We start from the raw sequence: 57,671 nt of genomic DNA on the forward strand, positions 1-57,671 counted from the left end.
TCGGCATCCATCGCCGCGATCGCGGCCATGATGTCGTTGAACTCCGAGTAGCACATATGGGTGTGGATCTGGGTTGCATCGCCCACGCCGGCTGCGCTGAGACGGAAGCACTCCACCGCCCAGTCGAGATAGGCCTTGCGATCGGCCTTTCGCAGCGGCAGGCCTTCGCGCAGTGCCGGTTCGTCGATCTGGATGATGGCGATGCCGGCGGCCTCGAGATCGCAGACCTCATCGCGCAGCGCCAGCGCGATCTGCCGGCACACAACGGAACGTGGCAGGTCGTCGCGCACGAAGGACCATTGCAGCATGGTGACCGGACCTGTCAGCATGCCCTTGACCGGGCGATCGGTCAGCGACTGCGCGAAGGTCGCCCACTCGACCGTCATCGGGTTCGGTCGCGAAACGTCGCCGAAGATGACAGGTGGACGCACGCAGCGCGATCCGTAGCTCTGCACCCAGCCGCTCTGGGTGAAGGCGTAGCCCGAGAGCTGCTCGCCAAAGTACTGCACCATGTCGTTGCGCTCGAACTCGCCGTGAACGAGCACGTCGATGCCGACCTCTTCCTGCCAGCGCACTGCCTGCTCGGTTTCTCGGCGAAGATAGGCGACATAATCGACATAGCTGAGCTCGCCTTTGGCATGCAGCGCGCGGGCCTGCCGGACCTCCGATGTCTGTGGGAAGGAACCGATCGTCGTCGTCGGGAAGAGCGGCAATGACAGCTTCTTCGCCTGCAGTGCCCGGCGGTGCGCGAACGGGGATTGCCGCTTGCTATGCGCATCCGTCAGCGCTTTCAAGCGCCCGGCGACCAGGGGATCATGGATCCTGAGGGAGGTGAGCCTCGCCCGGGCAGCCGCGATCGAGGCGGTGAAGACGTGCTCCGGATTGGCAAGCCCCGGTTCGAAGGCGCTGGCAAGCAGGCTGAGTTCGTCGAGTTTCTGCGTGGCGAAGGCGAGCCAGGAGGACAGTTCCGGATCGAGCGCACGCTCCAGGTCGAGATCGATAGGCACGTGCAGCAGTGAGCATGAAGGTGCGAGTTCGATGCGGTCGCGGCCGTGGGCCGAAATCAGGGGCTGCAGACGGCGGAACAGGCCGGCCAGATCGGTCCGCCAGATGTTGCGGCCGTCAATGATACCGAGCGACAGCACCCGGTCCGCCGGAGCCGACCGGATGAGCGTGTCGACCTGCTGCGGGGCGCGTACGAGATCGACATGCAGCCCGGCGACCGGCAGCGCCAGTGCCGCTGCCGCGTTGTCGCCGATCGAGCCGAAATAGGTCGCAAGCATGATCTTGAGGCCGGGCACGTCGGTCCCAAATGTGCGGTAGGCAAGATCGAGGGCGCGACGGTCGTTGCCCGTGAGATCGAGCGCCAGGCAGGGCTCGTCGATCTGGACCCAATCGGCGCCGGCGTCCGCAAGCTCCGCCAGGACCCGCACGTAAACGGGCAGCAGCCGTTCGATCAGGTCGATCGGATCGAAGTCGCCGTCCTTCGATTTGCCGAGCTTCAGCAGTGACACCGGGCCGATGAGCACCGGGCGTGTGCGGTAGCCGAGCGCTTGAGCCTCCAGAAAGGCTTCCAGTGGGCGATTGCAGGTGAGCTCGAAGTGCTGATCCGTGTCGAACTCGGGCACCATGTAGTGATAGTTGGTGTCGAACCACTTGGTCATTTCGAGAGCTGGGACACCGCTGCCGCCTCCCGAATGGGTGCAGCCGGCGGCGCACGGCGTGTCGGCCGCGCCGCGCGCCATGGCAAAATAGGTGTCGAGATCGACCGGGCCGCCCGTCCACCCATAGGCCGGCGGAATTGCCCCGACAAGCACGGCGGTATCGAGCACGTGGTCATAGAAGGAGAAGTCGTTGGACGGGATGACGTCGATGCCGCGTGCTTTCTGTGCGGCCCAGTTTTCGGCGCGGAGCCTGGCTCCGGTGCCGAGAAGTTCGTCGCGGCTCGCCTTTCCGGCCCAATAGCGTTCGAGCGCGAATTTCAGTTCGCGACGGCGGCCGATGCGCGGGAAACCGAGATTGGCAGTCTTGATGGTCATTTCCTTACCCCGAAGGTTATGGGCAAGGCTTGAATGCGACGCAGCCGCGGCGCGAGAGCGATCCCGCGTCCTCAACGCGCCTCATCGGACACCCCGCCCGTGGACGTTGTTCATCGCGGCAGGTCTCCTGGCTTGCGGGTCGTCGCGGACCGTTCCGTCTTCCCGAGGCGTCTTCCTCAGTGACATCATCGAACGGCCGCTCTCCGCCTACAGTTGCGGGGGCAGCTCCGGCATGGGCGCTTTTGAAGGCGCCGTACCGAATTCCCTCTTAGCTCCGTCCCGCCGCAAGGCGGGCGAAGAACCACGATGGGGCGACAATGCCCTGTCCTGGCCCTCCCGTCAATCGCATAAAGAAATGCTTATGTCTTTATTTTCTCCGGCCGACGCCCGCGGCGAGACCGCCGCGGCATGCGGCCTGTGCACGGGCTGGTGCCCGGGCGAGGCTTGCGGCTTGGTCGGAGTGTCCTCTTCCTCCGGCCAGTGCCATGGATCGGAGGCGTCGCCGACGCGCGCGCGGATGTGCTCCTGGTCTCGCGTCAGGCCGATGTCGCGGAGCTGGAACTCGTTGAAGCCATCGATGGCAACAGGAGCGCTGAGGGCGTTGCCGGCCCAGTTCAGGACATGGTAAATCGTTGATCGCACTGCCCTAAGCATTGCTATCCTCACTTCTCTGAAACGTCGTGTGTTCGCGAAAAAAGTGAGGGTTTTTGCTGCTTCGCGCAAAGCGATTTCTCGCATGCTGGCATAAAGAATGCTTATCTCAGTTCCATGAGCAAGATTCCCCCCATGAGTGCGGTGCGCGCCTTCGAGGCAGCCGCCAGGCACTTGAGTTTCACCCGCGCTGCCGACGAGCTCGGCATGACGCAGGCGGCCGTCAGCTACCAGATCCGGCTCTTGGAGGATCGCATCGGCGCGCCGCTCTTCGTGCGCCTTCCACGCGAAGTGCGGCTGACCGCCGCCGGGCGGCAGCTGGCGCCAAAGGTGACGGAAGCGATCGACCTTCTCGGCGCGGCTTTCTCGGAGATTGCCGACAAGACCGAACACCATCTGCACATCTCGGTGCTTCCAACGGTCGTCTCGAGCTGGCTCGGCCAGCGGCTCGCCACGTTTCAGACGGCCCATCCGAACATCAGCATCAGGGTGCACATGTCGACCGATCTGGTCGACTTCAAGCGCGACGCGATCGATCTCGCGGTGCGCAGCGGCGCCGGCGACTGGCCGGGCAACGATGTGTTTCCGCTGTTCCCGCTCGATTACGTGCCGGTTTGCACGCCGTCATTCCTGGAAAAGCACCAGCTGAAGGAGCCCTTGGACGTCTTGCGCGTCCGGCGCTTCGGCAACGCCAACTGGTGGCGGCGGTGGATGATCGAGAACGGCGTCGAGCCGCCGGCAAGCAACGGCACCGAGCTGATCTTCGACGTTCAGGCGATGGATGTCGCCACCATCCTTGCGGATCACGGCATCGCCATCGCCGTTTCGACCTTCCTGATGGATGAGCTGAAGAGCGGCAGGCTCATCCGGCCCTTCGAGCATGTGGTGCGCGACGGCCGCGCCTACTGGCTGGTCTATCCGCAAAGCACCAGGCGGCAGAAGAAGATCCAGGCCTTTCGCGAGTGGATCGTAGCCGAGGCCGATGCGTCGAACGCCATGCTTTCGACGGTGATGGCGCAATCCTGCCCGGCGTCACGTCAGGCCGAGCGCGCGGCAAGGCCCTGATTTTTGGGAACACAGCAGCGCCACCCGCCTCGATCGGCGCGGTCTGGCCCCGATTTCCCGGCCCGTCGGTTTTCCGGAAAATGACGCTTTCATGGAGAAACTGAAAATCAGCTGAGAACGGCTGTTACCAAACTGACATGGCGGCTCCCTAAAGACTGCGGCCAACCGCAGGTGAGGGAAGAGACAGACCTCCGACGCGGATACCGCAAGCCATCGTCGGAGGCCCGTTTCCATGAAGATCGTTCAGATCAGCGACACCCATCTCAGTCCCGCCAAGAGCCATTTCAACGGCAATTGGGAACCGGTTCGCGCCTGGATCGAGGAGGTGGCGCCCGACCTCGTCGTCCACACCGGCGACGTGACGATCGACGGTGCCGACCACGAAGACGACATCACCTATTCGCTCGGCCTGATCGGCCAGCTTTCGATGCCGGTGCTGACCGTTCCCGGCAACCACGATGTCGGCCACCTGCCGGGCTCGCACCAGCCGGTCGATGCTGAGCGGCTTGCCCGCTGGCGCCGGCTCGCCGGTCCGGACTACTGGAGCCGCGACCACGGCGACTGGCGGCTGATCGGGCTCAACAGCTTGCTCATTGGCTTCGAGGACGTGGAAGAGGACAGGCAGTTCACCTGGCTTGAGGAACAGTTGCTCAGCCGCGATGGCCGCCAGGTGGCGATATTCGCGCACAAACCGCTCTTCGTCGATGACCCCAAGGAAGGCGATACCGGCTACTGGGGCATTCGTCCGCTCCAGCGCCAGCGCCTCTTCGAGCTCTTCGCCGATGCCGAGGTGGCGCTGCATGCAAGCGGCCATCTGCACTGGGCGTGGACCGGCGAACATGCCGGAACGTCGCTCGTCTGGGCGCCGCCGACCTCCTTCATCATCGATGCGCTGGAGCGGCCGATGCCGGGCGAACGGCTGGTCGGCGCCGTCGTGCATGAATTTACCGATGCCGGCGTATCGAGCGAAATTATCCGGGTTCCGGGGTTGGTCAGCCATGTGCTCGATCCGATCGTCGAACAGGTCTATCCGCTGGCGGCCAAGAAGAAGCCACAGGTGGAGGCGGCGCAATGAGCGTGCTTTCGCTTCAAGGCATCACCAAGTCCTATGGCGGCAACGCCATCCTGAAGGGCGTCAGCCTCGAGGCGGAGGCCGGCGAGTTCATCGCGCTCGTTGGCCCGTCCGGCTGCGGCAAGAGCACGCTTCTGCGCATCGTTGCCGGCCTTGACCACGGCGACGCCGGCGAAATCGTTATCGGCGGCAAGAGCGTTGCCCGCATGGCCGCGGCCGATCGCAACGTCGCGATGGTCTTCCAGTCCTATGCCCTCTATCCGCATCTGACCGCCGGCCAGAACATTGCCGTGCCGCTTGCCATGCGGCGGCTTTCGGCGGCGCAGCGCCTGCCGGTCGTCGGCAATCTCCTGCCGGGGCAGAAGCAGCTCCGCAGCGAGATCCAGCGCCAGGTCAAGGAGATGGCGCTGGCGCTGAAGATCGACCATCTGCTCGACCGCAAGCCCGGGCAGATGTCCGGCGGCCAACGGCAGCGCGTGGCGCTTGCGCGTGCCATGGTGCGCCGTCCCGCAGTCTTCCTGATGGACGAGCCGCTCTCCAATCTCGACGCCAACCTGCGCGTCCATGCCCGCGGCGAGATCGTCGATCTGCACCGCCGCGCCGGCGTGCCGACGCTTTACGTCACCCACGACCAGTCGGAAGCCTTGTCGATGGCCGACCGGGTGGCCGTGATGATCGGCGGCAATCTCCTGCAACTGGCGGCTCCTAAGGAAATCTACGACAACCCCTCCCATATCGAGGTCGCGCGCTTCCTCGGGCAGCCGAAGATCAATGTGCTGGAGACTCGTACCGATGCCGCCGGTATCGTGCGCTTCGGCGACCTGCTGCTTCTGGCGGACCGCGGGCGTGCACCCGACGCACCGGTGCAGCTCACGATCCGCCCGGAATTCGTGCGTTTCCATCCCGCAAGCACGGGCCGGTTGACCGGACGCGTCGAGCGCATGGAGTTCCTCGGCTCGGAGGTCATCGTCCACGCCCGTCTCGATGCGATCGGCGACGTGGTCACCGCCAAGTCCGCGCCATCAGAGGCCGCGGCGCTTAGTCTCGGTCAGCCGGTCGATGTCGAGATTATGCCGGACCGCGCGATGCTCTTCGACCAGCAAGGCGCCCGCCTTCAGGCCGAGCCGGTTGCGATCGCAGCGTCCCTGGAGAAGATCCATGGCTAGCGTCGCGACCTTCGAGACCGCGATCGCGGAGCCTGCAGCGCGCGAGGCCCGCATCGCCTGGCTGCTGGCGCTGCCGGCAATCACGCTTCTCCTTCTCTTCATCCTCTTACCGACGCTGGCCGTGATCGTGCTCGGCTTTACCGATTTCGAGCTCGGCTACGGCAGCTTTCGTTTCGTCGGCTTCGAGAATTATGCCGAACTCTTCGGCGACCGCACGTTTCGCCGCTCGCTCTGGAACACCGCCGTCTATACGCTGATTGTCACGCCGGTCTCGATCGTGCTGGCGCTGGCGATCGCCATGCTGATCGAGGCGGAGACCAAGGGGCGGGCCTTCTTCCGCACGGTCTATTTCCTGCCGGTCGCCTCACTGCTGGTCGCCATGGCGACCGTCTGGCAATTCCTCTTCCACCCGACCATCGGCCCGATCAACACCTTCCTTTCGCTTTTCGGCATTGCCGGCCCCAACTGGCTCGGCGCCTCCGGCACGGTGCTCTACGGGCTTTCGATCATCGGCATCTGGCAGTCGGTCGGCTTCAACATGGTGCTGTTTCTGGCCGGCCTCACGGCCATCCCGCGCGAGCTTTATGCAGCCGCTGAAGTCGATGGTGCGAAATCCTGGTTCGATCGCTTTCGCCTCGTGACCTGGCCGATGCTCGGGCCGACGACGCTGTTCGTCACCACCATCAGCATCATCAATTCGGTGAAGGTGTTCGAGACGGTGAAGACGCTGACCGAGGGCGGGCCGAACAAGGCGTCGGAGGTGCTGCTTTTCACCATCTACCAGGAAGGCTTTGTCTACCTGCGCGTCGGCTACGCCTCGGCGATGACCGTCGTCTTCCTCGCCATCCTCGTCGTCCTGATGTTCCTGCAGTACCGCGTGCTCGACCGGAAGGTGCATTACGCATGACCCCCAACGCCCCTTCCGTCGCCCGCATCGCCCGTCTGACGGTGCTGTCCCTTGGCGCTCTCATCTTCCTCGCGCCTTACATCTTCATGGTGTCGACCGCCGGCAAGGCGCAGAGCGAGATCTTCTCCTCGTCGCTGTCGCTGATCCCGCAGCAATGGTCCTACATCGAGAATTTCTCCAAGGCGCTGTCGCGTGTCTCGATGGGAACCTTGCTCTTCAACGGCGTCATCGTCTGCGCGCTGATCTTCGTCATCCAGATCGTCGTTGCGATCCCTTGCGCCTATGCCATGGCGAAGCTGAAGTTCCGCGCGGCCCGCACGATGATGGTTCTCGTCATGCTCGGCCTGCTCGTGCCGATCCATGCGACGGCGCTGCCGATCTATGTGGCCTTCGACAGGCTCTCGGTGCTCAACAGCTACGCAGCCCTTGTCGCGCCGTTCTCGATCTCGGTCTTTGCGATCTTCCTGTTCCTGCAGTTTTTTCGCGCCATGCCGGATGAGCTGATCCATGCGGCGAGGCTCGACGGCATGTCGGAGGCGGGCATCGTTGCGCGGGTCATCGTGCCGAATGCCTGGCCGGCGATCACGGCCTTCGCGATCTTCTCGGTGGTCGCCCACTGGAACGATCTCTTCTGGCCGCTGATCGTCGTCACCAACCAGGATTATGCGACCCCGCCGCTCGGTCTTCTGTACTTCCGTGCCGCCGAAGCCGGCGACGACTACGGCGCGCTGATGGCGGCCACCCTCATCATCACCCTTCCCCTCGTGACGGCATTTCTGCTGGCGCAGAAGCGCTTCGTCGAGGGCATCACCATGACCGGTCTCAAAGGCTGAACGGTCCAACCTGGAGCGCATCCCATGAAACATCTGAGACAGCTTTTCACCGCGGCTGCCGCATCGCTGATGCTCGCCGCCCCCGCTTATGCTGAGACCCAGCTCACAGTTCACTATCCGATGCCCGGCTTCTTCAAGGACGTGATGGACACGATCTCGAAGAAGTTCATGGAAGAAAACCCCGATATCAAGATCACCTTCGCCAATCCGTCGGCGACCTATGAGGAGGGCATCCAGACGATCATGCGTCAGGCCGGAACGGCCGAGATGCCCGATCTCACCTTCATCGGCCTCAATCGTCTGCGCATGGTCGACGAGCGCGACATTCCCGTCGACCTCGGCCCGTTCATCGCCAAGGACGGCAACATGGCCGAGCAGGGCTTTTCCGAAAACATCCTGAAGCTCGCCCAGGTCGGCGGCAAGCAGGTGGGCCTTGCCTTCGCCACCTCCAACCCGATCATGTATTACAACGCCGATCTCGTGCGCAAAGCCGGCGGCGACCCGGAAAATCCGCCGAAGACCTGGGACGAGGTCATCGCGCTCGGGGGCAAGATCAAGGCGCTCGGCGACGGCAACGAGGGCATCGACTTCCGCTGGCAGAGCGACGACTGGATGTTCTCCGCGCTGCTTTTCGGCGCCGGCGGGGACATGCTGAGCGCGGACGAAAGCAAGGTGACCTTCAACGGTCCAGAAGGACAGAAGGCCGTCGAGGTGCTTGACCGCATGGTCAAGGAAGGCGGCCTGCCGGTCTTGACCAAGCAGGCCGGTGAACAGGCCTTCGTTGCCGGCAAGGTCGGCTTCGCCTTCCAGACGACGGGCGCGCTGCGCAACACGATCAAGAATGTCGGCGACAAGTTCGACCTGCGCACCGCGCACATTCCGCTGATCGATCCGGCCAAGGGCAAGCTGCCGACCGGCGGCAACGCCGTGGTCATCCTGACGCACGACGCCGAAAAGCAGGAAGCCGCCTGGAAGTTCGCGAAGTTCGCCGCCGGTCCCTATGGCGCCTCGGTCGTCGTTCCCGGCACCGGCTACGTGCCGAACAACGAGCTTGCCGCCAAGTCGCCCGAGTATCTCGCCAACTTCTACAAGGAAAACCCGCTGTTCCGCGCCGGTCTCGAGCAGATGCCGCTGATGCGCCCCTGGTATGCTTTCCCGGGCAGCAACGGCGTGAAGGTCACGCAGACGATCGTCGAGAACCTGTCGCGCATCGTCGAGCAGCAGGCGACGCCGAAGGAAGCGCTGGACGAGGCTGCCGCCGAAGTCGAAGGCCTGCTGCCGCGCAGCTGATCCTGTAGCCGAATCGATAGACGTCGCCCCGAGGAAACTTCGAGGCGGCGTTTTCGTATTTGCTCACGCGAGGTGGCGAACCGTCCCGCCCGGGTAGAGCCGGCAATCGAGGTTGAGATGGCGGCAGCCCGACGCGTTCTCGGCCATGTCGAGCAAAAGCGCCGCCGCCGCAAGCCCCATGTCGCCGTCGGGCATGGAGATGGTCGTCAGCGTCGGCGTCATCAGCCGGCCAAGCGCGATGCCGTCGAAGCCGGCGACGGAGATGTCGTCCGGCACGGAAAGGCCTTCACGCCGAAGCGCTGCGATGACGCCGAGGGCCAGCAGGTCGTTGGAGGCGATGATCGCGGTCGGCTGGTGCTGCGCGATGACGGCGCCAAGATCGAGGCTCTCGTAGCCGTCGACGAACGGGATTTCGACCGCCTCCATCGGCCGGACACCGGCCTCCCGCATGGCGGCGGAGTACCCGTCATAACGAAGGCGCGCCCGGTCGGAGGAGCGGAAGTGGCCGGAGACGACGAGAATGCGGCGATGGCCGTGGTCGAGGATGTGGCGGGTGAGCTCGAAGCCGGCGCGGTAATTGTCGACGGTGACGGCGGCGGCGAAGCGGGCGACCGGCCGGTTGTTGAGGAGCACGGTCGGAGGCAGCGCCGCCGAAAGCGCCTCGCTGGTCCTGGCATCGCAGAGCGTCAGGATCAGCCCCGTCGGCCGTTGTTCGAGCAGCGAACGCACGGCGCGTGCCTCGAGCGCCGGATCGTAATTGGACTGGGCGATCAGCACGCCGTGGTTTGCTGTCTGCATGCGGTGCTGGATGCCGCCGAGCGAGGCGGAGAACACCGGGTTGGTGACGCTCGGCACCAGCACGCCGACAACCGGCTGGCTGCGGCCGGCGGTGCGGCCCGTGGCCGGCTGCGGGCGGTAGCCCAGTTCTGCGGCGGCCCGGCGTACGCGGCGCACCATCTCGTCGCTGACGGGGCCTTCGCCCTTCAGCACCCGCGAGACGGTCGCCAGCGAGCAGCCGGCATGAAAGGCGATCTGTTGCAGGGTAACCATCGCCGCCGTCTAGCCGATCCCCGTGACAGGAGATTGAAGGGCCTCATTCAGTGTTTTCCACGTCGTGTATGAATTATTATTCATGCCTTGAATTATATTGACAGACGCTGAGTCCGCGGCTTTAATCGCAATCGTCGGAGGTCGAGGAGGAGTTCCGGCAAACTCATGCATTCAGCGGCCGCAACCAGGCGGCCCATCGGTTTTGGGAGGGGCTTCGGCCTCGAGGAGGACGCGTGCGCAAATTTCTCAGCACGACCGCGCTGGCGGTCATTGCAGCTTCATTCTGGGCCGGTTCGGCCAGCGCCGAAACGGCGAACCCGTTTCGCTGCCAGCCCGGCGAAAAATACGTCATGAACGTCATGGTATCGGGTGTCGAATACTGGTTCCCGGTCTATGAAATGTTCAAGCAGGCCGGCCAGCAGCTCGGCTGCGAGACCGAGTATACCGGCACGCCGGAATACGACGTCAACAAGCAGATCGCCACCTTCGACCAGGCGCTGGCGCAGAACCCGGCCGGCATTCTGGTGCACCCGATGAACTCCGATCCGTTCATCGAGCCGATCAACCGGGCGATCGACCAGGGTACGGCGGTCGTGACCTTCGCGGCGGACTCGCCGCTGTCGAAGCGAGTCTCCTTCATCACCTCGGACAACACCCGCGAAGGCACCTATGCCGCCGACGCGATCGCCGAGAAGATGGGCGGCAAGGGCGAATACGCCGTGCTCGAAAACCCCGGCCAGGACAACCACGACAAGCGCATCGCCGCCTTTGTCGCCCGCATGGCGGAGAAGTGGCCCGACATGAAGCTCGTCGGCCGCGCGGCCTCGAACCAGGATCCGAACAAGGCCTATCAGGGCCTGATGAGCCTGATCCAGGCCAATCCGAACCTCGGCGCCGTGTTCATGCCGGAAGCCAACTCCGCGATCGGTGCGGCTCAGGCCAGCAAGGAAAGCGGCGGCAAGGTGCTCGTCATGTGCGCCGACGTCAACGCCAACATCCTCGACATGATCAAGGCCGGCGAAGTCTTCGGTTCGATCAACCCGAACCAGGGCATGCAGGGTTACATGGGCTTCATGCTGCTCTGGCTCGCCAAGCACCCGGAGCTGATCGACCCGATGAACGACGCCAAGCGCTCGGGCTTCAACCCGATGAGCATCCCCGTGGTCGACAATGGCCTTTCCATCGTCACTGCCGAAAATGCCGATGACTTCTACTGGGACAAGTACCTGAAGCGTCGTGGCACCAAGGGCATCGACGAGTAAGGTCCAGGAATTGGCTGCCCGGTCGGTGCCGGGCAGCCAGGACTGCGGGTGGAGGACGGCATGACAGCACAACCGGTTCTGGAGGTCCGGCGCGTCACCAAGCACTTCGGTGCGGTGAAGGCGCTGACGGAGGTGGATTTTCGGCTCGAGCGCGGAGAAATCCACGCGCTCTGCGGCGAAAACGGCGCGGGCAAATCCACGCTGATGAACATCATTGCCGGTGTGCTGCAGCCGAACGACGGTGAGGTGCTGGTCGACGGAGCGCCGGTGAAGATCGCCTCGCCGGCGATCGCCCAGACGCTCGGCATCGGCCTCGTCCACCAGGAAATCGCCCTTTGCCCGGATGCGACGGTGGCCGAAAACATGTTCATGGCGGCGACCAACCGCCGCCGCTCGCCGCTGATGAACTACGGCGCGCTCGAACGCGAAGCGCAGGTCGTGATGAACCGGCTGGCGCCAATCGACGTGCGCCGCAAGGTCGCCGACCTCGCCATTTCCAGCCAGCAGCTCGTCGAGATCGCCAAGGCGCTGACGCTCGATTGCCGCGTGCTGATCCTCGACGAGCCGACCGCGGCGCTGACGGAGGCCGAAGCGCAGGCGCTGTTCGGCATCATCCGCGACCTCAAGGCCGCGGGCATTTCCATCATCTATATCAGCCACCGCATGGCCGAGATCTTCTCGCTCTGCGATCGCGTCACCGTGTTTCGTGACGGTCGCCATGTGGTCACCGAAAAGATCGCCGACGTGACGCCCGACGACGTCGTGCGCCGCATGGTCGGCCGCGAGATCAGCCAGCTCTATCCGCCGAAACAGGCGCCGGAGGGGCGCTCGGACCAAACCATTCTCTCGGTGCGGAATTTGAGCGATGGCGACCGCATCGGCAACGTTTCCTTCGATCTCCGCCGCGGCGAGATCCTCGGGATCGGCGGCCTGATCGGTTCGGGTCGCACCGAGATCGCCGAGGCGATCTGCGGTCTTAGGGCCAAGTCGAAGGGCGAGATTGCGCTGCGCGGAAAGGTCCAGCGCATCGGCAATTACCGCGATGCCGTCGATGCCGGCATCGTCTACCTCTCGGAGGATCGCAAGGGGTCCGGGGTCTTCGTCGACCTGTCGATCGCCCAGAACATTTCGGTACTTGATCTCAAGACCCTGACCGGGCGGCTCGGTCTGCTGAATTCCAAGCAGGAAGCCGATCTTGCCCGCGACTTCGTGCGCCGGCTCGGCGTGCGCATGGGCGGCATCGACATGCCGGTCTCGTCGCTGTCGGGCGGCAACCAGCAGAAGGTTGCGATCGCCAAGCAGCTGGCCGTCCGGCCTCAGGTGATCCTGATGGACGAGCCGACGCGCGGCATCGATGTCGGGGCAAAATCCGAGATCCATCGGCTGCTGCGCGAACTGGCCGAAACCGGCATCGGCATCGTCGTCATCTCATCGGAACTGCCGGAACTGCTTGGGCTTTGCGACCGGGTGCTGGTGGTGCGCGAAGGCGCCATCGCCGGCGAGCTTGACGATACTGACATGAGCGAGGAGGCGGTGATCCGCCTGGCGTCCGGCGTGACGCAGGCGGATCCGATCGCAACAGGCAGGACAGCACATGTCGCCTGAAAGAACTGACAGAGCCGGGGAGGCGGAAATGGCTGTTGATACGATGGTTGCAACGCATGCACAGGCGCCGGCCTGGAAACGCATCGGCACGATGCGCGAGGCCGGGCTGATCGCCATCATCCTGGCGCTCGGGCTCGTCATGAGCTTCGCCTCGCCGCACTTCCTCACCTTCGGCAACCTGCGCGCCATGCTGATGAGCTTTTCGGTCGAAGGCATCGTCGTCGTCGGCATGACGATCCTGCTCATCGTCGGCGGCATCGATCTCGCCGTCGGCTCGGTGGTCTGCTTCGCCATGGTGCTGGGAGGTTCCCTGTTTTTGGCCGGCGTCGATCCGTGGACGGCGTCGCTGGTCGGCATCCTCGCCAGCAGCATGATCGGCATGATCATGGGCTTCTTCGTCACCGTCGTCGGGCTCAACCATTTCATCACGTCGCTCGCGGCAATGGTGATCGTGCGTGGTCTCTGCCTCGTCATCACCAAGGGCACGCCGCTGTCGCTCTTCACACTGCCGGCGTCCTTCAAGGCGGTGGGACAGGGCACCTTCCATGGCGTCCCCTACGTCATCCTGATCTTCGTCGCCGTCGTCATCCTGTTCGACTTCCTGCTGCGCCGGGCGACCGCCTTCCGCAAGGTGTTCTACACCGGCAGCAACGAGAAGGCGGCTCTCTATTCGGGCATCAAGACGAAGCAGGTGAAATTCTGGGTGACGGTGCTCTGCTCGACGCTCGCTGGCGTCGCCGGCGTCATCTACATGTCGCGCTTCGGTGCCGCGACGCCCACCTTCGGTGTCGGCATGGAGCTCAACATCATCGCGGCGGCCGTCATCGGCGGCGCCTCGCTCAATGGCGGCTCTGGCACGATCCTCGGCGCCATCCTCGGCATCGCCCTGCTTTCGGTCGTCACCAGCTCGCTGATCCTGCTCGACGTCTCCGTCTATTGGCAGGACATGATCAAGGGGTGCATTCTCTTGGCCGCCGTTTCCATCGACCACTTGCTGCACAAGCGGAAGGCCGCCTGACCATGCCGATCGCCAAACCCACTTTGACCCCGGTTTCAAGCGTGCGAGAAGAGCTCGTCGTTGCCCGGCAGATGCACCAGGCGCTGGTCCTGCATTTCCTCGAAGGCCTCACCCAGTCGCAGATCGCCGACCGGCTCGGCATCTCGCAGCCGACCGTCAACCGGTTGATCAAGCGCGGACGCCAGCTCGGCCTGGTCGAGATCAAGATCAAGTCGCCGATCGAGCCTCTGGTCGACATGGAAGAGCAATTGCTCGCGATCGGCGGCATCCGTCGGGCGATCGTCGTGCCGACCGTCTCCGATAACCAGCAGACCGCCCTCCAGGCGGTCGGCGAGGCGGCGGCAAGGCTGCTCATCGAAGAGATCGGCGATGGCGACACGATCTGCATCACCGGCGGCAAGGGCGTCAGCGCCGTCGTCGCCGGGCTTCAGGCGCCGCGTCGCTTCGATGTCGAGGTGATCCCCGCGACCGGCTGCGTCCAGGGCAAGCACTATACCGACGTCAACCACGTCTCGACGCTGATGGCCGATCGGCTCGGCGGCCGCTCCTTCCAGATCCACGCGCCGCTTTTTGCCGACAATGCCGCCGAGCGGGCGATGCTGATCAACATGCGCTCGGTGGCCGATGTCTTCGGACGGGCGCGCGAGGCGAAGGTCGCCGTCGTCGGCATCGGCTCGATCCTCTCGGACGATTCAAGTTACTACGACCTGCACCCGTCCTCGAGCACCGACAGGGCGGCGATTGAGCGGTCCGGCGCAAGCTGCGAACTGCTCGCCCATCTGCTCGATGACAAGGGCCAGGTCTGCGACTACAGCCTCAACCGTTCGCTGGTGTCGCTGACGCTTCAGGAATTTGCCTCGATCCCGACGAAGATCGGGGTGGCGAGTGGACCGAACAAGGCAGGCCCGATCCTCAGCGTCATGCGGGGGCACCACCTCGACACGCTGGTGACCGACGAGGCGACCGGCGAGCGCGTGCTCGCCATGGCTAGCGAAAAGGGACTTCTGGCATGAGCGGGGATCAATTGAAACGGGAGATCGGCCGATCCGGCGTGAAGGCTTCGGCCGTCGGGCTCGGCACCTGGGCGATCGGTGGCTGGATGTGGGGCGGCACCGACGAGAAGGAGTCGATCGCCGCGATCCAGGCCTCGCTCGACGCCGGCGTGACGCTGATCGATACCGCACCCGCCTATGGCCTCGGGCGCTCGGAGGAGATCGTCGGCAAGGCGATCGCCGGCCGCCGCGACAAGGCTGTCATCGCCACCAAATGCGGTCTCGTCTGGCATACCGACAAGGGCAGGCACTTCTTCGACCAGGATGGCAAGCCGGTGCATCGTTACCTCGGCCGCGATGCCATCCACCACGAGGTGGAGCAGAGCCTGAAGCGGCTCGGCACCGACTATATCGACCTCTACATCACCCATTGGCAGGACCCGACGACACCGATCGAGGAAACCATGGCAGCGCTCGAAGAGCTGCGCCAGGCCGGCAAGATCAAGGCGATCGGCGCCAGCAATGTCGGGCGCGGCGAGCTGGAACAATACATCGCGATCGGCGGGCTCGATGCGATCCAGGAGCGCTTCAGCATGATCGATCGCGAGATCGAGGCTGATCTCCTGCCGCTGACGCGCCGCAACGGCGTCGCGACGCTCAGCTACTCGTCGCTGGCGCTTGGTCTTCTCTCCGGCGGCATCGGGCCGGAGCGAGTGTTTTCGGGCGACGACCAGCGGCGCGACAATCCGCGCTTCTCCGTCAGCAACCGCGACAAGGTCGCGGTCTTCGCCAGGGCGATCCGACCGGTCGCCGAAAAACATGGCGCGACGATCGCCCAGATCGTCATTGCCTGGACGCTTGCCCAGGAGGGCGTCACGTTCGCCCTGTGTGGTGCGCGCAATCCGGCGCAGGCGCTCGACAATGCAAGGGCCGGGACGATCCGGCTCGATCACGAGGATCTTTACGCGATCGACGCGGCGATCGCGGCGACGCTCGTCAACATGGACAGCTAACGGACTGCCATCATGAACCGGGAAGAGATTTTCAACGGGCTTTCCAAGAGCCCGAAGGTGGACGTGTGCGTCCTCGGCGGCGGCATCAACGGCCTCAGCGTCTTTCGGGAGCTGGCGCTGCAGGGGGTGAACGTGCTGCTCGTCGAGAAGCACGACTACTGTTCGGGCGCGAGTGCGGCGCTGTCGCGCATGGTGCATGGCGGGCTCCGCTATCTCGAGAACGGCGAGTTCAGCCTGGTCAGGGAATCGCTCGTCGAGCGTGACCGGCTGCTGAAGAACGCGCCGCACTATGTGGCGCCGCTGCCGACGACGGTGCCGATCTTCGACATCTTCTCAGGTCTTGCCAATGGCGCAGTTCGCTTCCTGGGGCTGACGCGACGACCGAGCCGCCGCGGCGCCGTCGCCGTCAAGATGGGTCTCGGCATCTACGATTTCCTGACGCGCAAGCGCGCGCTGATGCCGAAACACGCCTTTCGCGGGCGGCGCGCCACACTTGCCCGCTGGCCGGCGCTCAACCCTCAAATCAAGAGTTCCGCCACCTATTACGACGCCTGGGTCAGCCAGCCGGAACGCCTCGGCATCGAGCTTCTGAAGGATGGACTTTCTGCCGGTCCGCATGCCCGGGCGCTGAACTATGGGGAACTGACGCTTGCAGCCCCCGGGCGCTTTGAACTGAAGGACGGTATCCGCGGCGCCTCGGCCGCGATCGAGCCTGGACTCATCATCAACGCCACCGGCGGCTGGATCGATATCGCCAACGGCGCGCTGTTTCCCGCAACGTCGAAGCCGGCGCCGCTGATGGGCGGCACCAAGGGGTCGCATCTCATCATCGACAACCCGGCGCTGATGGACGCGCTTAACGGCCACATGATCTATTACGAGAACGAGGACGGCCGCATCTGCATCCTCTTTCCCTATCTCGGCAAGGTGCTGGTGGGTTCCACCGATATCCGTGTCGACGATCCCGAGACGGTGCGCTGCGAGGCGGACGAGCGCGACTACATCCTGCAATCGCTGGCCTTCGTCCTGCCCGACATCCGGATCCGGCCCGAAGAGGTGGTCTTCCAGTTCGCGGGCGTCCGGCCGCTGCCTGCAAGCCAGGACAGCTTCACCGGCCGCATTCCGCGGGACCATTTCTGCACCTTTGTGGACGGAGCGGAGAATGGTCCGCCGGTGCTCTGCATGATCGGCGGCAAGTGGACGACGTTCCGTTCCTTCGGCGAGATGGCGGCGGACCTCGCTTTGGAGCGGCTCGCAAGGAAGCGCCACGTGTCGACCGGCGAGCGAGCGATCGGTGGCGGCCGGCACTTTCCCTCCGATCACGACGCCTGGGTCCATGATGTGGCCGCAGCGACCGGCCTGTCCAAGGCGCGCGTGCACACGCTGCTTGCGCGTTACGGAACCGACTCGACCCTGATCGCCGATTTCATCGCTGCCGGCACGGATCATGCCTTGCCGCACCCCTACTACTCGGCACGCGAGCTGCAGTTCCTGATCCGCAACGAGGTCGTTGAGCATCTCGATGATCTGCTTTTGCGCCGCACGACGCTGGCAATATCAGGCGAGCTCTCGCTCGACATGGTGGATGCGGCGCTGGCCTTGCTGGCGACCGAGAAACACTGGCCGCCGGCGCAGGCGGCAACAGAGCGTAAGCGATTTCTTACCCTTCTCGTCGAGCGCCATGGCGTCGACGAGGAAACCCTATCCGTACGGAACGAACAAAGGAGTGCATTATGCGAAACAACAGCAAGGTCCGGATGAACCGTCTGTTTGGCGGTGGACGTTGCCTCGATGTCGCGATCGATCACGGCGTCTGCAACGAACCGTCCTTCCTGAATGGGCTGGAGGACATGTTGGCGGTGGTCAAGGCGCTGGTTGCCGCCGCGCCGGACGCGATCCAGATGAACTTTGGCCAGGCCGATCTGTTGCAGGAGGTGCCGGGCAAGGACAAGGCGGCGCTGGTCATGCGTCTCGACATGGGCAACCCCTATAACCGCATCCGCCACCGGCACATGTGGGCGGTGCTGCAGAACGAGGCCGAGCCGCTGATCGGAGCTTTGGCGATGGACGCCGCCTGCGTCGTCGTCAACCTGTTCATGCTGCCGGACGAGCCGGATCTCTTCCGCCAATGCGTCGCCAATATCTCGCGGGTGCGGGCCGATTGCGACAAGTACGGCATGCCGCTGATGATCGAGCCGCTGGTGATGCAGCCGGTGACCGAGCACGGCGGCTACATGGTCGACGGCGACGCCGAAAAGATCGTGACGCTGACGAGGCTTGCGCGCGAAATGGGGGCGGATATCGTCAAGGCCGATCCGACGACCAATGCGGAGGATTTCCACAGGGTGGTCGAGGCGGCGCGTTGCCCGGTTCTCGTGCGTGGCGGCGGCAAGGAGGACCTGCGCAACGTCTTCGACAAGTCCGCGGCCTTGATGCGCCAGGGCGCAATGGGCATGGTCTATGGCCGCAACATCTACCAGCACGCCAATCCGAGCGCCGTCGTGCGCGGCCTGATGGCGATCATTCACGAGGATGCAAGCGGCGAGGAAGCCTACGCGCTCTACCAGCGCGGCTGAAATCGGCGACCGGCATCGCCCGGAGGCGATGCATCGGCACACGAGGGAACGCTGCCGCGCGCGCGGACACCGGCGGCGTTCCGGCAATTGAATTGAGAACCTTGGGAGGGGTTCGCCTATGGGAGAGTATCTGCTCGGGATCGACGCCGGGAACACCGTGATCAAGGCGGTGCTTTTCGATCGTCACGGCAACGAGATCGCGATGGCCGCGGAGGAAGGGCATAGCCACGTGCCGATGCCGGGCCATGTCGAGCGGGGGCTCGGTGAACTTTGGGCCCATGCGAAGGTGGTGATCCGCGCCTGCATCGAGCGCGCCGGTATCGATGCCGGCGAGATCGCGGCGATCGGCTGCGCCGGTCACGGCAACGGTCTTTACGCGCTCGATCGAGACGGTGCGCCGCTCCTCGGCATCCAGTCGCTCGATACCCGTGCGGCGGGCCTCGTGGAGGAATGGCAGGCGCAAGACGTTGGCGAACAAACCTACCCGATCGCGGGACAGAAGCCCTGGCCTTCGCAGACGCCGACCTTGCTCGCCTGGCTGAAGCGCCATCGGCCGGAGCAGTTTGCGAGGATCGGCACGGTGTTTCTCTGCAAGGACTTCGTCGTCAACCGATTGACCGGGGCGCGCGTCAGCGACGTCTCGGACATGAGCGGCGCAGGCCTGCTCGACGTTGCCGGCCGGTGCTACGATGCGGCGCTGATGAGGGCCTACGGTCTCGGCGATGACATGGACCTGCTGCCGGGTCTCGCCGAGAGCGCCGATGTCGTCGGCACGGTCAGCGAGGAAGCGGCGGCGCAGACGGGCCTGGCGGCCGGCACGCCGGTTGTCGGCGGTCTCTTCGACGTGGTCGCCTCGGCGATCGGCTCGGGCGTCACCAAGACGGGCGCCGCCTCGATCATCGCCGGCACCTGGAGCATCAACCAGGTGATCATCGATCAGCCTGATCTCACACGCCCGCTCTTCATGTCCTCGACCTTCGACCGCAAGCGCTACATTGCGATCGAGGCGAGCGCCACGTCGGCGGCCAATCTCGAATGGCTGGTGCGCGAACTCTTCCCGCACGACGGCAAGGATGGTCGATCGCCCTTCGATCTCTGCTGCCAGCTGGCGGCCGAGATCGAGCCGGCTGCAAACGATCCGCTCTATCACCCGTTCCTCTATGGCGCACAGCAGGACGGCAACGCGCGGGCGGGTTTCTACGGCGTAGCGGGCTGGCACACGAAGGGTCATCTGGTGCGCGCCGTGCTCGAAGGTGTCGCCTTCGGCCATCGTCAGCACATTGCGGCGTTGCGTTTTGCCGGCGCGCGGTTCGATGAGGCGGTGCTTTCGGGCGGCGGCTCGCGCAGCCTGATCTGGCCGCAGATCTTTGCCGACGTGCTTGATGTGCCGGTGACGGTCGCCCGCTCACGGGAAACGGGCGCGCTCGGCGCCGCGATCACGGCGGGCGCCGGCATCGGTCTGTTTGCCGACGTTTCCGCCGGTGCTGCGGCGATGGTCAAGACCGAGCGTCATTACCGGCCGGACCCGGCGCTTGCCGCGCACTACGACAGGCGCTTTGCGCTCTACAGCGAGATCGCCGCTGCCCTGGCGCCGATCTGGCGCCGGCTGGCGACGCCTGAGCGGCCGGCGAGGGAGGCGGCGGAGTGATCGGGGCAAGGGCCGGCCTGTCGGGCGTTGCAGCGAGGAACGTTGCAACGCCGCAGCAAGCCGCCGGTTCCATCAGAAGCGCATGTTGATGCCGGCCTTGATGACGTGGCTGTTGATGTCCTTCTCGCTGGAACCGGAGACGGTGTGGGTACGGACATCCGGCGTCGTGATGTAGTTGTATTCGAGCTTGGCGGAGAGCCCGCCCGCAAAGGCCTGTTCCACGCCGGCGCCGAGCAGGTAACCGCCCTTGAAGCCGACGTCTTTCTGTACGCCGCCGCCCTTCTTGTAGCTGGTCATGGCGTAGCCGGCCGTGCCGTAGACGAGCGTCTGGTCGAAGGTGAGACCCGCCTTCGCCTTGATGGCGCCGCGCCATTTCTCCTTGAGCTTGCCGCCGTTGACCTTGTGCTCGGTGTCGCCGAGATAGGAACCTTCGATTTCCGCGCCGACGATGCCGGGGCCGGCCTGCATGTTGTAGCCGGCCTGGACGCCGAGCGCGACGCCGTTGCGGTCGGCGAACGGATTGGGACTGCCGGTAAAGCCGAGACCGCCATGGGCGCCGACATAGGCGCCGCTCCAGCTGAAGGCCGGCGGATCCTGGTAGGTGGGCGCGGAGAAGTCAGCCGCCTGGGACTGCTGTGCGCCGAAGAGGGCGAGGAGGGGAAGACCCGACCAGATGGAAAACTTGCTGGATTGCCGCATTATCTTGCTCCGTGGATAGGAAACGCGCCGTCATGGCGCTTGCGTCCTCCCATGCACGTTTCACCTTGGAGGCGAGAGGGTGATGTTTGGACGGTACATGGCCTTTGTCGGCCCCACGGATTGCGTCAACATTGCGCAGATCGTCTAAGTTGCTGATTTTGTTGTTAATTATACGTTAACCATGTCGGCGCGGAGAAACGGCCTAGCCGGTGGGCAAGGAGATGCGGAAGCAGGCGCCACCCGAGGGATCATCGACGACCGAAATGTGGCCCTTGTGGCGGCCAATGATTTCGCTGACCAGATGCAAGCCGAGCCCGGCGCCATGGTCACGCGGCTGCAGGCGATGGAAGGGCTCGAAGATCCGCTCGCGTTCGCGTTCCGGAATACCCGGGCCTTCGTCGGTAACTTCGATCACGCCGCCACGCTCCACCCGGATGGTGATGAGGCCACCGGCATGTTCGATCGCGTTGCGCACCAGGTTGGTGACCGCCCGCTCGATCGCACCGGTATCGCCGCGCACGACGACGCGCTCCGTGCCCGTCGCGAAGGAAAGCTCGCAGCCGGCCGAAAGCGCAAGCGGAGCGAGGTCGGCCGTCACGTCGCGGCAGAGCGACACCAGGTCGATCTGCCCGAAATCCGCGCCGTCGCGGTCGATGCGTTCGAGATCGAGCAATTGCTCGGCGAGCCCGGCGATGCGGTTGGAATCGATCAGCAGCCGGTTGCGCAAGGGGCCGGCATCCATACCTTCAAGCCGCGTCTGCAGGATGGCGACCGGCGTCCTCAGTTCGTGCGCTGCATCGAGGATGAAACGCTGCCGGCGTTCATATCCCTCGTCGAGCCGTTGCAGCGCGCCGTTGAAGGCCTCGACGAGCGGCCGCACTTCGCCGGGAATGCGGTGATCGGGCAGCCGCGCGCCGCGACGGTCGACATCGATCTTCTGGGCCTGGTCCACCATTTCGGCAAGGCCGGAGAAGGCGCGCCTGACGATGATCGGGATGGCAAAGGCCGGGATGAGGACGACGATCAGCACGATCGGCAAGAGCAGCAGGTTCATCAGGAAGAACACCGCGAAGAGCGCGCTCCAAAGGCGGCCCGCGCCGCTGAGGACGGTGTAGGTGCCGCTTTCGGTGGTGACGGTCCGGATGACGGCGGAGAGCGTATAGGGCTCGGCGGCATCGCGGATATCGCCGTAGGTCACGCGGTCGAGATGTTCGCTGATGCTTCGGTAGGCATCCGGGACCGGACCGCTCCTGATCATATCGCCACGCTCGTCCCGCGCGACGAACCAGAAATCCGGCGAGGTGCTGCGCATCGCCTTCAATTCGGGCGTTTCGACGAGCGTCAGCCCGCCTCCCGGCGCGGATCGGATGGCGCCGGCCGCAACCGACGCCGCATCGGCGTCGAGGATCTTGCCGCCAAGGTCGGCTCGGATCAGCAGGGCCATGAAACCGGCGATGACGGCGCTCAACAGCACCACCTGGAAGACCAGGATCTGCCAGATCAGCCGCTTCTTCAGGGAATTTGCCGGACGGCTCATAGGGAAGGTCTCAGGAGGTAGCCGACGCCGCGGATGCTGTGAATCTCCACGCCGGCGCTCGTCTCCGAGAGCTTCCGGCGCAATCGCGAAACATGGGCGTCGAGCGAGTTGGACTGGATTTCGTCGTCATAGCCGTAGACGGATTCCTCCAGTGTCGAGCGCTGGACCGTGCGGCCCTGACGGCGTGCCAGTGCCTCCAGCACCAGCAGTTCCCGCCGCGGCAGATCGAGGATCCGTCCGTTGACGCTTGCCTGCCTGCCATCGAAATCGAACACGAGATTGCCGATACGTGCGGTGATCGGCGCAATATCGGGCGAACGTCGCATCAGCGCGCGGATCCGCGCCAAAAGCTCCTCAACGGCAAAGGGCTTGGCCAGATAGTCGTCGGCGCCCATGTCCAGACCCCGGACCCGTTCATCGACGGCGCCGCGCGCCGTGAGCACGATCACCGGTATCCCCGATTTGAGCGCGCGGACGCGCGGGATCAGCGAGAGACCGTCGCCATCCGGCAACTGCCGGTCAAGGATGATGCCGTCATGCACATGATTGGCGAGCGCTGCCATCGCATGATCGAGCGTCGGCGCATGGTCCAGGATCATGTCGTAGCGGCCGAGCGCGGCGGCGAGCGCGGCCGCCATTTCCAGCTCGTCCTCCACCAGGAGCAGGCGCATTGAGGATCTCCGAATCCGTTGAGCGTTGCGCCACATCTGGTCGAGCAGGATTGCAGCAACGTTGCGGCGCCTGTGCCGGCGCGGCCCGTGCTGGTTCTAGCGGGAGATGTTGCGGCCCTGCAATGCGCCTTGCCGGGCTTTACCGTATTCGGCCTGGGGCGCTGTGCGGCCCTGAACAATCAGGCCGCACCCCGCCGCGGCGCTTCGCAGGCGGAGCGCGGGTCGCCCATTGCGTTCCTGTCCCAATGAAAGGTTCAGGAGAAACAGGTCCGGGCCACGAACGGGCCTATTGCGGCAGCAACCGCTCGTCGCGGTCGGGCGAGCCCGATCTCAGGAGATAGCCATGATCCGTTGGAATGCATCATAGGCGGCCAGCACCGTTTCCTTCTGCGCCCCATGGCCGGCGATGAAGGCATCGCCGTAGATGGTCTCGTCGGGATATTCGGTGATCAGCGTCAGCGGCGCCGTGTGGCGGTCGTCGACGGAGATCATGCAGGGGAAGCCGTTGATGATGCGGAAACCGGTCTCGCCGGCATGGGTCTCGTAAAGCGCGATCTGCGCGTCGTTGTAGGCGAGCAGGCCCGGGATGGCCGCTAGCCGCTCGGTGACTTCCGCGATCAGTTGTTCGGCGCGGGCTTCCCAGTCGGCGTGGTGGCGCATGATCAGGAAGAAACCCTTGGGCAGGGTCCACATGGCGAAACCGCGCGGCACGTAGCCCGACAGCGGCCGCGTCCATTCGTGCGAGGGATAGCCGTGCAGGTTGACGTGCAGTTGCGCGCCCGTCAGCCGCTCGGCCTCCTTGCGGATTTCGCGCTCGTTGAGTGCTGCACCGGTGCGGTACTCGAGATCGTCGCCAAGGGCCGTGTAGCGGGCGGCATGGTGCATGTGCAGCGGGTTGTCGACGCGCAGTCGCTGATGCACGGCATAGCCGTCGGGATTTTCGAGCGGCGAGATGGTGAAATGGCTGCCGGCGCGGGTGGCGAGCGCGTGGGCGGCGCGAAGCACGCCGACGATGCCGGTCGTCTCGTTCGGGTGCTGACCGCCGCTGATCATGACCGGTGCGTCGGTTCCCTTGTGATAGCGCGCCATGACCGCGCGGCCGGCACGAGATCTGGCCTCGAAGGGCTGGCCGTCGATGGCGGCGAGCTCGGCGTGGATCTGCGCTACCGCGAGCGGCGCCACGGCGGTGTCGAGCGGCTGGCTTTCGCCGTCGGCGTCCGTCGCCTGCAGCGGCCGCACCTTGACGACGACGGTCGGTTTGCCGACGCCGAAGACGATCTCCGGCACGATCTGGCCGGGCTTCAGGCCGCGGTCGCCGAGCGGGCGGCCGGACCTTTTCTGGAAGACTTCGAGCAGCGAGAAATAGAAGTCCTCGTGCAGCGCTTCGCGAAGGCTCACCACCTCCTCGCCGACGGGCAGGCGGAAGTCGGTGATCGGCAGGGTCACGCGGATGCTGAGTTCTTCGAAATAGGGCTCGCTGTCGCCCCAGGCATGATCGGCGATCGCCCGTATGGTGCCGGCGAACAGCCGCTCGTAGTCGGTCTCGAGATGGCATTCGCGATGCTTGTCGCAGCCTTGGTCGAGCCGGATCCAGCCGGTCGGCGACAGCAGGGTCTCGCCGATGAAATCGGTGTGGATGCGGTTGGGCGCAAAGACGGCGTGGTTTTCCTGGCGTCCGTCACGGAAGGCCAACGCGACATCGTAGGTGAATGCCTTGGCGCTGCCGGCCTCGAAGCGGATCTCGGCATCGCCGACAAGGGCTGCGAGCGGATAGGCTTCGAGCAGGAAGCGGTTCTGAGGGGCGCCCTCATGCTGGGGATAGCGGACGACGACGCTTGAAAGCGCTGCGCGATCCACGTCTTCCAGGAAGAAATGCAGCAGCGGCTTGTAGGCGCTGCGGAGCGTCGCCTTGACGCCGAAGCTCGCAAGCTTCTGTTCGCCCGCCTTGCGGCTGGCGGCATCGTCGAACAGCCAGGCTTCGAGCCTGGTGCCCCGGGCCGCTTCCTTGCCGTAGGTGGTCAGAAGCGTGTCGAGCGTGCGCTCGAAGGCGCCTTCGAAAATCGTCGTCATCGTGAGGTTCTACCGGTTGGGTCGAGGCTGTCGCGCAGCCAGTCGCCGAGAAGATTGAGGCCGAGAACGGTCAAGAGGATCGCAAGGCCGGGGAAGACGCTGACCCACCAGGCGTTCTGCAGGTAGGTACGGCCGTCGGCGAGCATGCCGCCCCAGCTCGGGATCAGCGGGTCGACGCCGAGGCCGAGGAAGGTAAGGCTGCTTTCGAGCAGGATGTTGTTGGCGACGTTGAGCGTCATCAGCACGATCACCGGCCCGATCAGGTTCGGCAGCAGGTGCTGGAACAGGATCTTGTAGTCGCGAACGCCGATGGCGCGCGCCGACTGGATGAATTCGCGCTCGCGCAGCGACAGCACCGAGCCGCGCACGAGGCGGGCATATTGCACCCATTGCGAGACGATCAGCAGGATGATGGTGTTACCAAGCCCGCCGCCGACGATGGCGATGAAGGTGATGGCAAGCAGGATGAAGGGCAGCGCCAGCTGAACGTCGGCAAAGCGCATGACGAGCATGTCCCAGAAGCCGCGATAGTAGCCCGAGACGAGCCCCATGATCACGCCGACGACGACGGCGCCGGCAACCGACGTCAGGCCGACGAGCAGCGAGATCTTGCCGCCAGCGACGACGCGCGCGAGCACGTCGCGGCCGAGCGGGTCGGTGCCGAGCGGATGCGCCCAGTTGACGAAGGGCGGCGTCAGGCGCGCCATCAGGTCGATCTTGTCGACACCGCCGGGAAAGAGCACGCCGGAGAAGACGACCGCGAGGCAGATGCCGCCGGTCAGAAGCGCGCCGAGAATGAACTCGAGATTGCGGAAACGGGCGAAGCGGGTGCTGGAAGCCTTAGACGTCATCGGCTCACTCCGTCCGGATGCGCGGATCGACGAGGCCATAGGCGATGTCGACGAGAAGATTGACGAACACGATCATCAGCGAGAGCACGGTGATGACCGCCTGAAGCACAGGGTAGTCGCGCGAGGCGACTGCGTCGAAGGCGAGCGTGCCCATGCCCGGCCAGTTGAAGACGAGTTCGACGACGACGATGCCGCCGAGCAGGCCGCCGAACTGCAGGCCGAAATAGGTGATCAGCGGGATCGCGCAGTTACGAAGCGCGTGCTTGTAGAGCACCTTGCTTTCGCTGAGGCCCTTGGCGCGGGCGACCATGATGTATTGCGACTGCAGGGTTTCGAGCATCGCGGTGCGCACCAGCCGCACGTTCGTCGCCGTCAGGATGATGCCCATGGTCAGCGCCGGCATGATGAAGCTTGCAAAGCCGTCCATGCCGCTCGGCGGCAGCCATTTGAGCACGATCGAGAACAACAGCACCAGCATGATCGCCAGCCAGAAATTCGGGAAGGAAAGACCGATCAGCGACAGGATGCGGATCGTCTGGTCGGCCCATTTGCCGCGGGCGACGGCGGCGCGAATGCCGAGCGGAATGGAAATGGCGATCGATACGATCAGCGAGGCGAAGGCCAGCAGCATGGTTGCCGGCAGCGCCGAGGCGATCAGCTGCGAGACCGGGGTGCCGCCCATGAAGGAACGGCCGAAGTCGAGCCTGAACATGCCTGTGATGAATTGGGCATATTGGGCGAGAAACGGCTGGTTGAGGCCGAGCCCCTCGCGGATGCGCACGAGATCTTCCTCGGTGACGCTGCCCGCACCCTGCGCCAGCATCAGCGCGGGATCGCCGGTGAACCGGATGGCATAGGAGACAGTCAGCGTCACGACGAACACGACGAAGACCGCCTGCAGAAAACGTTTGATCAGAAATCCGGCCAAGTGACCCGCCCTTTTGGAATGTGGTCCGCCGCCGCAAAGGTGGAGCGGCGGACCGGATTGTTACTCGACCGTCACGTCCGTCAGCCGCAGGCGGCTGTCCGGAACCGGCGTGAAGTTCTTGACGCGCTTGCTCACGCCGAAGATGGCGTTGAGGTTATAGAGCGGCATCTCGAGCGAACGCTCGGCGGCGTAGTTGGCGATCTGCTTGAGGATTTCCTCGCGCTTGGCCTGGTCGGTGATCGAGCGCTGGGATTCGAGCAGCTTGTCGAGTTCCGCATCCTTGTCGTAGGGGTTCCACTTCTCGCCGGAGTGGTACATCGAGTAGGCGGTGTTGTCGTAGTCGAGCGTCCAGCCGCCCCAGGACTGCTGGAACAGCGCGCCGGTCTTGCCCGCCGGGATGATGTCGTTCAGGAGAACGTTGGTCTCGTACGGCTTGATCGTGGCGTTGATGCCGATCAGCTGCAGGTAGCTCGCGATCGCCTGCACGACCTCGTTGAAGGTCGCGTCGTTGCCGCGAACGTCGATCTGCACGGAGGCACCCGGCGCGACGCCGGCTTCCTTCAGCAGCGCCTTGGCCTGTTCCGGATCGTAAGGAAGCGGCTTCATCGCCGGGTCGAAGCCGAAGGAAAGCTTGCCCTGGAAGCTGGCGATCGGATCCGCCTGGCCGGCGAGGATCGACTGGATGATGGTGTCGCGGTCGACGCCGAGGATCAGCGCCTTGCGGACCTTCGGATCCTTGGTGATGCCGTCGCGGGTGTTGAAGCGCAGCGCGTAGACCGTCGGGCCGGCGCTGGTGACGATTTCGAGGTTGCTGTCGTCCTGGATCGTCGGGATCATGCCGATCGGAATGGTCGGCGGGATCACGAGATCGACGCGGCCGGCCTGCAGCTCGGCAACGGCGGTCGCCGGCTCCGAGATGAAGCGGTAGTTGAGGTTGGAAAGCTTCGGCGCGCCGCCCCAATGGTCAGCGAAGGCTTCGAGCTTGATGCCGACCTTCGGCTCGTAGGAGACGAACTTGAACGGGCCGGTGCCAACCGGATGGGCGTTGAAGTAGTCCTCACCCTTCTCCTGGATGTACTTCGGCGGAACGATCATCGCGCCATAGCCGGCGAGCTTGGTGAGAAGCACCGGATCCGGCGTCTTCAAAACGAGATCGACGGTCTTTTCGTCGACGATCTCGACCTTCTCGATCACCGCATAGTTGGACTTCTGCGGGCCCTTGGAACCTTCCTCGCCGAGCAGGCGATCGAAGGTGAACTTCACCGCTTCGGCATTGAAGGGCTCGCCGTTGTGGAACTTGACGCCTTCGCGCAGCGTGAAGCGCAGGCGCTTGCCGCCGTCGAGCTCTTCCCACGCGGTGGCAAGGCCGGGCACGAGCTTCAAGTCCGGGCCGCGATAGGTCAGGCCGTCATAGATGTTGGTGGCGACCGACGCCCAGTTGACGAGGAAGGTGTCGACCGGGTCCCAGCTTCCCGGATCCTGCGGCGACGATACCGTCAGCGTGCCGGCGGCAAAGGCCGGGGCTGCGGTCATGAAACTGCCGGCCATCGCAATTGCGATGAAAGCGGCGTGGATCCCCTTTTTGTTGATCATTTACTCACTCCTGTTTCGACAGCCTTCTTGAGAAGAGAAAGCGGCTCACGCACCCTTGGCCACGAAGTGGCCAGGGGCGATCTCTTTGCGCGGCAACACCGCGGGTTCGTCGCCGACGCGGCGGATCGGGCTCGGGATTTCGCCTTCGAGCATGGCGCGCTCGCGGCCCTTGCCGGGCTCGGCGACCGGGACCGCGGAAAGCAGCCGGCGGGTATAGGGATGGGACGGCGTCTCGAACACCTGCTGGCGGCTGCCGAACTCCATGATCTGGCCGAGATAGAGCACCGCCACCCGATGGCTCATGCGCTCGACCACCGCCATGTCATGGCTGATGAAGAGATAGGCGAGGCCTTCCTGTTCCTGCAGTTCCATGAACAGGTTGATGATCTGCGCCTGGATGGAGACGTCGAGTGCGGACAGCGCCTCGTCGGCGATGATCAGCTTGGGGCGGGAGGCGAGCGCACGGGCGATACAGACACGCTGGCGCTGGCCGCCTGAAAATTCGTGCGGGTAACGCTTGGCGTGCGCGGCCGTCAGGCCGACGCGTTCCAGGAGTTCGTGCACGCGCTTTTCGATTTCCTTTTCGCCGAGGATCAGGCCATGGGTGCGGATCGGCTCGGCGATCGAGAAGCCCACGGTCTTGCGCGGATCGAGCGAGGCGAAGGGATCCTGGAAGATGTACTGGATTTCCTGCTTCAGTCTCTGCCGCTCGGCATAGCTCATGGCCGAGACCGGGCGGCCGCCAAAGAGGATTTCGCCCGAGGTCGCGTTCTGCAACTGCTGGATCGTGCGGCCGATCGTCGACTTGCCGGAACCGCTTTCGCCGACGAGCGCCAGGGTTTCGCCCGGGAAGATGTCGAAGCTGACGTTTTCGATCGCGTGAACGCGGTGCGTCGCCTTGCCAAAGAGGTTCTTGCGCACGTCGAAGCGGGTGACGAGATCGCGTACCGAAAGGATCGGCGCCGCATCGTAGCGGGCGGTGCGCTGGATATGGGTATTGCCGACGCGCCTCGGCTCGCCGTCCACCATCATGGTCAGCGGCAGCCGCTTGGGGAATTCCTCGCCGGTCATGCTGCCGAGCTTCGGCACGGCGGACAGCAGCGTCTGGGTATAGGGGTGCTTGGGGCTTGCGAAGATCTCGCGGACCGGGCCTTCCTCGACCTTGCGGCCCTTCCACATGACGACGACGTCGTCGGCCATCTCGGCGACGACGCCCATGTCATGGGTGATGAAGATCACCGCCATGCCGAGCTCCTTCTGCAGGTCCCGGATGATCGTCAGGATCTGCGCCTGGATGGTGACGTCGAGTGCTGTTGTCGGCTCGTCGGCGATCAGCAGTTTCGGCCGGCAGGCGAGCGCCATGGCGATCATGACGCGCTGGCGCATGCCGCCCGAGAGCTGGTGCGGATAGCGGCCAATCAATTCGGCGCTATCTGGAAGGCGGACCATGTCGAGCAGGCGGCGCGTCTCGACAAGGGCCTCGGCCTTGGTCATCTTTTCATGCAGCATCAGCACTTCGGCGACCTGGTCGCCGATGGTGAAGACCGGGTTCAGCGACGTCATCGGCTCCTGGAAGATCATGGCGATCTCCTTGCCGCGGATCGCGCGCATGGTCTTTTGCGGGGCAGCCGTCAGGTCGATTTCGCCGTCCTTGCCGCGAAACAGGATGCGGCCGGTCGGAAACTGGCCGCCCATCATGTCGGCGAGCCGCATGATCGAAAGGGACGTGACCGATTTGCCGGAACCGGATTCGCCGACGATTGCGAGCGTGCGCCCGGGCGTCACCGTGAAGCTCAGATCTTCGACGACGGGGTTGCCGTTGAAGGCGACGGAAAGCTTCTCAACGGCGAGCAGGGGCGCAGGCGTATCGACGGTCACGCGGTCTTCCTCGTTTACAATGTGGTCGCGGCGCGCGCGGACTGTTCATAGGCGCCCGACATGAAACGCAGGACGGCGGCGATTTCGGAAAGCGTCTCCTCGGAAGGACGCGCCTTGGCGGTAGAGGAAACCAGCAGCCGCTCGCGGATGTGGGCGTAGCGCGTGCAGGCGTCAGCTCCCTTGTCGGTGATGCGGATGGTCTTTTCCTTGCCCTGCTTGCCCGTCGTCACCAGGCCGGCGGCTTCGAGCTTGCGGATCGCATAGGTCGCGACGTGGGTGTCTTCGATATCGAGCACGAGACAGATGTCGGCGAGCTTCTTGCCGCGATCGCGGTGGCGGATCGTGTGCAGGATCAGGATTTCGATCGGGGAAAGCCCGGGGACGCCGGCGGCCGCCATGCAGCGCATCATCCAGCGGTGAAAGGCGTGCGAGGCGAGGATCAGGCCATATTCGACTTCGGAGAGGCCGGGAGAGCCGCCTTCGGCAAGGTGCGCGGAAGAGACGATCGGGCCGATGGCCGCGACCGGCTTTAGATGTTCGGGCAGGGCGTCTTCGGCCCATTCCCGTCCTTTAAAGCTCTCCTCCGACTTCTTCGTCATTCAGCTCTTCCTCATCTTGACGATTTTATGTCATCATTTTATCGACATTTTGTCAACGAACTGCTTTGATGAATTTCCGGGCTTGCACAATGAAGCGGCTCGCGAATGAGAGGGATGGACAATGAGCGCACGCGAAACCGGCAGCTGGGACTTCTGGATCGACCGTGGCGGCACCTTCACCGATGTCATCGGCCGCGACCCGCACGGGAACTTGCATGCGCGCAAGGTGCTTTCGGAAAATCCGGAGGCCTACCGTGACGCGGCCGTGCAGGGCATTCGCCTGCATCTCGGTCTCGCGACCGGTGCGCCGATCCCGACCGGTCTCATCGGCGAAGTGCGCATGGGCACGACGGTTGCCACCAACGCGCTGCTCGAGCGCAAGGGCGAGCCGCTGGCGCTCGTGACGACCAAGGGTTTCCGCGACGCGCTGAAGATCGGCTACCAGGAGCGCAAGAAGATCTTCGCGACCGAGATCATCAAGCCGGAAGCGCTCTACCAGGATATCGTCGAACTCGACGAACGCGTGCTGGCCGACGGTGTCGTCGAGCAGCCGCTCGACGAGGCGAAGGCGCGCGCAGCGCTCGAAGACCTGAAGGGCAAGGGCTACAAGTCCGTCGCCATCGTCTTCATGCATGCCTACAAGTATCCGGAGCATGAGGCGGCCGTTGCGCGCATCGCCCGCGAACTCGGTTTCGAGCAGGTCTCCGTCAGCCATGAAGTCTCGCCGCTGATCAAATATGTCGGCCGCGGCGACACCACCGTCATCGACGCCTATCTCTCCCCGGTTCTGCGCCGCTACGTGGCTCAAGTTTCGAGCGAACTCGACATCGCGCGTACCGGCGCGCGCGTCATGTTCATGATGTCCTCCGGCGGCCTGACCGCGGCTGAGATGTTCCAGGGCAAGGATGCGATCCTCTCCGGCCCGGCAGGCGGTGTCGTCGGCCTTGCCAAGACCGGTGAAGCCGCGGGCTTCGATCGCGTCATCGGCTTCGACATGGGCGGCACTTCGACGGACGTTGCGCACTTCGACGGCGAATACGAGCGCGCATTCGAGACGGAAGTTGCCGGCGTGCGCGTGCGCGCGCCGATGATGCTGATCCACACGGTTGCCGCCGGCGGCGGCTCGATCCTGCATTTCGACGGCGAGCGTTTCCGCGTCGGCCCGGATTCGGCCGGCGCCAATCCCGGTCCGGCTTGCTACCGCAATGGCGGGCCTCTCGCCGTTACCGACGCCAACGTCATGCTCGGCAAGCTGATGCCGGATTTCTTCCCGGCGCTCTTCGGCCCGAACCAGGACGAACGCCTCGACGTCGAGACCGTGCGCGGCCGTTTTGCCGCCATGGCCGCCGAGATCGGCGATGGCCGCAGCCCGGAGGACGTGGCCGACGGCTTCATCCGCATCGCCGTTGCCAACATGGTCGAGGCGATCAAGAAGATCTCCGTGCAGCGCGGCTATGACGTGACCCGCTATGCGCTCAGCTGCTTCGGCGGCGCAGGTGGCCAGCACGCCTGCCTCGTTGCCGACCAACTCGGCATGAAGAGCATTCTCGTGCACCCGATGTCCGGCCTGCTCTCGGCCTATGGCATGGGCCTTGCCGATATCCGCTCGACCCGCCAGAAGGCGCTCGGCGTCGCGCTCGACGACCAGGCGCCGGCGGCCCTCAGCGCGCTGGGCGCCGAACTGGAAGTCGACTGCCTCGGCGAACTGGAGGCGCAAGGGATCGCCCGCGACGAGATTCGCACGCATCTGCGCGCCCATATCCGTTATGCCGGCACCGACACGGTGCTTGCGGTCGATGCGACCTTCCCTGACCATGACGACATCGCCCGCCTGCGCGCCGAGTTCGAAACCCTGCACAAGCGCCGCTTCGGCTTCGTCGCCGACAACAAGGCACTGGTGATCGACGCCGTCGAGGTCGAGACGGTCGGCGGCGGCGCTGCCCAGATGGAGCGCGAAGGCGCGTCCGTCACGTCAGGCACACCAGACGTTTCGCGCCGCACGCGCTTCTATTCGCAAGGGCAGTTCCATGACGCGCCGGTCGCGCTACGTGCAGAACTCAGCCCCGGCCAGCGGCTCGACGGTCCGGCGATCATCATCGAACCGAACCAGACCGTCGTCGTCGAGGACGGCTGGCAGGCGGAACTGACCGCCAAGGACCACATCGTGCTTCGCCGCGTGAAAGAACTCAAGCAGGAGAGCGCGATCGGTACCCATGCCGATCCGGTCATGCTGGAGATCTTCAACAACCTGTTCATGTCGATCGCCGAACAGATGGGCGTGACGCTGCAGAACACCGCCTATTCGGTCAACATCAAGGAACGGCTCGATTTCTCCTGCGCCGTCTTCGACAACCGCGGCAACCTTGTCGCCAATGCGCCGCACATGCCGGTGCATCTCGGTTCCATGGACGCCTCGGTCGCCACCGCGATCCGCGAGAACCCGGTGATCAAGCCCGGCGACGTGTTCCTGATCAACGCGCCCTATAACGGCGGCACCCACCTGCCGGACCTCACCGTCTGCACGCCCGTCTTCGACGATGCCGGACGAGAGATCCGCTTCTGGGTCGCAAGCCGCGGTCATCACGCCGATATCGGCGGCATTTCGCCGGGCTCGATGTCGCCGCTTGCCACCAACATCGAGGAGGAAGGCGTCTATATCGACAACTTCAAGCTCATCGATGCCGGTCGCTTCTGCGAAGCCGAACTCGAAGCGCTGCTCAACGGCGCGCGCTATCCGGTGCGCAACATCCTGCAGAACGTCAACGACCTGAAGGCGCAAGTTGCGGCCAACGAAAAGGGCGTCGCCGAACTCAAGAAGATGATCGCCCAGTTCGGCGAGGACGTGGTCGAGGCCTATATGGGCCACGTCCAGGACAATGCCGCTGAAAGCGTGCGCCGCGTGCTCGACCAGTTGCCGGACGGCGAGTTCTCCTACGAGATGGACCAGGGCTGCAGCATCGTCGTCAAGATCACCGTCGATCGCGACAAGCGCGAGGCGACCGTCGATTTCACCGGCACCTCGGAGCAGCGCGGCGACAACTTCAACGCGCCGGCCCCGGTCACGCGCGCCGCAGTGCTCTATGTCTTCCGCGTGCTGGTCGAGGCCGACATCCCGATGAATGCCGGCTGCCTGCGTCCGATCCACATCGTCATTCCCGAGGGCACGATGCTGACGCCGCGCTATCCGGCGGCCGTCGTTGCCGGCAACGTCGAGGTCAGCCAGGCCGTGACCAACTGCCTGTTCGGCGCGGTCCAGAGCCAGGCGGGCGCGCAAGGGACGATGAACAATCTCACCTTCGGCAACGACAACTATCAGTACTACGAGACCATATGCTCCGGCGCACCGGCCGGTCCCGGCTACAACGGTGCCGATGCGGTCCACACGCACATGACCAATTCGCGCCTGACCGATCCGGAAATCCTCGAAACCCGGTTCCCGGTGGTGCTCGAAGACTTCCACATTCGCCTCGGCTCCGGTGGCCGTGGCCAGTGGCATGCCGGCAACGGCACGAAGCGCACGATCCGGGCGCGTGAAACGCTCGACTTCGCGATCCTCTCCGGCCATCGCCGCGTCGCGCCCTTCGGCATCAAGGGCGGTAGCCCGGGTGAACTCGGCCGCAACCTCGTGCGCCGCAAGGACGGCCGGACCGAGGAACTGTCGGGCTGCGCCCATACGGTTCTCGAAGCCGGCGAAGCCTTTACCGTGGTGACGCCGACCGGCGGCGGCTACGGCCGGTCATAGGCCGAAGGACTGAAATCTCCCAAGACTGCTGCGGTGGTCTGCGGGCGGGCGAGCGATCGTCCGCCCGTTTTTCGTTTTTGAGATATGCGCATCCACTTGTGCTGCATATGCGAAAAGACGCGATCGCTTTTTTAACCTGAATTTAAATTCGAAATTACTAAGTATTTATCGGTCAGTGCGCGCGCCGTTCCTCCTCCCAGGTGCCGCTAACAGCCGGTCCTCCTCCCGCCGGTATGGCTGACCATGTCCTCCCCAATTGCGCGATCGCGACATCACAGGAGTCACGGCAGTGGCGTTCAAGAACCTTTCGATTTTGACCAAGGTCGGCCTCGTGGTCGTGGTCATGGGCATATCCTCCATTCTGATTGCGCTCGCCGGAGCGCGTGGCCTTTCTTCGCTCGGTGCGACGATCGTCGATGTCGGCGCGCGTGAGGAAGCGGCGCGCGAGGCGATGGACCTGCGCGTCGACATCATCGCCATCAGCCGCATGACCTATCAGCTCGCCGCAGCCCCGGAGAAAGCGGCCGACTTCGGCGCGGAAACCGAGAAGCGCGCCGAGGAAATGCTCGGCCGCCTGACGAAGATCGAGGCTGTCGCCGACGATGCGGAAGACAAGCTGCTGAACGACATCCGCCTCACGCTCAACAGCTATTTCGACGAGATCCGCGCCATGGTCGCCGTCGCTGCCGGCAAGGGCGGAGATGCTGGCGCCGTCAAGGGTGCACTCGACAAGGCGCTCGAAGCGCAAAAGACCGTGACGGCAACGGTCAAGACCTACAGCACCTATTCCGGTGATGCGCTCGCGGCGGCCCGCACCGAAGCGCTCAATTCCTCCTCCGTCGCGATGACGATCCTCGCCGGTGCCGCTGCCGCCTGCGTGCTCTTCGGCGTCGGCGTCAGCCTCGTCGTCGCCCGCCGCGGCATCGTCATGCCGGTGCGCGAACTCACCTCGACCATGAGCGAACTTGCCGACGGCAAGCTCGACGGCGAGGGCACGGACGTTTCCCGCCAGGACGAGATCGGCGAGATGGCACGCGCCGTCGAAGTGTTCCGCAAGAACGGCATCGCCATGCGCGCGATGAAGGCGCAGGAAGCCGCACTCCATGCCCGAAGCAGCGATCTGCAGTCGAACATCAGCGTCGTCGTCGCCTCGGCCGTTGCCGGCGATTTCACCGGCCGCATCACCAAGGATTACGAAAACGACGACCTCAACCGCTTTGCGTCGAGCGTCAACGAACTGGTGTCGAGCGTCGACCAGACGGTCAACGAGGTGCGCCGCGTGATCGCGGCCCTTGCGGATGCCGACCTGACGCAGAACATGCGCGGCGAGTTCCACGGCGCCTTCGCCGAGCTGCAGGTGAACGTCAACCAGACGATGGTGACGCTGCGCTCGACCATGCAAAACGTGCGTACGGCGGCCAGCACCATCAACGACAACTCTGCCGAACTGAGTTCGGCCGCCAACGATCTGTCGAAGCGCACGGAACAGCAGGCGGCAGCGCTTGAAGAAACCGCAGCCGCGCTCGACGAGATCACCTCGACCGTGCGCACCGCTTCCGAGCGGGCGAACGAGGCACATGAGATGGTGCGCGCCACCAAGGAGAGTGCCGGCCGTTCCGGTGCGATCGTGCGCAGTGCGGTCGATGCCATGGGCCGGATCGAGGATTCGTCCAACCGCATCAACCAGATCATCTCGGTCATCGACGAGATCGCCTTCCAGACGAACCTGCTGGCGCTCAACGCCGGCGTCGAAGCGGCTCGCGCCGGTGAGGCCGGCCGTGGTTTCGCGGTCGTCGCGCAGGAAGTGCGCGAACTCGCCCAGCGCTCGGCCAACGCCGCCAAGGAGATCAAGACGCTGATCCACAGCTCCGCGTCCGAGGTCGAGACCGGCGTGTCGCTGGTGCGCTCGACCGGCGAGGCGCTGCTGGAGATCGAAACACTGGTCAACAATGTCAGCGGCCACGTCAATACGATCGCCACGGCCGCGCGCGAGCAGGCGACCGCGCTGCAGGAGATCAACACCTCCGTCAATCACATGGACCAGATGACGCAGCAGAACGCGGCAATGGTGGAAGAGACGACGGCGGCGAGCGGTACGCTCGCCGAGGAAAGCCGGCAGCTCCGCACGATGCTGGCAAAGTTCAAGCTGGAAGGTGCCGCGGCACGCGAAAGCTGGAACCGCGCTGCCTAGAGCATCCTGCCTTCAAGTGGATTCACTTGCGGGCGGAAAGATGCTCTGGAATCAAAGCGCTAGAGCGTAAGCACCAAACAATAACGCGATCGGGGCGGCGGCAAACCGCCCCGATCGTTTCTGTTTTCCCGGGAAGCCTGCGCGTGCTCTGAAGGCGCGGCCGACTGTCGGCGCAGGCCGCTGTCGTCAGAAGGCGCCGCTAGAAGCGCACGCTGATCCCCACTCTGCCGCCAGCGGCCTGTTCGCCATCGTCTTCGATGTTGAAGAGCAGCGCCGCGTCCAGGTTCCAGTTGATGTCGTTGGACAGATCGACGCCCGCCGACAGCGTGCCGAAAGCGCCACTGTTGTCGAGGGCGGCAAAGCCGACACTGGCGCCAATCCGAGGCGTCAGCGTCAAGCCGTCTTCAAGCGCGTAGCTGTGCTCGATTTCCGCACCGGCGCTGAACCGCCATTGCTGCTCGGTAAAGCCGGTAAGGGATACGGTCCCGCCGGCGCCGTTCGAGACGCTATAGTCATCGACCTTTTCGTTGAAGAAAACCGCTCTGAGTTTTGGCGTGAGGATGGTGTCCTCATCGATCAGCCATTGTCCCTGCAGCTTGGTGTCCCACAGCCAGCGGGTCGTGTCGAACGAGCCGTCGAAGAACGCCGTGTCGATGTCGTTCCAGGAGCCGCCATAGAGCAGGCTCGTGTCGAGGAACACGCCCTTGCCGATCTCGAACGAAGCGTAGGGGCCGGCGAGCCAGCCGTTGCCGGTCAGTTCGGCATCCTCCTCCGTCGGGTCGCTCATGCGGTCGAAATGGAAGGATAGCCCGACCAGCGCCTTTTCGCTGATGAGGTAGTCGGCACCTGCCGAGAACATTCCGAAATTGCCCCAGCGGCCGTCGTTCTGATCGCGCTTGTGCATCAGGAACGTGCCGTCGATCCAGACGTCGAAGGGCGTGAGCATGAGGTCGGCTTGCGTTTCGGCGCCTTCGGCGGCGTTGCGGGCCGCCTCGATCTGCGAAAGGCTGGTGGCAAAACCAAGCGTAATGCCGTCGGCTGAAGGCGACACGCGGGTCGTGACCGGATCGCTGCTCGCCGCGTTTCTCCGCCGATCGAGCAGACCCGGCACCTTCAGCGTCGAGGAGATGAGGTTCTGCCGGGTTTCGACGAAACCACGGACGAGACGGTCGACTTCATCCGCGACATGAAGCGGATCAAAGCCGATGCGATAGGAAACGCTGGCGACGTTCGATGGGCCGCTGGCGCTCGACAGTCTGTAGCCGACAACGGCGGTCCCTGAGAAGGCAGGGTTCGGGGTGAATTTCAGATAGTACCCGACCGGCGTGAAGCTGCCGGCGGCGGCAAGTTCACCTTCGATGATTTCAGCCGTTCCCGCGTTCGGCGGCTGGACGAACGCGACGGCGGCCGAGGTGAAGGGCCCGCCGGTCGCGCCACTGTTCAGATAGACATTCGGCGGCGAAGAGCCGGGAGGAACGGTGACCGTCCTGTCGGGCGCTGTCACCTCGCGCGCCTCGACCGTGATGGAATAGGACGCCGTGCCGCTGTTGCCGGCGGTGTCCGTCGCCCTGATCGTGAACCTCGTTTCACCGATTGTCGCGTCTGCGTCGAGCGGGCCTGTCAGCGCGCCGGTGGAGACGTTCAGGATCATTCCCTTGGGCAGGCTGCCGCTGCTGACGTCGTAGAGCAGTGCGCCGACACCGCCGTTTGCCGCTATGCCGACGCTGTAGTTCTCGCCGGCCATGGCAGCCGGCAGGGCCCCGGCCGCCGGCACGAACGACAAGACCAGCGGCGTAGCCTTGATCGTCAGGGCATATGCCGATGAGCCGCTTGTGCCATATGCATCCGTGGCGGTGACGGTGAAGTTGGCGTTGCCGGCCGCAGTCGGGGTTCCGGACAAGGTGCCGTCGGCCGCGATGCCGAGCCCCGCCGGAAGCGTGCCTGCAGTCACCGAATAGGAATAGGGCGCTGCGCCGCCGCTGGCAGAGATCGTCTGGCTGTAGGCGGTGCCGACCGTTCCCGCGGCAAGGCCTGAAGGCGCCACCGTGATCGTCGGGGCGTTGACGACCAATGTAAAGCTTTGCGCCCCGGTTCGGCCGAGGAAGTCGGTTGCCTGGACGTCGAACGTGGAGGTCCCGTTCGCCGTCGGCGTGCCGGAGAGCGTCCCGTTGGCGGCAAGGTTGAGGCCGGCCGGCAACGTGCCGGAGCTGACGGTATAGCCGTAAGGGCTGACGCCGCCGCTGGCGATCAACGTCTGGCTATAGGCTGTGCCTAGCGACGCGGAAGGCAGTGTCGCAGGCGAGAGCGTGATGGTGGGCGCCCCAATCACCAGCGTATAGGCTTTGGTGGCGGAGAAGGGGGCGCCGGTTCCGACGGTGCTGTCGGTGGCGCGAATCGTGATGTTGAAGGTCCCGCTCGCTGTCGGCGTGCCGGAAAGGGTGCCGTCTGCGGCCAGGGTGATGCCGGCTGGCAACGTGCCTGGCGCGACGGAATAGGTGTACGGCGCTGTTCCCCCGTTTGCCGTCACCGGCTGGTTGTAGGCGACACCTGTTTCTCCAGCCGCAAGGCTTGCCGGCGAAAAGGTGATCGTCGGCGCGCCAACCACGACCGCGTAGACCTGAACGCCGATGCTGCCGAGCGCGTCGGTCGCCTTGACGGTGAACGAGAAGCTTCCGCTGCGTGTTGCCGTCCCGGACAAGGTTCCGTCGCCCAACAATGCGATCCCCGTGGGGGCTGCGCCTGAAGACACCGTATAGCTGTACGGTCCGGTTCCGCCGGTCGCCGTGATCGTCTGATTGTAGGCAGCACCGATCGATATGGCCGGCAAGGTCCCAGGCGAGAGCGTGATCGCCGGCGCCCCGATCAACAGCGTATAGGTCTGGGTGCTGGAATAGGGGCCGGCGCCGGTGGAACTGTCCGTGGCCTCGATGGTGACGTTGAAGGGGCCGATCGCCGTTGGCGTGCCCGACAAGGTGCCGTCTGTGGCAAGCGTGATCCCTGGCGGCAATGCGCCAGCCTTGACGCCAAAGCGATGCGGAGCCGTTCCGCCGCTGGCCAGAATGGTCTGGCTGTAGGCCGCGCCGATATTGCCGCCTGGAAGGCTTGCCGGAGATATGGTGATCGTCGGAGCGCCGACGGTGAGGGTGTAGGCCAGGGTGCCGGTGCTGCTGAATGCGTCGGTCGCCATGACGGTGAACGCGAAACTTCCTCCAGCCGTCGGCGTGCCGGACAGTGTCCCGTTGCTCGCCAAGGTCAGCCCCGCCGGCAGTGAGCCGGATTGCACCGTGTAACTGTAGGGGCCGGTCCCGCCCGTTGCGGTGATCGTCTGGCTATAGGCAGCGGCTACCGTTGCTGCGGGCAAGGTGGCAGGCGAAAGTGCAATCGTCGGTGCCACGATTTTAAGCGTGTACGCCGCCGTGATCGTATCGTTATGGCCATCCGCGGCCGTGATCGAAAAGTTGAAGGTATCGGCCGCCGTCGGCGTCCCCGAGAGCGCGCCTGCGGACGATAGGGTCAACCCGGCTGGAAGTGCGCCCGTCGTAACGGAAAAGGTCCGCGGCGACAGTCCTCCCGAGGCGATGAAATCCAGGTCGTAGGCCGCCCCGACGGTGCCCTGGGCCAAAGTGCCAGCTGGCGGGGCGAGGGACAACGGTGCGCCGCGCGTGACGGCAAGCGCATAGGTCTTTTGAGTGGATCGATCCTGCGCGGTAACGGTCACGATGATGGAGTTCACTCCCACGCCCAGGCTGATTGCGCCCGAAGGCGAGCCGCTTGCGACCGGAGCGCCGTTGATGGAGACGGTCGCTCCGCTGTCGGTGGTCGTTGGGATCAGGGACAGCGACGAGACGCTGTTTGGAACATTCATGGAATAGTTCGTCGTCGTTGACGCGAAGGAAGGCGAGAGCGTTCCCGTGCTCGGGGAGAGGAGGCTGAGCGTCGCGTCGATCGATGGCGCGATATAGGTGAAACCTCCGGGAAGCGCCCCTGTCCCGGCCGGATTGGTGACGACGACATCGACGGCGCCAGCCGCATGCGTCGGCGCGACGGCGGTTATCTGCGTGGCGCTGACGACGACGACCGACGTGGCAGCGGTTCCGCCGAAGGTGACACCTGTCGTGCCGGTAAAGTCGGTGCCGCTGATTGTAACGGCGGTCGTGTCCAATGTCAGGCCGGAAGCGGGTGAGATCGACGTGACCGTGGGTGGCAACAGCGTCGAGCGGCACGTGACCGTAGCCGTCGCGACGCCACCTTCGGCGCCACCCATGACGTAGATCCAGTATGTCTGCCCCGGGTCAAGCGAGATGGTGCCGGATCGCGTGAAATCGTTCGGCTCGTTCGTGCCGATCGTGTGCTCAACGACCGTTATGTCGTAGCCGCCGCCTTTCGAAACCCCAAACGATGCGCCGGCCTTGCCGCCACTCTTTTCGAAAGCGCTGCTGTTCGTCGTGGTGGCGGTATAGGAGAGTTCTTCCCCTTGCTCGAACGCCCCATAGAAGCCCTCGAACCATGCGTTTGGTACGCCGCGCGAAATATTCGACCAATTGGCGTTGATTTCGCTGCAAGCATTTGAGAGGGCGTAGGCGTTGCCGGCCACCAGCAGCGCAACAAGGAACGTCGCAAACCAGGTGGCGACCGCCTTGCTCCAACGGGGCAGACCTGCCGGGCGCCTGCGGCGGGCCATGGGCAGCACGACGGGAGATGAATTTCGTGCTGCAACGATTTCTCGTCCAGTGTCACGACAGGAATACGTCATCGAAAAAATGCCCCACCACGAATGCCAAACGCGAATGTGCGTTGCGAGAAGGCAAGGCCCTCCTCACATGCATCCTTCGTCTGGATTGTCCCCCGATTGCCGTCGCTCCGTTGCCACCAACAGAGCTCAGCAAGTGATAAGTGCTATTTATTGCTGGTTCGCATATGTGTGGCTGTAGCCTTCTTGCCACACACGTACAGATTTAGTGGCTTCGCCTGGCATACTTATCTCTTGGCCATATCTGCGGCGGCACTCCCATTCCTGTTCTGCGTTGGCGCGGACAGGGTGGCAGATGCCGCCGAAGGGTTTTCGAGGGGCGATATCTCCCGATCTTTGACCGGCGCGTGTCGCTCGGGCAGGCCCGTTTTCGTGAGCAGGCCCTGTCGGCCCTCGGGCCTACGCAGGCGGTAGTCCCCATCATTCTTCCCGATTTGCTGGGAAGCATGCCTGTTAACGGCTATTCTGGAACGCACGTGTGTGAGTCGTTAATGTGCGGGACAACCGAATGACGCAGCAGTTCGATCTCTTTGTTTCGGACGAGGCAACTTCGAAAAAGGCGGGCGGTGGACCGGCGGTCAAGCGGGCATCGCTGACCGAGGACGACATGGTCCGTCACCTTCAGGCGACCGGTCGCTATCGGCTGCTGCAGCGGTTGGTGCCGCGCGACGTGGTGCCTGTTGCACGCCCCGGCTTTCCACTGAGGGGCGTCATCCTCGATACCGAGACCACCGGGCTCAGCCATCGCAAGGACGAGATCATCGAGATCGGGCTGGTCGCCTTTACCTTCGACGAGAAGGGCAATCTCGGCGATGTGACGGGCGTTTTCGGTGGTTTGCGACAGCCGACCAACCCGATCTCCGCGGAAATCACCCGCCTCACCGGCATTACCAACGAGATGGTCGCGGGAAAGTCGATCGACCTCGAAGAAGTGCGGGCGCTGATGGAAAAGGCGGACCTTGTCATCGCGCACAATGCCGGCTTCGACCGTCCGTTCTGTGAGGCCTTTTCTCCCGTTTTCGAAGGAAAGGCATGGGCCTGTTCCGTCTCCGAGATCGATTGGTCCTCCCGCGGCTTCGAGGGCACCAAGCTCGGCTATCTGATCGGGCAGGCCGGCTATTTCCACGACGGCCACCGGGCGGTCGACGACTGTTTCGCCCTGCTCGAAGTCCTTGCCAAGGATGGTGGGTCCGGCAACACGCCGTTTGCCGAGCTTTATGAGGCAAGCCAGCGATCGCGCGTTCGCATCTTCGCGGAAAACAGCCCGTTCGACATGAAGGACCACCTGAAAGCGCGCGGTTATCGCTGGTCCGACGGAAGCGACGGCCGTCCGAAATCCTGGTGGATCGAGGTCGCCGATCAAGCGCTTGAGGATGAGCTCGGCTACCTGCGCTCGGAGATCTATCGCTGGAAGGAAGCCGATCCGCCGATCAAGCGTCTGACCGCTTTCGATCGCTTCCGGGCCTGACGGTCAGGCGAACCGCGCGGGACCGAGGGGCGACCTTGCGCGGATGTAGCCTATGTCAATCAAATCATTCTGTTTTCCGCCGGCCTCTGCATGAAGGCAGCCTTCCGATCGGAGTGTCCGCATTGGTGTTGGCTGCGCTGCGCATCGACCTGCCTCGGTCGCGCCCTTCTATTCGCGCGTTTTCCTCTATCGGCGCCCGGTTTACCGTTAACCACTGAATTCGCGCATAAAAAGCGTGGACGGCAAGCCGAATCCGACTATAGGTGCATAGACTTGACCGAAAAAATCAAGTTTTACGTCGTTGTTATAGTTCATGTTTCACTGCCGATGATTGCACTGTCGCCCAGTCCCAAGCGTGTTCCCGAAGGTGGAATACCCCGTCATCGCCGAGAGTTTTCCCGGCGACCGGTTCGTATGGCTGCGACCGAATTTGCAGTGACCGAAGGGCCCGTTGCGCTCCCGCTTTGCCGAAGCGAGCTCTTACGAACGCGACCGGTCTGTCGGTCGAAATAACCGCAACTGAACGCAATGCCAGGGGCACGCCTTGCGCCGTTTTGAGAACGGTGAGGGCGCGTGTGTCGCGTTCTGAGCGACGGCTGAATTGGCCGACGACCGTAGCGGATACGGATTCACGTTTTTCGAAGTTACAGGGGTAAGAGAATGGCAAGGGGCAGGTTCAATTCGGTTTCGCGTCGGCGAGGCAAGGTGGTCTTGGCGAGTGTGTCGCTGCTGGCGATGTCCGCCGTGGTGGCGTCGGCTCAGGAGACGCGCAAGACCAAACGGGTCGAAGCCCCGGCACAGGCCGAAAGCCAATCGGGTGACGCGACGAAACTGGCACCCATCGTAGCCGTCGGGCAGACGGGCGGCCAGCCACCCGAGACCGGCACTATCGGCCAGCCCTCGGCTCCCTATGCCGGTGGCCAGATGGCGACCGGCGCGCGGCTCGGCGCGCTGGGCAACCGTTCTGTCAAGGAGACGCCGTTCAGCATCACCGGCTACACGGACAAGCTGATCCGCGATCAGCAGGCGCGGTCCATCGCCGACGTCACGCTCAACGATCCGTCCGTGCGCGCGGATGCGCCGGCCTTCAGCGAGCGCGATTCCTTCTTCATCCGCGGCTTCTCGGTCACCAATCTCGATACCGCCTATGACGGCCTCTTCTACCTAACCAATCCGCGCCGCAGCCCTCTCGAGGGGATCGAACGCGTCGAAGTCCTTAAGGGCCCAAGCACGCTGGTCAACGGCGGCGTCGGCCGCGTCGGCGGCACCATCAATCTGGTGCCCAAGCGCGCCACAGACGAGCCCCTGACACGGCTGACGACCACCTACATGTCGGACTCTCAGCTGTGGACGCATGCCGACATCGGCCGCCGTTTCGGACCGGAAGGCGAATGGGGCATCCGTTTCAACGGTTCCTATCGCGGCGGCGACACCGCACTTGATCACAACGAGAACGAGATCGGCGTGCTGTCGCTCGGGCTCGACTATCGCGGCGACCGGGTGCGCGCCTCGCTCGACCTCAATCATTCCAAGCAGAACATCAATGCACCGGCCTCGCTGTTCAATGCGGCAGCGCCGGGCATCAAGATCCCGGAAGCGCCCGACGGCCGGATCAACACGTCCAATCCGTTCGAGTACCACGACAGCGAACACAACATGATCGCTGGCCGCATCGAGTTCGACGTGCTGGACAACACCACGATCTATGCCGCCGGCGGTATCAGCCGCTACCGCGAAGACTTCCTGAGCACCTCCTACACGATCCAGAATTCCAAGGGCGATGCGCTGGCGGAGTTTGGCTACAATCCGCAGGAGATCCAGGGGATGTCGGGCGAGGTCGGTCTTCGTTCAGAGTTCGATACCGGTTCGGTCGGTCATCAGCTCAACGTGTCCGTCAGCCGGGCCCAGAACAAGAACAACCGCGGCTACTTCAATCCTCGGAGTGACTTCAAGTTCAGGAGCTATACGACCAATATCTACAACCCGGTCTACGTGCCGAGTTCCTGGGGGGATGCGAGCGGACTTCCGCGCTCGAACGACCTACACAAATTCTCGGATCTGGTCGCAACCAGCGTTGCGATTTCGGACACCCTGTCGTTTGCCGAAGACCGTTTTCAGCTGACGCTCGGCGGACGCTACCAGGAAATGCGCGTGCAAGGCTTCAACACGCGCACCGGAATTCCGAGTGACCCGGTCGGGGTGAGGAACTATAACTATGATAAATCCCGGTTCAGCCCTGCGGTCGCCGCTCTTTTCAACGTCACCGACAGCTTTGCGGTCTATGCCAACTATGTGGAAGCCCTGACCGAGGGGCCGTCGGCGCCGTCCGGCACCACCAACAGCGGCCAGATCTACCCCCCTGTTGTCAACAAGCAGAAGGAAATCGGCGTCAAGTACGACCTCGGTGAGGTGATGCTGACCGCAGCGCTGTTCGAGATCCGGCAGCCAAACGGTTTCACGACTTCCAGGCCTAACCCCGTGCCCGGCGGACCTGACCTCCGTGACTTCTCGGTCAATGGCCTGCAGGTCAACCGTGGTCTCGAACTCTCGGCCTATGGCGAACCGGTCGATGGTGTTCGCCTCATCGGCGGCGTCACCTTCATGGATGCCAAGCTCGACAAGGCATCGGACCGCACCGGCAAGATCTCGTACAATGGCAACCGCGTTCCCGGCGTCCCGGATGTGGCGTTCAGCCTCTACGGCGAATACGACACGCCCTGGGTAGAGGACCTGACACTGACCGGCCGCCTCGTCTATTCCGGCAGCACCTACTACGACCAGGCGAACACGCAGAAGATTTCGGACTGGACGCGGGTCGATCTCGGCGCGCGCTATTCCTTCGAGCGCGAGAACGGCAAGCCGGTGGAAATCCGGGCGACCGTCCAGAACGTCTTCGACGAGAACTACTGGGCCTCGTCCGCCCGTGGCTTCCTCGCCGCCGGCGCACCGCGCACCTTCATGGTCTCGACCGCATTCGAATTCTGAGCCTGCTGAGCCTCAGTCACAAAAAGAAACGGCCGGCCTTTCGCCGGCCGTTTTTCGTTTCGGGGAGGACTGTCGATCAGGCTTCCGGCGCGTAGCCGAAGACGACGGCCGGATTTTCCGCGGTCTCGACCCACACACTCTTCGTCTGGGTATAGGCCATCAGCGCGTCACGGCCGGACGAGCGGCCATAGCCGGAGCGGCCGAAGCCGCCGAAGGGCGACATGACGCTGATCGTCTTGTAGCCGTTGATCCAGAAGGTTCCGGCCCGCACGTTTGAGGCAACCCGGTGGGCGCGGCCGACGTCGCGGGTCCAGACGGCGCCGGCAAGGCCGTAGGGGTTGTCGTTGGCAAGGGCGACTGCCTCTTCCTCGTCGTCGAAGACGGTGACGCCGACGACCGGGCCGAAGACCTCTTCGCGGGCGATCGTCATCTCCGGCTTGACGTTGTCGAGGATGGTCGGGGCGAAATAGAAGCCGCCGGAGGATTGAAGTGCAGAAGGCTTGGCGCCGCCGGTCGCAAGCGTCGCCCCCTCGGCAACGCCCTGGCGGACCATTTCCTCGATCTTTGCCCACTGGCGGGCGTTGTTGATCGGGCCGATCTGCGTCGTGTTGAGATAGGGATCGCCGACCGGGATGCGCGCGGCGGCCTCGGCATAGCGCTCGACGAACTGCTGGTGCACAGACCGATGGACGAGAAGCCGCGAGCCGGCAACGCAGCTCTGGCCGGCGCCGGAGAAGATTGCCGACTGCGCGCCGACGATGGCGCGGTCGATATCGGCATCGGCAAAGACGATGTTGCCGGATTTGCCGCCGAGTTCGAGAATGCAGGGCACGGTGTTCTTTGCCGCCGCCGCCGCAATGGCCGAGCCGGCGAGCGCCGAGCCGACGAAGACGACGAGCGCGGTCTTCGGGTGGGCGACCATCGCCTGGCCGGCCGTCAACCCTTGCCCGGCGATGACGTTGACGAGACCGCGCGGGGCGCCGCCCGCCTCGCAGAGCGCGCCGAGCACCAGCGTGCTGAGCGGTGTCAGTTCCGACGGCTTGATGACGACGCCGTTGCCGGCGCAGATCGCTGGCGCGATCTGCCAGCCGCCGGTAAAGAGCGGCGCATTCCAGGGGGTGATCTGCGCCACGACGCCGACCGGCTCGTTGCGCGTGTAGTTCAGGTGCGAGGTCGGAACCGGGATGACCTCGCCATGCAGCTTGTCGCACCAGCCGGCGTAGTATTCGAACATCTCGGCGACCCGCACCGCCTCGCCGCGAATGTCGCGGATCGGCCGTCCGGCCGAGCGGCTCTCGAGCTCGGCGATTTCGCCGGCGCGCTCGCGAATCTTGCGGGCAATCTCGTTCATCACCCGGCCGCGCGCCGAAGCGGTCATCGAGATCCATTCACGCTGGGCGCGCGCTGCCGCCTGCATCGCCGCGTCGACAACGTCCTTGCCGGCATCCCTGAAGGTGGCAAAGACTTCGCCTGTCGCAGGATCCGTCAGCTTCTGCTCGTCGCCGGAACCGGCAACAAGCGCGCCATCGACATAGCTGCCGATTTCGTTGCCGGGGATGATGCCGTGAAAGAGGGCGCGGATGCGCTCGGCCTTGGCGGGCATGGTCATGTCGTTCATCGTCGTTCCCTTCAAGTCTCAGTTGTCGTTGGCGGGGCGGAAGGCGCCCATGCGGGTAAAGTCTTCGGCGTTATCGAGCGGGCTCTCGGCCCAGAGTTTGGCAACCGCGCCCGAGAGCGGCAGATCAGCGCCGGTGCGGGCCGCAAGCTCGCTCGCAAGCCGCACGTCCTTGCGCATCAGCCCCATGGTGAAGCCGCTGTCGAAGCGGCCGTTCATTACCCAGGTCGGGAAATGCACCTCGCTGATCATCGACTTGCCGGAAGCGGCGTTCAGCACCTTCAGCGCTTCGTCCGCGTCGAGCCCGGCGGCGAGCGCCAGCTTCAGCCCTTCGCCCGTGGTCACCATGTGGGCGGCGGCAAGCAGGTTGTTGACGAGCTTGGCGACGTTGCCGGCGCCGCTCGGGCCGACATGCAGGGCCTTGGCCGACATGGCGTCGATCACGGGGCCGGCAAGGGAAACGTCCGCATCGCTGCCGCCGATCATCATCGTCAGCTTGCCGCCGGCAGCACCTGCCGGACCGCCGGAGACCGGTGCGTCGATGAAGCCGTGGCCGAGGCCGGCAAGGGCGGCGGCCAGATCGCGCGAGACGTCGGGCTCCGATGTCGAGGTGTCGATGATCACCACGCGACGACCGGCCGATTTCAGCGCCTCGAGATTGGCTTCCACCACCGCCGCGACGTCCTTGGCGGTCGGTAGCGAGAAGACGATGAAATCGGTGTCGAAGAAGACCGCGGCGAGTGCGGCGACGGGCGAAACACCGCCTTCGGCCGCGAGTGCGCGCCGCGCCTCGGAGAGGTCGAAGCCCTTGACGGCGAAGCCCTTGCCCGCAAGCGTCGTCGCCATGCCAAGTCCCATGGCGCCCAGGCCCACCACGCCAACACTTGTTCGTTCCGCCATGATCCGCTCTATCCCTCATATGGTTTGGATGATCGGGCGAAGGTGGCATGCGGGGTGGTGAGCGGGTAGTCGGCATGCCTGGTACAATGTGTTGCTGGCGTCGCAACGTCTGAGCCCATGCCTTCGCTGCCGCGCAGGCATGGCTGACCGCTGGTCGAAGGAAGCCCCGGTTGGTCGGGAACAATAGCGAGGATCGGGAAGGACGGGGCGATCAGCCCTTGAACGACTGCATTTCGGCCGCCAGGTGCCGGCCCAGCTTCTCCACCGACAGCGGCAGGCGGCGGTGGGCGCGCACCATCAGGTGGGCGGTCGCCTCGCTCAGCAGCGGATCGGTAAGGTCGATCGCCTGCATGGCTCCGTGCGCGATTTCGACGGCAACGGCGGTGCGCGGCAGGAAGGTGACGCCGAGGCCGGCGGCGACAAAGCGGCGGAGCACCTCGATCGAATGGGTTTCGAGCAACGGCGCCAGTGCCAGTCCGGCATCGGCCGCCACCCGCGCCACCAGCTGCGTCACGCCATTGCCCTTGCCGAGCAGCGCGCAAGGCGAAGTCAGGCAATCGGCTAGTTTCAGGTCGCTGCGCTCGGATAGTGCATGGCCCGAGGGCACGATGACGCAGAGCGGCTGGCGGGCGATCGCCAGCGCCCGGATGCGCGGGTCGGTAAAGGGGGTGTAGGCGATGCCGATATCGGCGTCGCTGTTGGCGATGGCATCGACGACGTCTTCGGTGCTGCCGAGTTCGACGATGTAGCGCACATAGGAATGCGCCTTCGAAAACGACGAAAGCCCGTTCTCCACCAGGTCGGCCATGAAGCCTTCGCCGCAGCGGATGCGGATGCGGGTCTGCTGGACGCCGCGGATCTGGTCAAGCTGTTCGGCGAGCAGCCCGTTGTCTTCAAGCACGCGCTTGCCGTGTTCGAGCACCAGTTCGCCGGCATCGGTCAAGACCGTGCCGCGGGCGGTGCGCTCGAACAGGGACAGGCCGATGTCGCGCTCGGTGTCGGCGATCTGGCGGCTGACGACCGATGGCGCCAGCCCCATATGTTCGGCAGCGCCCCGGATCGAGCCGATGCGCGCAACCGCCATAAAGATCCTGAGCGCTTTCGCGTCGAGTACGTCCATGGCGGTCATGGATGCGACGGAATCCCCTTGGGGTCAACGACCAAGCGATGTCGCGATCAGCCGTGTCCAGAGGTTTACGCCCTGGCCGATGATCGCGTCGTTGAAATCATAATGCGGCGAGTGCAGGCCGGGGTTAACGCCCTCACGTTTCGCGCCGAGCCAGAGGTAGCAACCGGGGCGCTCGTCGAGCATGAAGGCGAAGTCTTCCGCCGCCATGCTCGGGGCCGCGTCGACGACCGTCAATTGAGGATCTGCAGCGGCAACCGAGCGCACGAGCGCGGCGGCTGCCGGGTCGTTGATAGTGGCGGGATAGCGCCGCTGATAGTCGAGTTCGGCCGTGCACCCGAGGCCCTCGGCAAGCGCCGTGACAAGTATGCGCATCCGGCTTTCGAGCGTGTCGCCGACCGCCTTGTCGAACCAGCGCGTCGTGCCGCGGATCACGGCTTTTTCGGGGATCACGTTCCAGGCGTCGCCACCGTGGATCTGCGTGACCGAGACGACGGCGGCTTCGAGCGGCGAGACGTTGCGGCTTGCAATCGTCTGCAGCGCGGTGACGATCTGGGCGCTGGCGACGAGCGGGTCGGCACCCTCATGCGGCATGGCGCCGTGGGCGCCGCGACCGGTGACAGTGATCTCGAATACGCCGAAGGCGGCCATCATCGCATCGTCGCGGGCAACCACCGAGCCGACGTCGACCGCCGGCCAGTTGTGCAGCGCATAGACGGCATCGGCCGGAAATTCGCGGAAGAGCCCGTCGGCGACCATGACGCGGGCGCCGCCCTCGGCCTCTTCGGCCGGCTGGAAGATGAAATGCACGGTGCCGTCGAAGTCCATCTCGCTTGCCTGCCATGCCGCGGCGAGCAGCATCGCGACATGGCCGTCGTGGCCGCAGGCGTGCATCTTGCCCGCGGTCTTCGAGGCGTAAGCAACGCCGCTCGTCTCGATGATCGGCAGCGCGTCCATGTCGGCGCGGATGGCAATTGAACGGCTCGACGTGCCACGCTTGAGCGTGCCGACAAGCCCGGTGCCGCCATAACCGTCCTTTACGGCAATGCCCCACTCGGCGAGCCGACCAGCGATGAAGGCTGCGGTCTGCCGCTCCTCGAAGGCGAGTTCCGGGTAGGCATGCAGGTGATGGCGCCAGCGGATCGTTTCCTCGATGCGTTCGGGGCTGATGTCGTGGCGTGTCATGGCGTGCGTCCTGTCATTTGGGGGGATGGCCGGCCGCAGAGCGGCCGACCTTTTTCTCTTAGACAATTCCGGACGGAAAACTGCTTCCTGGAATTGCGTGCCGCGTTACTGCCCGAGGCGCAGGAAGAGGTCCGCGACGACGACCGAGCCCATATAGGTGCCGACCATCACGCAGATCGCGACGATGACGATCTTCCAGCCGGAACGGCGGGCGATCGCGAATTCGCTCGCCGTCAGGGCAAGGCCGCCATAGGCAAGGGCCGGCGTCGCCAGCGCGAGGAAGTTCAGATGCTCGACCTTCTCGCTGACCCAGGCCGCGCCCGGCACGCCGGGGATAGTGATGAGGATCGCGATCAGCGAAACCCAGGCGACGCTCGGCAGGTAGAAGGGCACGAAGCGGGCAAGCGCCAGGCCGATGATACAGGCGACATAGAGCGCCGCCATGCCCGGCAGCGCCGTCAGCGGCGAGGTGCCGGTGCCGACCCAGTTGGCGACAAGGCCGATGGCGCAGGCAATCAAGAGCAGGCCGGCATGGCCGACGACGTCGAGCTTGCGTTCGTCCTCGGGGTTGAGCGGGAGGTCGTCGGCGTAGTTGGCGGAGGTGTTCTGGTTGGTCATGGTTCTCTCTCCCGATCAGGCTGCGGTGCGACGTTCGGACGGACGCGCCTTGTTGTAGAGCCACTCGGTCAAAGGCAGCGCGACGAACATGCCGACATAAAGGCCGGTGGCGTAGGTCAGGATGTTGCTGGCGGCGGCGAGCGCGAGAATGATGTCCTTCTGGTCGGGGACGGCGGCGACCAGGCCGCCGGTGCAGGCAGCGAGCATCGAGCCCGAGCCGACGCCGCAGGACATGGCAAGCGCACGCACGTCGAAGATGCCGAGGCCATGGATGATCGGCGGCATGATGGCGAAGACGAAGGTGCCGATCAGCGTGCCGGTGGCATAGACGCCCATGGCGCCCGCGCCCTCGGGCGAGTTGAGGCCGTACTTGTCGGCGATCAGCGCGAGGTTCGGCTCGCGGTCGATCGAATAGGTGGCGCCGACGGCTTCGCGGCCCATCTTCAAGAGGAACACTGCGACCGGGAAAGCGACGATGATCGTGCCGAGATTGCCGAGCTCCTGGAGGACCAGCGCCGGGCCGGCCTCGATGATCTTCGAGATCTGCGGGCCGACCGTCGTTCCGAACTTGGCGATGAACGGCATGATGGCGACGGTGATCATCGCGCCGGAAAGCTTGACCGCGTCACGCGACAGGAACTTCGCGCTTGCCTTGAAAATGGCAGGATTGAAGACGATGCCGAGCGCAAACGCGTAGAGAATCGGCAGGAAGATGACGGTGCCGATGCCGATCGGAAGGCGTTGAATGCCGATCAGCTCGGAGACGATGACGATCGCCAGCACAAGGATGTGCAGATAGAGCGCGCCCGAAGCGGCTCCGGTTTTTCCGGTCATGATGTTCTCCTCTGGTTGGGAGCCAGTTGTTGTTCTTTGCCCAAACGTAACAGTAGGGGGTGAGGGCAAATTGCGGCTAGCCGGCCGGCAAGCAACGAAGTGTTGCGATTTGAGCAACGGGCGGGCGGCCATCGGGATCGGCCCCGCAGCGCCTTCATGTCATGGCTTCATTCCTGCAGTTCATTCCAGTTGGCGTGACGACGAATCGTCACTGCCTCTGCCCTTGCTGTCGCACGGCGGGGAGGGTGATCCAAGCACTATTCCTTTCACTTGATGGCGCGCTGCCGAAGCCGGGCGCGTGGACCTGATCTTGCCGGCGGCAGAAATTTGAAAACCCAGTAATTCTCACCGAAATTGCTTATTGAAATCGATTACATTTTCTGGCTTCATGGATCTTGCAAGATTTGGGAGGATCTTATGAAGAAATTTATCGCCGCAGCGCTTGGCGCTGTCGCAACCATTGCCATTTCCGCTTCTTTCGCCAATGCCGAGACGTTCAAGATCGGCCTGTCCAACGGCTGGGTCGGCAGCGAGTGGCGCACGCAGATGATCGACGAGGCCAAGGAGGCCGCGGCGAAGTGGAAGGAGAAGGGCGTCGACGTCGAAGTCTCCGTCCAGAGCGCCAATGTCGACGTGCCCGGGCAGATTGCGCATGTGCGCAACTTCATCGCCGAAGGCGTGAACGCCATCATCATCAATCCCAACAGTCCGACGGCCTTCGATCCGATCTTCGCCCAGGCGAAGGAAGCCGGCATCCTGGTGATCGCAACGGACGCCGAGGTATCCTCGCCGGATGCGACCTATGTCGGCATCGACCAGACGGCCTGGGGGGCTGCCGGCGCCAAGTGGCTGGCCGACACGCTCGGCGGCAAGGGCAAGGTGGTTGCCATCAACGGCGTCGCCGGCCATCCGGCCAACGAGATGCGCGTCGCCGGATACAAGAGCGTCTTCAAGGACTTTCCGGATATCCAGGTCGTGAATGAAGTGAACGCCAACTGGGACCAGGCCCAGGGTCAGCAGGCGATGCAGAACATCCTTGCGACCTATCCTGACATCAACGGCGTCGTCGTGCAGGACGGCATGGCGGCCGGTGCCTGGAAGTCGATCATGGATGCCGGCAAGACCAGCCAGATAGCCGCGACCGGCGAAATCCGCAAGGACTTCATCGATCTCTGGGTCAAGGACAAGCTGAACTCCGGTGCGACCGTCAATCCGCCGGGCGTGATGGCAAGCGCGCTCAATGTCGCGGTGCTGATGCTGCAGGGCAAGGAACTGAAGGAGCCGGCAACGGCCGGCCAGTACAAGAACGCCATGTACCTGCCGATCCCGTTCATCGACTCAAAGAACCTCGCAGATGCTGCCAAGCAACTCGACGGCAAGCCGGGCTACTACTCCTACACCAACGCGCTTTCGATCGACGACGCCACGGCGTTGTTCAAGTAAGCTCTGGTTTCGCCGGGCGGCTCTTGTCTTGAGCCGCCCGGCGACCGATTCTGCCGATGGCCGCGAGAAGGCTGATCGGGCACGAAAGATCGCTGCAGCGGAGCCGGTGCGAAGACGCGGCTTCATCATGATGCGGCAAGCAACCAAATGGTGGACGACAGCCCATGTCGAAACTGAGACTGAACGGCGTGAGCAAGGCTTACGGCGCAACGCTGGCGCTACGCCGCGGCGATCTCGAGGTTGCCGCAGGAGAGGTGCATGTGCTGATGGGCTCCAACGGCTCCGGCAAAAGCACGCTCTGCAAGATCATCGCCGGCAGCGTGCGCCCCGACGGCGGCCAGATCCTGATCAACGACAAGCCGGTGACCATCTCCGGGCCGCAATCGGCACGCGTCGCCGGCATCGGCATCTTCTATCAGGAACTCAGTCTCGCCAGCCATCGCTCGGTCGAGGAGAACATCTGCCTTTCCGCCCTGCCGGTGAAGGCCGGTCTCTTCGTCGACCGGGCGGCGCTGAAGGCGCGCGCGGCCCGCTACATCGCCTTGTTCTTGGAAGTCGCCGGCGAAGGTTTTCATGCGGAAGCGCTCGTCGGCAACTTGCGCGCCGATCAGCGGCAACTGGTCGAGATCATGAAGGCGCTCGCCAGCGAAGCGCCGATCCTGATCTTCGACGAGCCGACCTCCGCGCTCGATCGCGCCCAGGTCGATCGTTTCTTCGAGATCCTGCGCGATCTCAAAGGCCAGGGGCGCGGCATCATCTTCATTTCACACCGCATGGACGAGATCACTGCGATCGGCGATCGCGTCACGATCATCCGCGATGGCGAGACCATCGAGACCCTGAAGTTGTCCGAGACCAACCCGGCAACCGTCATCCGGCTGATGGTCGGCGGGGCCAGCGACATGCCGGCGGCCCGGTCGTCGGCGCCGGCGGTGGTGCAAACGGGGGCAAAGGCAGCGATCTCCGTTCGCAACCTCTCGGGCAAAGGCTTTCGCGATGTCAGCTTCGAGGTGGCCAAAGGCGAGATCCTGGGGCTTGGCGGCCTGCACGGACAAGGGCAATCGGCGTTGCTGCGAGCGATCTTCGGGGCAGGCACCGTGACGTCCGGTGAGGTGACGATCGGCGGCGAACGCTACGATGCCAGGAGCCCGCGCGACGCGATCCGGCGCGGCTGCGCCTACGTCTCCGGCGACCGCGGGCGCGACGGCGTCATCAGCGGCCGGCCGATCATCGAGAACGTCACGCCGATCCATTACCTGCGCGACCGGCTGATGGTCGCGCGACCGTCGAGTCTCCGGGACAAGGCGATGCCGGCTCTCGAAGCGATGCACACGAAGTTCGCGAGCCTCTTCCATCCGATCAATTCGCTTTCCGGCGGCAACCAGCAGAAGGTGATCATTGCCCGCTGGCTGATCGACCGACCCGATGTGCTGCTGCTCGACGATCCGACCAAGGGCATCGACCTCCAGGCCAAGGCCGATCTGTTCGCACTGATCCGGCAGCTTGCCGCCGAAGGCCTCGGCATCCTGCTCTATTCGTCCGAGGATGCCGAACTGCTCGGCAATGCCAACCGCATCCTCGTCTTCAACGGCGGCTCGGTGACCCGCGAGCTGACCGGCGACGATCGCACCCGCTACAATCTCTACCAGGCTGCATACGAGGCCGCATGATGACATCGACCGCGACAGACACACGATCATCCGGAGCGGCCGGTTTGCGGTCCTGGCTGGAGCGCTACCCCTTCCTGCCGGCGCTCGTCATCCTCATCGCGCTTCTGGCGCTGAACGGCCTCTTCTCGCCGAACAGCTTGAGCTTCCGCTCGCTGACGGGTTTGCTCAGCACCTATATGGCGCTGGTCATGCTGGCGATCGCCCAGACCTATGTCGTCTCCGCCGGCGATATCGACCTTTCCGCCGGCGCGACGCTGTCGCTGGTCAACGTCGCGATCGTCGTGCTGATGGAGCGCTGGGGCGGCGGCGCCGGCGCCGTGCTGCTCGCACTCGCGCTCGGGGTGCTGATCGGCCTTGCCTGCGGCCTCATCAACGGCATCGTCGTTGCCGCGCTCCGGCTGCAGGCGATCGTCGCCACTTTCGCGACCAGCATCTTCTTCACCGGCCTGGCGCTCTATGTCATGCCCGTCGCCGGCACGCCGGCGCCGGCGCTCTTCTGGCGCACCTATGGCGGCCGTCTCTTCGGCTTGCCCTTCGTGTTCTACGTACTCGCGGCGCTCGCCGTGCTGCTTTATCTCCTGTCGCGCACCCGCATCGTCACCGAGCTTCTCGCCGTCGGCGACGATCAGCAGGCGGCCTATCAGACGGGGGTGCCGGTTGTTGCAGTCCGCATCAAGGGCTACCTGCTCTGCGGCCTGTTCTCGGCGCTCTCGGCCTTCTGCCTGACGGGCGATACGGCCAGCGGCGACCCGCTCGTCGGCGGCAAGATGACGCTCTACAGCGTCGCCGCCGTCGTGCTTGGCGGCAGCGCGCTTGCCGGCGGCTGGACGACGGTGGTCGGCTCGCTGCTCGGTGCGCTGACGATCGGCCTCGTCAATTCGCTCGTCTTCTTCATGGGCACGCCGTCGGAGTGGCAGAACTTCGTCCAGGGCCTCGCCATCTTGCTGGTCCTGATGGCCGGCGTTCTTGCCGGCCGGAGGGCACGCGCATGAGCGCGATTACGTCGTTCTTCAAGCAGCCGCTCATTGTCGCGCTGATCCTCATCGTCGCGCTGCTCTATCTCGGCCAAAGCCTGTCGCCGGGTTTCGCCTCGGCCGACCAGATCCTGCGGCTTCTGATCGTCGCCTCGCTGCTCGGCATCGTCGCCGCCGGCCAGAACGTCGTCATCCTCGGCGGGCGCGAGGGCATCGATCTCTCCGTCGGCGGCGTCGTCTCGCTTTCGGCGATCATTGCCGGCAACGTCATGAACGGCGCCGATGGCGGCATCCTGCCGGCGGTGCTCGCTTGCCTCACGGCCGGCGCCTTCTTCGGCCTGTTGAACGGTCTCGGCGTCACGCTTTTACGCATCCCGCCGCTGGTGATGACGCTCGGCATGCTCGGCGTGTTGCAGGGCCTGCTGGTCGTGATCCGCCAGGGCATCCCGTCGGGCCGCGCGGCGCCGGGGCTGTCCGCCTTCGTGACCCAGCCCTTCGCATTTGGCATTCCCGGCATCATCTGGCTCTGGATCGCGATCGGCCTGTTCATGGCGTTGATGCTCAACCGCACCGTCTTCGGCCACCGCATCTATGCGATCGGCTCCAACGAACACGCGGCCTACATGGCCGGCGTTCCCGTCCGGCTCATGCGCATCGGCCTCTTCATGATCTCGGGCATGTTTGCGGCGATCGCCGGGCTCTGCCTGCTCGGCTATTCCGGCTCGTCCTTCGCCAATGTCGGCGAGCAATACATGCTGTCGTCGATCATCGCCGTCGTCTTCGGTGGCACCTCGCTTGCCGGCGGCAAGGGCGGCTACACCGGCACCATGGCGGGCGCTCTGCTGCTCGTCATCCTCCAGGGCATCCTGACGACGGTCAACATCGACGAGTCCGGTCGCCAGATGGTGTTCGGCGCGACGCTGCTGCTCCTGATGCTGTTCTATGGCCGCGGGAGGGCGATGCGGGCATGAGCGAGCGGCCGAAGATCAAGGACATCGCAGAGCGCGCCGGCGTCTCGGTTGCGACGGTTTCCCGGGCGCTGAGCGGTTCGTCGCTGGTGACCGACGAGACGCGCAAACGCATCCATGAGCTCGCCCGCGAGCTGAACTACCGCCCGAATGTCAGCGCCCGCAACCTGCGAACCCGCCGGTCGATGT

42 protein-coding genes and 1 riboswitch (2 of these 43 cut by a window edge) are annotated in these 57,671 nt (G+C 64.5%); of the genes, 23 read left to right on the plus strand and 19 right to left on the minus strand.

All coding sequences use genetic code 11. From position 1 onward, the window contains the following. Both metE and C1A35_RS23105 read right to left on the minus strand, forming a co-directional pair. Window positions 1-2,039: the 5' portion of a 5-methyltetrahydropteroyltriglutamate--homocysteine S-methyltransferase gene (gene metE / locus C1A35_RS23100; RefSeq protein WP_104666596.1), read on the minus strand. Its footprint begins 316 nt before the window's first position; 2,039 of the gene's 2,355 nt are visible here — the first part of the coding sequence; its start codon is at window positions 2,037-2,039; the stop codon falls past the left edge of the window. Between the two features lie 100 nt (window positions 2,040-2,139). Then, window positions 2,140-2,360, minus strand: a riboswitch (cobalamin riboswitch). An 18-nt stretch (window positions 2,361-2,378) separates the two neighbouring features. Further along, window positions 2,379-2,762 (minus strand): hypothetical protein, encoded by a 384-nt coding sequence (locus C1A35_RS23105; protein ID WP_158665134.1) that lies wholly within the window; start codon window positions 2,760-2,762, stop codon window positions 2,379-2,381. Between the two features lie 63 nt (window positions 2,763-2,825). On the opposite strand from C1A35_RS23105, the gene C1A35_RS23110 reads away from it, so the two are divergent. From C1A35_RS23110 to C1A35_RS23135, 6 genes are all read left to right on the plus strand, one after another. Continuing rightward, a complete protein-coding gene (locus tag C1A35_RS23110) occupies window positions 2,826-3,755 on the plus strand; it encodes a LysR substrate-binding domain-containing protein (RefSeq protein ID WP_158665135.1) in 930 nt (309 codons plus the stop codon). A gap of 232 nt (window positions 3,756-3,987) precedes the next feature. Then, the gene (locus tag C1A35_RS23115) at window positions 3,988-4,830 is read left to right on the plus strand and encodes a metallophosphoesterase family protein (RefSeq protein ID WP_104666599.1); all 843 of its coding nucleotides are present in this window, start codon (window positions 3,988-3,990) and stop codon (window positions 4,828-4,830) included. Continuing rightward, window positions 4,827-5,993, plus strand: coding sequence for an ABC transporter ATP-binding protein (locus C1A35_RS23120; protein WP_104666600.1), 1,167 nt, complete (start codon window positions 4,827-4,829; stop codon window positions 5,991-5,993). The genes C1A35_RS23115 and C1A35_RS23120 overlap by 4 nt, the downstream gene beginning before the upstream one ends. Continuing rightward, a complete protein-coding gene (locus tag C1A35_RS23125) occupies window positions 5,986-6,900 on the plus strand; it encodes a carbohydrate ABC transporter permease (RefSeq protein WP_104666601.1) in 915 nt (304 codons plus the stop codon). The genes C1A35_RS23120 and C1A35_RS23125 overlap by 8 nt, the downstream gene beginning before the upstream one ends. After that, window positions 6,897-7,733, plus strand: a complete 837-nt coding sequence (locus C1A35_RS23130) for a carbohydrate ABC transporter permease (protein ID WP_104666602.1) — start codon at window positions 6,897-6,899, stop codon at window positions 7,731-7,733. The genes C1A35_RS23125 and C1A35_RS23130 overlap by 4 nt, the downstream gene beginning before the upstream one ends. A 24-nt stretch (window positions 7,734-7,757) precedes the next feature. Further along, window positions 7,758-9,023 (plus strand): ABC transporter substrate-binding protein, encoded by a 1,266-nt coding sequence (locus C1A35_RS23135; protein WP_104666603.1) that lies wholly within the window; start codon window positions 7,758-7,760, stop codon window positions 9,021-9,023. Window positions 9,024-9,086: 63 nt separating this feature from the next. On the opposite strand, the gene C1A35_RS23140 is transcribed toward C1A35_RS23135, so the two are convergent. Further along, window positions 9,087-10,073: a substrate-binding domain-containing protein gene (locus C1A35_RS23140; protein ID WP_104666604.1), complete on the minus strand. Its 987-nt coding sequence runs from the start codon at window positions 10,071-10,073 to the stop codon at window positions 9,087-9,089. A gap of 233 nt (window positions 10,074-10,306) precedes the next feature. Here C1A35_RS23140 and C1A35_RS23145 point away from each other — a divergent pair, with 233 nt between their 5' ends. The 8 genes from C1A35_RS23145 to C1A35_RS23180 all read left to right on the plus strand — a co-directional run bounded on the left by C1A35_RS23145 (window position 10,307) and on the right by C1A35_RS23180 (window position 20,187). Beyond that, the gene (locus tag C1A35_RS23145; RefSeq protein ID WP_104666605.1) at window positions 10,307-11,335 is read left to right on the plus strand and encodes a substrate-binding domain-containing protein; all 1,029 of its coding nucleotides are present in this window, start codon (window positions 10,307-10,309) and stop codon (window positions 11,333-11,335) included. 60 nt (window positions 11,336-11,395) lie between these two features. Next, a complete protein-coding gene (locus C1A35_RS23150; RefSeq protein WP_104666606.1) occupies window positions 11,396-12,940 on the plus strand; it encodes a sugar ABC transporter ATP-binding protein in 1,545 nt (514 codons plus the stop codon). Between the two features lie 28 nt (window positions 12,941-12,968). Beyond that, complete coding sequence (locus tag C1A35_RS23155; RefSeq protein WP_104666607.1) at window positions 12,969-13,958, plus strand: ABC transporter permease; 990 nt, start codon at window positions 12,969-12,971, stop codon at window positions 13,956-13,958. A gap of 2 nt (window positions 13,959-13,960) precedes the next feature. Further along, window positions 13,961-14,971 (plus strand): sugar-binding transcriptional regulator, encoded by a 1,011-nt coding sequence (locus C1A35_RS23160; RefSeq protein WP_104666608.1) that lies wholly within the window; start codon window positions 13,961-13,963, stop codon window positions 14,969-14,971. Beyond that, a complete protein-coding gene (locus tag C1A35_RS23165; protein WP_104666609.1) occupies window positions 14,968-15,963 on the plus strand; it encodes an aldo/keto reductase in 996 nt (331 codons plus the stop codon). The genes C1A35_RS23160 and C1A35_RS23165 overlap by 4 nt, the downstream gene beginning before the upstream one ends. 12 nt (window positions 15,964-15,975) lie before the next feature. Next, window positions 15,976-17,724 carry a glycerol-3-phosphate dehydrogenase/oxidase gene (locus tag C1A35_RS23170; RefSeq protein WP_104666610.1) on the plus strand — a complete coding sequence of 583 codons (1,749 nt, stop codon included), beginning with the start codon at window positions 15,976-15,978 and terminating at the stop codon, window positions 17,722-17,724. Then, window positions 17,697-18,539 carry a class I fructose-bisphosphate aldolase gene (locus C1A35_RS23175; RefSeq protein ID WP_104666611.1) on the plus strand — a complete coding sequence of 281 codons (843 nt, stop codon included), beginning with the start codon at window positions 17,697-17,699 and terminating at the stop codon, window positions 18,537-18,539. The genes C1A35_RS23170 and C1A35_RS23175 overlap by 28 nt, the downstream gene beginning before the upstream one ends. 118 nt (window positions 18,540-18,657) lie before the next feature. Then, entirely contained in the window at window positions 18,658-20,187 is a 1,530-nt protein-coding gene (locus C1A35_RS23180) for an FGGY-family carbohydrate kinase (RefSeq protein ID WP_104666612.1), read from the plus strand. Window positions 20,188-20,259: 72 nt separating this feature from the next. Here C1A35_RS23180 and C1A35_RS23185 read toward each other — a convergent pair whose 3' ends face one another. From C1A35_RS23185 to C1A35_RS23225, 9 genes are all read right to left on the minus strand, one after another. Next, the gene (locus tag C1A35_RS23185; RefSeq protein ID WP_104666613.1) at window positions 20,260-20,886 is read right to left on the minus strand and encodes an outer membrane protein; all 627 of its coding nucleotides are present in this window, start codon (window positions 20,884-20,886) and stop codon (window positions 20,260-20,262) included. A gap of 202 nt (window positions 20,887-21,088) precedes the next feature. Next, window positions 21,089-22,423 carry a sensor histidine kinase gene (locus C1A35_RS23190; protein WP_104666614.1) on the minus strand — a complete coding sequence of 445 codons (1,335 nt, stop codon included), beginning with the start codon at window positions 22,421-22,423 and terminating at the stop codon, window positions 21,089-21,091. Continuing rightward, a complete protein-coding gene (locus tag C1A35_RS23195) occupies window positions 22,420-23,094 on the minus strand; it encodes a response regulator transcription factor (RefSeq protein WP_104666615.1) in 675 nt (224 codons plus the stop codon). Before C1A35_RS23195 ends, C1A35_RS23190 begins: the two co-directional genes overlap by 4 nt. Before the next feature lie 330 nt (window positions 23,095-23,424). Continuing rightward, window positions 23,425-25,164 (minus strand): M14 family metallopeptidase, encoded by a 1,740-nt coding sequence (locus tag C1A35_RS23200; RefSeq protein WP_104666616.1) that lies wholly within the window; start codon window positions 25,162-25,164, stop codon window positions 23,425-23,427. Continuing rightward, window positions 25,161-26,015 (minus strand): ABC transporter permease, encoded by an 855-nt coding sequence (locus C1A35_RS23205; protein WP_104666617.1) that lies wholly within the window; start codon window positions 26,013-26,015, stop codon window positions 25,161-25,163. Before C1A35_RS23205 ends, C1A35_RS23200 begins: the two co-directional genes overlap by 4 nt. A 4-nt stretch (window positions 26,016-26,019) precedes the next feature. Beyond that, window positions 26,020-26,943, minus strand: a complete 924-nt coding sequence (locus C1A35_RS23210) for an ABC transporter permease (protein ID WP_104666618.1) — start codon at window positions 26,941-26,943, stop codon at window positions 26,020-26,022. Window positions 26,944-27,003: 60 nt separating this feature from the next. Then, entirely contained in the window at window positions 27,004-28,491 is a 1,488-nt protein-coding gene (locus C1A35_RS23215; RefSeq protein WP_440271556.1) for an ABC transporter substrate-binding protein, read from the minus strand. 90 nt (window positions 28,492-28,581) lie between these two features. Beyond that, entirely contained in the window at window positions 28,582-30,414 is a 1,833-nt protein-coding gene (locus tag C1A35_RS23220; protein WP_104666620.1) for an ABC transporter ATP-binding protein, read from the minus strand. A 14-nt stretch (window positions 30,415-30,428) separates the two neighbouring features. After that, on the minus strand, window positions 30,429-31,013 hold the full coding sequence (locus C1A35_RS23225) for a winged helix DNA-binding protein (protein ID WP_104666621.1): 585 nt from the start codon (window positions 31,011-31,013) through the stop codon (window positions 30,429-30,431). A 121-nt stretch (window positions 31,014-31,134) separates the two neighbouring features. Between C1A35_RS23225 and C1A35_RS23230 the strand changes: the two genes are divergently transcribed. Both C1A35_RS23230 and C1A35_RS23235 read left to right on the plus strand, forming a co-directional pair. Beyond that, entirely contained in the window at window positions 31,135-34,755 is a 3,621-nt protein-coding gene (locus tag C1A35_RS23230; protein ID WP_104666622.1) for a hydantoinase B/oxoprolinase family protein, read from the plus strand. Between the two features lie 289 nt (window positions 34,756-35,044). Continuing rightward, complete coding sequence (locus tag C1A35_RS23235; protein ID WP_104666623.1) at window positions 35,045-36,946, plus strand: methyl-accepting chemotaxis protein; 1,902 nt, start codon at window positions 35,045-35,047, stop codon at window positions 36,944-36,946. Between the two features lie 199 nt (window positions 36,947-37,145). Here C1A35_RS23235 and C1A35_RS23240 read toward each other — a convergent pair whose 3' ends face one another. Further along, window positions 37,146-41,627 (minus strand): putative Ig domain-containing protein, encoded by a 4,482-nt coding sequence (locus tag C1A35_RS23240; protein ID WP_158665136.1) that lies wholly within the window; start codon window positions 41,625-41,627, stop codon window positions 37,146-37,148. A 577-nt stretch (window positions 41,628-42,204) separates the two neighbouring features. On the opposite strand from C1A35_RS23240, the gene C1A35_RS23245 reads away from it, so the two are divergent. Continuing rightward, the gene (locus C1A35_RS23245; RefSeq protein ID WP_104666625.1) at window positions 42,205-43,164 is read left to right on the plus strand and encodes a 3'-5' exonuclease; all 960 of its coding nucleotides are present in this window, start codon (window positions 42,205-42,207) and stop codon (window positions 43,162-43,164) included. A 735-nt stretch (window positions 43,165-43,899) separates the two neighbouring features. After that, the gene (locus tag C1A35_RS23250) at window positions 43,900-46,149 is read left to right on the plus strand and encodes a TonB-dependent receptor (RefSeq protein WP_440271557.1); all 2,250 of its coding nucleotides are present in this window, start codon (window positions 43,900-43,902) and stop codon (window positions 46,147-46,149) included. A gap of 76 nt (window positions 46,150-46,225) precedes the next feature. Here the strand turns inward: C1A35_RS23250 and C1A35_RS23255 are convergent, their stop codons facing one another. The 6 genes from C1A35_RS23255 to C1A35_RS23280 all read right to left on the minus strand — a co-directional run bounded on the left by C1A35_RS23255 (window position 46,226) and on the right by C1A35_RS23280 (window position 52,427). After that, complete coding sequence (locus C1A35_RS23255) at window positions 46,226-47,767, minus strand: aldehyde dehydrogenase family protein (RefSeq protein WP_440271554.1); 1,542 nt, start codon at window positions 47,765-47,767, stop codon at window positions 46,226-46,228. A gap of 18 nt (window positions 47,768-47,785) precedes the next feature. After that, the gene (locus tag C1A35_RS23260) at window positions 47,786-48,664 is read right to left on the minus strand and encodes an NAD(P)-dependent oxidoreductase (protein WP_104666627.1); all 879 of its coding nucleotides are present in this window, start codon (window positions 48,662-48,664) and stop codon (window positions 47,786-47,788) included. Between the two features lie 211 nt (window positions 48,665-48,875). Beyond that, window positions 48,876-49,793: a LysR family transcriptional regulator gene (locus tag C1A35_RS23265; RefSeq protein ID WP_234822961.1), complete on the minus strand. Its 918-nt coding sequence runs from the start codon at window positions 49,791-49,793 to the stop codon at window positions 48,876-48,878. Window positions 49,794-49,817: 24 nt separating this feature from the next. After that, window positions 49,818-50,975: a M20 aminoacylase family protein gene (locus tag C1A35_RS23270; RefSeq protein ID WP_104666628.1), complete on the minus strand. Its 1,158-nt coding sequence runs from the start codon at window positions 50,973-50,975 to the stop codon at window positions 49,818-49,820. Between the two features lie 105 nt (window positions 50,976-51,080). Continuing rightward, window positions 51,081-51,593, minus strand: coding sequence for a hypothetical protein (locus C1A35_RS23275; protein WP_104666629.1), 513 nt, complete (start codon window positions 51,591-51,593; stop codon window positions 51,081-51,083). A 15-nt stretch (window positions 51,594-51,608) separates the two neighbouring features. Then, entirely contained in the window at window positions 51,609-52,427 is an 819-nt protein-coding gene (locus C1A35_RS23280) for a DUF3100 domain-containing protein (protein ID WP_104666630.1), read from the minus strand. 417 nt (window positions 52,428-52,844) lie between these two features. Between C1A35_RS23280 and C1A35_RS23285 the strand changes: the two genes are divergently transcribed. From C1A35_RS23285 to C1A35_RS23305, 5 genes are all read left to right on the plus strand, one after another. Beyond that, window positions 52,845-53,870: an ABC transporter substrate-binding protein gene (locus C1A35_RS23285; protein ID WP_104666631.1), complete on the plus strand. Its 1,026-nt coding sequence runs from the start codon at window positions 52,845-52,847 to the stop codon at window positions 53,868-53,870. A 164-nt stretch (window positions 53,871-54,034) separates the two neighbouring features. Then, the gene (locus C1A35_RS23290) at window positions 54,035-55,540 is read left to right on the plus strand and encodes a sugar ABC transporter ATP-binding protein (protein WP_104666632.1); all 1,506 of its coding nucleotides are present in this window, start codon (window positions 54,035-54,037) and stop codon (window positions 55,538-55,540) included. Next, window positions 55,540-56,532 (plus strand): ABC transporter permease, encoded by a 993-nt coding sequence (locus tag C1A35_RS23295; protein WP_104666691.1) that lies wholly within the window; start codon window positions 55,540-55,542, stop codon window positions 56,530-56,532. Before C1A35_RS23290 ends, C1A35_RS23295 begins: the two co-directional genes overlap by 1 nt. Then, a complete protein-coding gene (locus tag C1A35_RS23300) occupies window positions 56,529-57,485 on the plus strand; it encodes an ABC transporter permease (protein ID WP_104666633.1) in 957 nt (318 codons plus the stop codon). Before C1A35_RS23295 ends, C1A35_RS23300 begins: the two co-directional genes overlap by 4 nt. Then, window positions 57,482-57,671: the beginning of a LacI family DNA-binding transcriptional regulator gene (locus tag C1A35_RS23305; RefSeq protein ID WP_104666634.1), read on the plus strand. The gene runs 830 nt beyond the window's last position; only the first 190 of its 1,020 coding nucleotides appear in the window; its start codon is at window positions 57,482-57,484; its stop codon lies beyond the right edge, outside the window. The genes C1A35_RS23300 and C1A35_RS23305 overlap by 4 nt, the downstream gene beginning before the upstream one ends.

The sequence above is a fragment of the Ensifer adhaerens genome, assembly GCF_002940685.1.
GTDB classification, from domain to species: Bacteria; Pseudomonadota; Alphaproteobacteria; order Rhizobiales; family Rhizobiaceae; genus Ensifer; species Ensifer adhaerens_E.

Bases quoted from the DNA above. Each gene is read 5' to 3' on its own strand.
- C1A35_RS23110 (WP_158665135.1), top strand. From the start codon at position 2,826: ATGAGTGCGGTGCGCGCCTTCGAGGCAGCCGCCAGGCACTTGAGTTTC.
- C1A35_RS23115 (WP_104666599.1), top strand. From the start codon at position 3,988: ATGAAGATCGTTCAGATCAGCGACACCCATCTCAGTCCCGCCAAGAGC.
- C1A35_RS23120 (WP_104666600.1), top strand. From the start codon at position 4,827: ATGAGCGTGCTTTCGCTTCAAGGCATCACCAAGTCCTATGGCGGCAAC.
- C1A35_RS23125 (WP_104666601.1), top strand. From the start codon at position 5,986: ATGGCTAGCGTCGCGACCTTCGAGACCGCGATCGCGGAGCCTGCAGCG.
- C1A35_RS23130 (WP_104666602.1), top strand. From the start codon at position 6,897: ATGACCCCCAACGCCCCTTCCGTCGCCCGCATCGCCCGTCTGACGGTG.
- C1A35_RS23135 (WP_104666603.1), top strand. From the start codon at position 7,758: ATGAAACATCTGAGACAGCTTTTCACCGCGGCTGCCGCATCGCTGATG.
- C1A35_RS23140 (WP_104666604.1), bottom strand. From the start codon at position 10,073: ATGGTTACCCTGCAACAGATCGCCTTTCATGCCGGCTGCTCGCTGGCG.
- C1A35_RS23150 (WP_104666606.1), top strand. From the start codon at position 11,396: ATGACAGCACAACCGGTTCTGGAGGTCCGGCGCGTCACCAAGCACTTC.
- C1A35_RS23155 (WP_104666607.1), top strand. From the start codon at position 12,969: ATGGCTGTTGATACGATGGTTGCAACGCATGCACAGGCGCCGGCCTGG.
- C1A35_RS23160 (WP_104666608.1), top strand. From the start codon at position 13,961: ATGCCGATCGCCAAACCCACTTTGACCCCGGTTTCAAGCGTGCGAGAA.
- C1A35_RS23165 (WP_104666609.1), top strand. From the start codon at position 14,968: ATGAGCGGGGATCAATTGAAACGGGAGATCGGCCGATCCGGCGTGAAG.
- C1A35_RS23170 (WP_104666610.1), top strand. From the start codon at position 15,976: ATGAACCGGGAAGAGATTTTCAACGGGCTTTCCAAGAGCCCGAAGGTG.
- C1A35_RS23175 (WP_104666611.1), top strand. From the start codon at position 17,697: ATGCGAAACAACAGCAAGGTCCGGATGAACCGTCTGTTTGGCGGTGGA.
- C1A35_RS23180 (WP_104666612.1), top strand. From the start codon at position 18,658: ATGGGAGAGTATCTGCTCGGGATCGACGCCGGGAACACCGTGATCAAG.
- C1A35_RS23185 (WP_104666613.1), bottom strand. From the start codon at position 20,886: ATGCGGCAATCCAGCAAGTTTTCCATCTGGTCGGGTCTTCCCCTCCTC.
- C1A35_RS23190 (WP_104666614.1), bottom strand. From the start codon at position 22,423: ATGAGCCGTCCGGCAAATTCCCTGAAGAAGCGGCTGATCTGGCAGATC.
- C1A35_RS23195 (WP_104666615.1), bottom strand. From the start codon at position 23,094: ATGCGCCTGCTCCTGGTGGAGGACGAGCTGGAAATGGCGGCCGCGCTC.
- C1A35_RS23200 (WP_104666616.1), bottom strand. From the start codon at position 25,164: ATGACGACGATTTTCGAAGGCGCCTTCGAGCGCACGCTCGACACGCTT.
- C1A35_RS23205 (WP_104666617.1), bottom strand. From the start codon at position 26,015: ATGACGTCTAAGGCTTCCAGCACCCGCTTCGCCCGTTTCCGCAATCTC.
- C1A35_RS23215 (WP_440271556.1), bottom strand. From the start codon at position 28,491: ATGGCCGGCAGTTTCATGACCGCAGCCCCGGCCTTTGCCGCCGGCACG.
- C1A35_RS23225 (WP_104666621.1), bottom strand. From the start codon at position 31,013: ATGACGAAGAAGTCGGAGGAGAGCTTTAAAGGACGGGAATGGGCCGAA.
- C1A35_RS23230 (WP_104666622.1), top strand. From the start codon at position 31,135: ATGAGCGCACGCGAAACCGGCAGCTGGGACTTCTGGATCGACCGTGGC.
- C1A35_RS23240 (WP_158665136.1), bottom strand. From the start codon at position 41,627: ATGGCCCGCCGCAGGCGCCCGGCAGGTCTGCCCCGTTGGAGCAAGGCG.
- C1A35_RS23245 (WP_104666625.1), top strand. From the start codon at position 42,205: ATGACGCAGCAGTTCGATCTCTTTGTTTCGGACGAGGCAACTTCGAAA.
- C1A35_RS23250 (WP_440271557.1), top strand. From the start codon at position 43,900: ATGTCCGCCGTGGTGGCGTCGGCTCAGGAGACGCGCAAGACCAAACGG.
- C1A35_RS23255 (WP_440271554.1), bottom strand. From the start codon at position 47,767: ATGAACGACATGACCATGCCCGCCAAGGCCGAGCGCATCCGCGCCCTC.
- C1A35_RS23260 (WP_104666627.1), bottom strand. From the start codon at position 48,664: ATGGCGGAACGAACAAGTGTTGGCGTGGTGGGCCTGGGCGCCATGGGA.
- C1A35_RS23265 (WP_234822961.1), bottom strand. From the start codon at position 49,793: ATGACCGCCATGGACGTACTCGACGCGAAAGCGCTCAGGATCTTTATG.
- C1A35_RS23270 (WP_104666628.1), bottom strand. From the start codon at position 50,975: ATGACACGCCACGACATCAGCCCCGAACGCATCGAGGAAACGATCCGC.
- C1A35_RS23275 (WP_104666629.1), bottom strand. From the start codon at position 51,593: ATGACCAACCAGAACACCTCCGCCAACTACGCCGACGACCTCCCGCTC.
- C1A35_RS23280 (WP_104666630.1), bottom strand. From the start codon at position 52,427: ATGACCGGAAAAACCGGAGCCGCTTCGGGCGCGCTCTATCTGCACATC.
- C1A35_RS23285 (WP_104666631.1), top strand. From the start codon at position 52,845: ATGAAGAAATTTATCGCCGCAGCGCTTGGCGCTGTCGCAACCATTGCC.
- C1A35_RS23290 (WP_104666632.1), top strand. From the start codon at position 54,035: ATGTCGAAACTGAGACTGAACGGCGTGAGCAAGGCTTACGGCGCAACG.
- C1A35_RS23295 (WP_104666691.1), top strand. From the start codon at position 55,540: ATGACATCGACCGCGACAGACACACGATCATCCGGAGCGGCCGGTTTG.
- C1A35_RS23300 (WP_104666633.1), top strand. From the start codon at position 56,529: ATGAGCGCGATTACGTCGTTCTTCAAGCAGCCGCTCATTGTCGCGCTG.